This is a genomic window from Pseudomonas sp. FH4 (genome assembly GCF_000510915.2).
Taxonomy (GTDB): domain Bacteria; phylum Pseudomonadota; class Gammaproteobacteria; order Pseudomonadales; family Pseudomonadaceae; genus Aquipseudomonas; species Aquipseudomonas brenneri.
Genome location: NZ_AOHN01000005.1, coordinates 56,861 through 113,578, shown reverse-complemented (window position 1 = coordinate 113,578; position 56,718 = coordinate 56,861). Strand labels below are relative to the sequence as shown.

The 56,718-nt window shown below is 58.5% G+C and carries 52 protein-coding genes, 1 tRNA gene and 2 pseudogenes (2 of these 55 only partly in view); 27 read left to right on the top strand and 28 right to left on the bottom strand.

What is annotated here, in order from left to right; genetic code table 11:
• The 10 genes from aceA to H097_RS03490 form a co-directional block, all read right to left on the bottom strand.
• Window positions 1-584 carry the start of an isocitrate lyase gene (aceA, locus tag H097_RS03540; RefSeq protein ID WP_007946425.1) on the bottom strand. The gene continues 742 nt to the left of window position 1, outside the view, so 584 of the gene's 1,326 nt are visible here — the first part of the coding sequence; it begins with the start codon at window positions 582-584; the stop codon falls past the left edge of the window.
• 508 nt (window positions 585-1,092) lie between these two features.
• Window positions 1,093-1,818, bottom strand: a complete 726-nt coding sequence (locus H097_RS03535) for a secretin N-terminal domain-containing protein (protein WP_032857378.1) — start codon at window positions 1,816-1,818, stop codon at window positions 1,093-1,095.
• Window positions 1,819-2,057: 239 nt separating this feature from the next.
• The gene (locus tag H097_RS03530) at window positions 2,058-2,480 is read right to left on the bottom strand and encodes a GNAT family N-acetyltransferase (RefSeq protein WP_032857376.1); all 423 of its coding nucleotides are present in this window, start codon (window positions 2,478-2,480) and stop codon (window positions 2,058-2,060) included.
• Window positions 2,473-3,642, bottom strand: coding sequence for a cupin domain-containing protein (locus tag H097_RS03525; protein ID WP_032857375.1), 1,170 nt, complete (start codon window positions 3,640-3,642; stop codon window positions 2,473-2,475). The genes H097_RS03530 and H097_RS03525 overlap by 8 nt, the downstream gene beginning before the upstream one ends.
• Before the next feature lie 84 nt (window positions 3,643-3,726).
• A complete protein-coding gene (gene purB, locus H097_RS03520; protein ID WP_032857373.1) occupies window positions 3,727-5,097 on the bottom strand; it encodes an adenylosuccinate lyase in 1,371 nt (456 codons plus the stop codon).
• Window positions 5,098-5,222: 125 nt separating this feature from the next.
• Window positions 5,223-5,846: a high frequency lysogenization protein HflD gene (gene hflD / locus H097_RS03515; RefSeq protein WP_032857372.1), complete on the bottom strand. Its 624-nt coding sequence runs from the start codon at window positions 5,844-5,846 to the stop codon at window positions 5,223-5,225.
• A complete protein-coding gene (mnmA, locus tag H097_RS03510) occupies window positions 5,843-6,967 on the bottom strand; it encodes a tRNA 2-thiouridine(34) synthase MnmA (RefSeq protein ID WP_032857371.1) in 1,125 nt (374 codons plus the stop codon). The genes hflD and mnmA overlap by 4 nt, the downstream gene beginning before the upstream one ends.
• 59 nt (window positions 6,968-7,026) lie before the next feature.
• Window positions 7,027-7,473: an NUDIX hydrolase gene (locus tag H097_RS03505; RefSeq protein ID WP_032857370.1), complete on the bottom strand. Its 447-nt coding sequence runs from the start codon at window positions 7,471-7,473 to the stop codon at window positions 7,027-7,029.
• Window positions 7,474-7,996: 523 nt separating this feature from the next.
• Window positions 7,997-8,398 (bottom strand): carbohydrate-binding module family 20 domain-containing protein, encoded by a 402-nt coding sequence (locus H097_RS03495; protein ID WP_032857367.1) that lies wholly within the window; start codon window positions 8,396-8,398, stop codon window positions 7,997-7,999.
• 179 nt (window positions 8,399-8,577) lie between these two features.
• The gene (locus H097_RS03490) at window positions 8,578-10,803 is read right to left on the bottom strand and encodes an NADP-dependent isocitrate dehydrogenase (protein WP_032857365.1); all 2,226 of its coding nucleotides are present in this window, start codon (window positions 10,801-10,803) and stop codon (window positions 8,578-8,580) included.
• A gap of 495 nt (window positions 10,804-11,298) precedes the next feature.
• On the opposite strand from H097_RS03490, the gene icd reads away from it, so the two are divergent.
• A complete protein-coding gene (icd, locus tag H097_RS03485) occupies window positions 11,299-12,555 on the top strand; it encodes an NADP-dependent isocitrate dehydrogenase (RefSeq protein ID WP_032857553.1) in 1,257 nt (418 codons plus the stop codon).
• A gap of 79 nt (window positions 12,556-12,634) precedes the next feature.
• Here the strand turns inward: icd and cspD are convergent, their stop codons facing one another.
• Window positions 12,635-12,934, bottom strand: coding sequence for a cold shock domain-containing protein CspD (gene cspD, locus H097_RS28990; RefSeq protein ID WP_032857551.1), 300 nt, complete (start codon window positions 12,932-12,934; stop codon window positions 12,635-12,637).
• A 224-nt stretch (window positions 12,935-13,158) separates the two neighbouring features.
• Between cspD and clpS the strand changes: the two genes are divergently transcribed.
• Both clpS and clpA read left to right on the top strand, forming a co-directional pair.
• Window positions 13,159-13,527 carry an ATP-dependent Clp protease adapter ClpS gene (gene clpS / locus H097_RS03475; protein WP_029293391.1) on the top strand — a complete coding sequence of 123 codons (369 nt, stop codon included), beginning with the start codon at window positions 13,159-13,161 and terminating at the stop codon, window positions 13,525-13,527.
• Window positions 13,528-13,556: 29 nt separating this feature from the next.
• Window positions 13,557-15,827, top strand: coding sequence for an ATP-dependent Clp protease ATP-binding subunit ClpA (gene clpA, locus H097_RS03470; RefSeq protein ID WP_032857364.1), 2,271 nt, complete (start codon window positions 13,557-13,559; stop codon window positions 15,825-15,827).
• A 186-nt stretch (window positions 15,828-16,013) separates the two neighbouring features.
• On the opposite strand, the gene infA is transcribed toward clpA, so the two are convergent.
• The 3 genes from infA to aat form a co-directional block, all read right to left on the bottom strand.
• Window positions 16,014-16,232, bottom strand: coding sequence for a translation initiation factor IF-1 (infA, locus tag H097_RS03465; protein ID WP_002553999.1), 219 nt, complete (start codon window positions 16,230-16,232; stop codon window positions 16,014-16,016).
• Window positions 16,233-16,332: 100 nt separating this feature from the next.
• Entirely contained in the window at window positions 16,333-17,040 is a 708-nt protein-coding gene (locus H097_RS03460; protein WP_032857359.1) for an arginyltransferase, read from the bottom strand.
• Window positions 17,041-17,095: 55 nt separating this feature from the next.
• Entirely contained in the window at window positions 17,096-17,776 is a 681-nt protein-coding gene (gene aat / locus H097_RS03455; RefSeq protein ID WP_032857358.1) for a leucyl/phenylalanyl-tRNA--protein transferase, read from the bottom strand.
• A 514-nt stretch (window positions 17,777-18,290) separates the two neighbouring features.
• Here aat and H097_RS03450 point away from each other — a divergent pair.
• Genes H097_RS03450 through cysG form a run of 6 tightly spaced genes read left to right on the top strand, consistent with a single transcriptional unit; the run spans window position 18,291 to window position 25,779 of the window.
• Window positions 18,291-20,699, top strand: a complete 2,409-nt coding sequence (locus H097_RS03450) for a DNA translocase FtsK (RefSeq protein ID WP_032857355.1) — start codon at window positions 18,291-18,293, stop codon at window positions 20,697-20,699.
• Between the two features lie 57 nt (window positions 20,700-20,756).
• Window positions 20,757-21,380: an outer membrane lipoprotein chaperone LolA gene (gene lolA / locus H097_RS03445; protein WP_032857353.1), complete on the top strand. Its 624-nt coding sequence runs from the start codon at window positions 20,757-20,759 to the stop codon at window positions 21,378-21,380.
• A 10-nt stretch (window positions 21,381-21,390) separates the two neighbouring features.
• Complete coding sequence (locus tag H097_RS03440; protein ID WP_032857352.1) at window positions 21,391-22,716, top strand: replication-associated recombination protein A; 1,326 nt, start codon at window positions 21,391-21,393, stop codon at window positions 22,714-22,716.
• Window positions 22,713-23,087: a fluoride efflux transporter CrcB gene (gene crcB, locus H097_RS03435; protein WP_032857351.1), complete on the top strand. Its 375-nt coding sequence runs from the start codon at window positions 22,713-22,715 to the stop codon at window positions 23,085-23,087. The genes H097_RS03440 and crcB overlap by 4 nt, the downstream gene beginning before the upstream one ends.
• 16 nt (window positions 23,088-23,103) lie before the next feature.
• Window positions 23,104-24,384 (top strand): serine--tRNA ligase, encoded by a 1,281-nt coding sequence (serS, locus tag H097_RS03430; protein ID WP_032857349.1) that lies wholly within the window; start codon window positions 23,104-23,106, stop codon window positions 24,382-24,384.
• Window positions 24,385-25,779 (top strand): siroheme synthase CysG, encoded by a 1,395-nt coding sequence (cysG, locus tag H097_RS03425; protein WP_032857348.1) that lies wholly within the window; start codon window positions 24,385-24,387, stop codon window positions 25,777-25,779. It begins immediately after the preceding gene.
• A gap of 128 nt (window positions 25,780-25,907) precedes the next feature.
• On the opposite strand, the gene H097_RS03420 is transcribed toward cysG, so the two are convergent.
• The 7 genes from H097_RS03420 to H097_RS03390 all read right to left on the bottom strand — a co-directional run bounded on the left by H097_RS03420 (window position 25,908) and on the right by H097_RS03390 (window position 30,118).
• The gene (locus H097_RS03420) at window positions 25,908-26,903 is read right to left on the bottom strand and encodes a glutathione S-transferase family protein (RefSeq protein WP_032857347.1); all 996 of its coding nucleotides are present in this window, start codon (window positions 26,901-26,903) and stop codon (window positions 25,908-25,910) included.
• An 88-nt stretch (window positions 26,904-26,991) separates the two neighbouring features.
• A complete protein-coding gene (locus H097_RS03415; protein ID WP_032857345.1) occupies window positions 26,992-27,993 on the bottom strand; it encodes a glycosyl transferase family protein in 1,002 nt (333 codons plus the stop codon).
• Window positions 27,990-28,325 (bottom strand): TusE/DsrC/DsvC family sulfur relay protein, encoded by a 336-nt coding sequence (locus H097_RS03410; protein ID WP_032857343.1) that lies wholly within the window; start codon window positions 28,323-28,325, stop codon window positions 27,990-27,992. Before H097_RS03410 ends, H097_RS03415 begins: the two co-directional genes overlap by 4 nt.
• Window positions 28,322-28,615 carry a sulfurtransferase complex subunit TusB gene (gene tusB / locus H097_RS03405; RefSeq protein ID WP_032857342.1) on the bottom strand — a complete coding sequence of 98 codons (294 nt, stop codon included), beginning with the start codon at window positions 28,613-28,615 and terminating at the stop codon, window positions 28,322-28,324. Before tusB ends, H097_RS03410 begins: the two co-directional genes overlap by 4 nt.
• Complete coding sequence (gene tusC / locus H097_RS03400) at window positions 28,615-28,965, bottom strand: sulfurtransferase complex subunit TusC (RefSeq protein ID WP_032857340.1); 351 nt, start codon at window positions 28,963-28,965, stop codon at window positions 28,615-28,617. The genes tusB and tusC overlap by 1 nt, the downstream gene beginning before the upstream one ends.
• 1 nt (window position 28,966) lies before the next feature.
• Complete coding sequence (gene tusD / locus H097_RS03395; protein WP_032857339.1) at window positions 28,967-29,359, bottom strand: sulfurtransferase complex subunit TusD; 393 nt, start codon at window positions 29,357-29,359, stop codon at window positions 28,967-28,969.
• A gap of 87 nt (window positions 29,360-29,446) precedes the next feature.
• Entirely contained in the window at window positions 29,447-30,118 is a 672-nt protein-coding gene (locus H097_RS03390; RefSeq protein WP_029293588.1) for a Bax inhibitor-1/YccA family protein, read from the bottom strand.
• Between the two features lie 152 nt (window positions 30,119-30,270).
• On the opposite strand from H097_RS03390, the gene H097_RS03385 reads away from it, so the two are divergent.
• Window positions 30,271-30,361 (top strand) — tRNA-Ser (locus tag H097_RS03385).
• A gap of 128 nt (window positions 30,362-30,489) precedes the next feature.
• Here H097_RS03385 and H097_RS03380 read toward each other — a convergent pair.
• Together H097_RS03380 and H097_RS03375 are read right to left on the bottom strand one after the other, a co-directional pair.
• Window positions 30,490-30,834 (bottom strand): annotated as a pseudogene (locus tag H097_RS03380) (integrase); the annotation flags it as partial.
• Between the two features lie 5 nt (window positions 30,835-30,839).
• Entirely contained in the window at window positions 30,840-31,841 is a 1,002-nt protein-coding gene (locus tag H097_RS03375) for a LysR family transcriptional regulator (protein WP_156356772.1), read from the bottom strand.
• An 82-nt stretch (window positions 31,842-31,923) separates the two neighbouring features.
• Between H097_RS03375 and H097_RS03370 the strand changes: the two genes are divergently transcribed.
• Together H097_RS03370 and H097_RS03365 are read left to right on the top strand one after the other, a co-directional pair.
• Window positions 31,924-33,249 (top strand): MFS transporter, encoded by a 1,326-nt coding sequence (locus tag H097_RS03370; RefSeq protein WP_050593296.1) that lies wholly within the window; start codon window positions 31,924-31,926, stop codon window positions 33,247-33,249.
• Window positions 33,250-33,281: 32 nt separating this feature from the next.
• Entirely contained in the window at window positions 33,282-34,214 is a 933-nt protein-coding gene (locus H097_RS03365; RefSeq protein ID WP_032857336.1) for a carbon-nitrogen hydrolase family protein, read from the top strand.
• On the opposite strand, the pseudogene H097_RS28575 reads toward H097_RS03365, so the two are convergent.
• Window positions 34,171-34,371, bottom strand: a pseudogene (locus H097_RS28575) (hypothetical protein); the annotation flags it as partial. The gene H097_RS03365 and the pseudogene H097_RS28575 sit on opposite strands and share 44 nt — an antisense overlap.
• A 219-nt stretch (window positions 34,372-34,590) precedes the next feature.
• Here H097_RS28575 and H097_RS03360 point away from each other — a divergent pair.
• Window positions 34,591-35,844: a ferredoxin reductase family protein gene (locus H097_RS03360; protein WP_032857334.1), complete on the top strand. Its 1,254-nt coding sequence runs from the start codon at window positions 34,591-34,593 to the stop codon at window positions 35,842-35,844.
• A gap of 246 nt (window positions 35,845-36,090) precedes the next feature.
• Here the strand turns inward: H097_RS03360 and H097_RS03355 are convergent, their stop codons facing one another.
• Both H097_RS03355 and H097_RS03350 read right to left on the bottom strand, forming a co-directional pair.
• Window positions 36,091-37,074 carry a fimbrial protein gene (locus H097_RS03355; protein ID WP_032857333.1) on the bottom strand — a complete coding sequence of 328 codons (984 nt, stop codon included), beginning with the start codon at window positions 37,072-37,074 and terminating at the stop codon, window positions 36,091-36,093.
• Window positions 37,075-37,097: 23 nt separating this feature from the next.
• On the bottom strand, window positions 37,098-37,895 hold the full coding sequence (locus tag H097_RS03350; RefSeq protein WP_241495418.1) for a molecular chaperone: 798 nt from the start codon (window positions 37,893-37,895) through the stop codon (window positions 37,098-37,100).
• A 297-nt stretch (window positions 37,896-38,192) separates the two neighbouring features.
• On the opposite strand from H097_RS03350, the gene H097_RS28570 reads away from it, so the two are divergent.
• The 6 genes from H097_RS28570 (at window position 38,193) to H097_RS28100 (ending at window position 45,950) form a co-directional block, all read left to right on the top strand.
• Window positions 38,193-38,534, top strand: a complete 342-nt coding sequence (locus tag H097_RS28570; RefSeq protein ID WP_032857330.1) for a hypothetical protein — start codon at window positions 38,193-38,195, stop codon at window positions 38,532-38,534.
• A 99-nt stretch (window positions 38,535-38,633) separates the two neighbouring features.
• Entirely contained in the window at window positions 38,634-39,890 is a 1,257-nt protein-coding gene (locus tag H097_RS03340) for a TolC family protein (RefSeq protein WP_032857329.1), read from the top strand.
• Window positions 39,887-41,371, top strand: a complete 1,485-nt coding sequence (locus H097_RS03335; protein ID WP_032857327.1) for an efflux RND transporter periplasmic adaptor subunit — start codon at window positions 39,887-39,889, stop codon at window positions 41,369-41,371. Before H097_RS03340 ends, H097_RS03335 begins: the two co-directional genes overlap by 4 nt.
• Window positions 41,368-44,547 (top strand): efflux RND transporter permease subunit, encoded by a 3,180-nt coding sequence (locus tag H097_RS03330; protein ID WP_032857326.1) that lies wholly within the window; start codon window positions 41,368-41,370, stop codon window positions 44,545-44,547. Before H097_RS03335 ends, H097_RS03330 begins: the two co-directional genes overlap by 4 nt.
• 221 nt (window positions 44,548-44,768) lie before the next feature.
• A complete protein-coding gene (locus H097_RS03325) occupies window positions 44,769-45,665 on the top strand; it encodes a LysR family transcriptional regulator (protein ID WP_032857323.1) in 897 nt (298 codons plus the stop codon).
• 30 nt (window positions 45,666-45,695) lie between these two features.
• Window positions 45,696-45,950 carry a hypothetical protein gene (locus H097_RS28100; protein ID WP_032857322.1) on the top strand — a complete coding sequence of 85 codons (255 nt, stop codon included), beginning with the start codon at window positions 45,696-45,698 and terminating at the stop codon, window positions 45,948-45,950.
• Between the two features lie 67 nt (window positions 45,951-46,017).
• Here the strand turns inward: H097_RS28100 and H097_RS03315 are convergent, their stop codons facing one another.
• Together H097_RS03315 and H097_RS03310 are read right to left on the bottom strand one after the other, a co-directional pair.
• The gene (locus tag H097_RS03315; protein WP_050593295.1) at window positions 46,018-46,263 is read right to left on the bottom strand and encodes a DUF6434 domain-containing protein; all 246 of its coding nucleotides are present in this window, start codon (window positions 46,261-46,263) and stop codon (window positions 46,018-46,020) included.
• Between the two features lie 54 nt (window positions 46,264-46,317).
• The gene (locus tag H097_RS03310) at window positions 46,318-46,839 is read right to left on the bottom strand and encodes an N-acetyltransferase (RefSeq protein ID WP_032857320.1); all 522 of its coding nucleotides are present in this window, start codon (window positions 46,837-46,839) and stop codon (window positions 46,318-46,320) included.
• 312 nt (window positions 46,840-47,151) lie between these two features.
• On the opposite strand from H097_RS03310, the gene H097_RS03305 reads away from it, so the two are divergent.
• The 8 genes from H097_RS03305 to H097_RS03270 all read left to right on the top strand — a co-directional run.
• Window positions 47,152-47,484 (top strand): DUF2790 domain-containing protein, encoded by a 333-nt coding sequence (locus H097_RS03305; protein ID WP_032857318.1) that lies wholly within the window; start codon window positions 47,152-47,154, stop codon window positions 47,482-47,484.
• An 11-nt stretch (window positions 47,485-47,495) separates the two neighbouring features.
• The gene (locus H097_RS03300) at window positions 47,496-48,410 is read left to right on the top strand and encodes a LysR family transcriptional regulator (protein WP_032857316.1); all 915 of its coding nucleotides are present in this window, start codon (window positions 47,496-47,498) and stop codon (window positions 48,408-48,410) included.
• Window positions 48,411-48,645: 235 nt separating this feature from the next.
• A complete protein-coding gene (locus H097_RS03295; protein ID WP_032857314.1) occupies window positions 48,646-49,968 on the top strand; it encodes an OprO/OprP family phosphate-selective porin in 1,323 nt (440 codons plus the stop codon).
• 309 nt (window positions 49,969-50,277) lie between these two features.
• Window positions 50,278-51,612, top strand: coding sequence for an EAL domain-containing protein (locus H097_RS03290; protein WP_032857312.1), 1,335 nt, complete (start codon window positions 50,278-50,280; stop codon window positions 51,610-51,612).
• 380 nt (window positions 51,613-51,992) lie between these two features.
• Entirely contained in the window at window positions 51,993-52,658 is a 666-nt protein-coding gene (locus tag H097_RS03285) for a response regulator transcription factor (RefSeq protein ID WP_032857311.1), read from the top strand.
• Between the two features lie 133 nt (window positions 52,659-52,791).
• Window positions 52,792-53,457 carry a response regulator transcription factor gene (locus H097_RS03280; RefSeq protein ID WP_032857309.1) on the top strand — a complete coding sequence of 222 codons (666 nt, stop codon included), beginning with the start codon at window positions 52,792-52,794 and terminating at the stop codon, window positions 53,455-53,457.
• A complete protein-coding gene (locus H097_RS03275) occupies window positions 53,454-55,844 on the top strand; it encodes an ATP-binding protein (protein ID WP_156356771.1) in 2,391 nt (796 codons plus the stop codon). Before H097_RS03280 ends, H097_RS03275 begins: the two co-directional genes overlap by 4 nt.
• Window positions 55,841-56,718, top strand: partial view of an ATP-binding protein gene (locus tag H097_RS03270; RefSeq protein ID WP_050593294.1) — the start only. 1,480 nt of this gene lie beyond the right edge of the window; only the first 878 of its 2,358 coding nucleotides appear in the window; its start codon is at window positions 55,841-55,843; its stop codon lies off the right edge, out of view. The genes H097_RS03275 and H097_RS03270 overlap by 4 nt, the downstream gene beginning before the upstream one ends.

The following is a 56,718-nucleotide window of genomic DNA, read 5'->3' as shown; positions in this document are numbered from 1 at the left end:
TCTTCGAAGTGAACACCGGCAGCGCCTGCCTCGATCATGCTCTTCATCAGCTCGTAGGCGTTCAGTACGCCACCGAAACCGGCTTCGGCGTCAGCCACGATTGGCGCGAAGTAGTCGATGTAGCCTTCGTCGCCCGGACCTTTACCGGCTTTCCACTGGATCTGGTCGGCGCGGCGGAACGAGTTGTTGATGCGCTTGACCACGGTTGGCACGGAGTCCACCGGGTACAGCGACTGGTCAGGGTACATGGACTCGGCGGAGTTGTTGTCCGCAGCCACTTGCCAGCCGGACAGGTAGATCGCCTGGATGCCAGCCTTGACTTGTTGCACAGCCTGGCCACCGGTCAGGGCGCCCATGCAGTTGACGAAATCTTTCTCGGGACGGAAGGACGGCTTGGCGCCCTGGGTGACCAGGTTCCACAGCTTCTCGGCGCCCAGTTTTGCGAAGGTGTGCTCAGGTTGAACCGAGCCGCGCAGGCGGACGACGTCAGCAGCGGAGTAAGCGCGAGTCACGCCTTTCCAGCGTGGGTTTTCAGCCCAGTCTTTTTCAAGGGCTGCAATTTGCTGTTCGCGTGTCAGTGCCATGGGGAAAAACCTCGTCGCGTCTTTTGTGGAAAAACTACTGGGTTGAAAATTCCGTTTGCCAGCCACGTATTCAGTGCGTGGGTTTGGCTGCTCGCTGACCAGAAGCTTAGGCGGTCAAGTCGGGTCTGGCGGGGAAGGCGACGGGATGAACGATGAGCTCAAGGGAGAAAGTGAGCAGGTAGAGGCGAACCGAGAACAGTCTTCGGGCGTCGTGGGCCTTGATACGATCCATCAGTGTGTTGCCGGGTTACCTGGTTAGCTTCCGTCCCTCGGGACAACTTCGTTCCAGTCGCAACCTCGTCAAACACGCCTTGTGGGCGGTACAGACACGAATCGGCTCAGGTGGGTAGCTTAGAGCGACGATCCGAAGGCCCTTGCCAGGGCCCCTGATTAGCGGGAGCGAGGCCATCATGCCCATGCTTTTTTGGATCGTCAAATGTTTTGTAGTGCTTTTTTTATAGCACTACATCTTTGGTCTAATACGACTAATCAGTCAGTTTTTGGTGCTTCAGTTCAGGGGGTCGACTTTGACCCGCAGTGTCAGGTCATCCCGGCCTTGAGTCGAGTAGGTGCGGGTCGCGCCCTGTTTATCAGCCTGGGTCTGGCGGTTGACGCCGGCCAGGGTGATCCACTCGCCCAGGCGCCCGCTGACAGTTGTGTCGGTGCTTTGCACGTTCACTACATCGGGACGCTCCTGGCTCATGCGGTCACGATTGGTGCTGATGCTCAGGTGTACGGTCTCGCCGGTGACGCTGGCAGTCACGTAGAAGCCCTGAGTGACGTTGCGGTACTGGGTCTGGTTCTGTGGGCGGCCATAGGCGTCGGGCTGGGAGGTGGTCAGTGGCACGCTCTGGCCGACCTGGATCAGTGCTGGCACGCCTTCGCTGGCCTGGATCTGCTGGATCCCGCCATCACGGCTTTCGGTGCTGTAGGTGATGATGTGGCTATTGGTTTGCTGGTTGTTCTCGTTGGTGTCGACGGTGATCAGCAAGCGTTTGGAGGGTGTGTCCAGTTGTGCGAGCAGGGCGCGCAAGCCCTGGATTTTGTCCGGCTCGGCATTGACGATCAACTGATTGCCGTAGGCGCTGACCGTGCCGTCCTTGCCAATGAAATTCTGCGCAACGGGCAACAGGTCGGCGCTGGTGCGGTTGTTCAGGGGTAGGACTTCGGTAGCTGCAATTGCTGAAAAACTGACGGCCATGAGCAGGCTGGCGACTAGGGTGCGTAGGGACATGTCCGTTATCTCTGCAGTCATTTGGGCTTGATAGTGCCAGTTTATCGGCCTGGTGGGGCGCAAGTTGAATCGTAGACGGCAAAAGGCCCTGGCATCGGTGGATGACAGGGCCTTTTTGGGTGTTGCTGATGACGCCTTCGCGAGCAAGCCCGCTCTCACATTTGACCGCATTCCAGAGGTCGAACTTGATCAAATGTGGGGGCGGGCTTGCTCCGCGAAGGGCGCGACTCGGGCTAAAGTCAGCCCTCGCGCTCCATATCAACATGGGGGATCCCGACTTCCAGGAACTCCCCGCTGACGATCTTGAACCCCAGCCGCTCATAAAACGGCGCGGCATACACCTGTGCGCTGAGGAACTGCCGGGTCTGGCCGCGTTTCTCAGCCGCACCCATCACCGCTTCCATCAGCTTGTCGCCGACCTTCAGCCCGCGCCAGTCCTTAAGGACCGACACACGGCCGATCTCGCCACTGGGCAGCAGGCGAGCGGTGCCAATCGGAAAGTCGCCTTCCAGCGCGAGGAAATGCATGGCTCCAGCGTCGTCTGCGTCCCACTCCAGCTCAGGTGGAACCGATTGCTCAGCGATAAATACCGCTTCACGAATGCGCCGAATCTCGGCGATATCCTTTTGCCAGTCTGCGACACGTACGCGAATTTTATTCATCGGCAAACCCCAGGCTTCCTTGCTTGACCAGTTCGCATAGCAGGTCGCGGCCATCTTCATCGGCCAGCCACGGCCCCAGGTTGTCCACGTGCAGGGCGTCGGCGGCGCAGATCATCTTCAGCAGTTCGCGCAGTTTGCCCGGCAGGTAACGGCTCTGGCCGCTGGCGAACAGCAGTACGTCGTCGTCCACTTCCGACCAGGCCAGGCGCGCGCTTGGGTTGCGGATCAGTACCGCGCCGTCTTCCAGGCTGCTGATCACTTCGTCCTGCGCCAGCTCTTCGGGGCCTGCGACCAGTTCCGGGTAGCGCGGCTCGGTCATGAACTGGCCGAACCAGGTCAGCAACATGCGCTCATCGCTCATGTGCTCGGCCAGCAGGCTCTTGAGGCGGTCCAGGGCGTCGCTCTGGATCTGGTGCGGGTCGCTGACGGGCTGGGCGTCGGCGTCGGTGTAGCGTTCTTCATCCGTCAGGTACTGGCTGAGGAAGTCGGTGAAGTGAGTCAGCACTTCGGCGGCGCTCGGTGCGCGGAAACCTACCGAGTAGGTCATGCAGTCATCTTCAGCGATGCCGAAGTGCGCCAGGCGCGGCGGCAGGTAAAGCATGTCGCCCGGTTCCAGCACCCATTCGGCAGTCTCTTCGAATTCGGCGAGGATGCGCAGGTCGGCGTGCTGCAGCAGCGGGCTTTCCGAGCTGCACATCTGGCCGATCTTCCAGTTACGCTTGCCCTGGGCTTGCAGCAGGAATACGTCGTAGTTATCGAAGTGTGGACCGACGCTGCCACCGGGGGCAGCAAAGCTGATCATCACGTCGTCGATGCGCCAGCTTGGCAGGAAGCGGAACTGCTCCAGCAGCTCGGCCACTTCCGGCACGAACTGGTCGACCGCCTGCACCAACAGGGTCCACTCGCGCTCGGGCAGGCTGCTGAAGGCGTCTTCGGCAAACGGGCCGCGGCGCAGTTCCCACGGGCGTTCGCCGTGTTCGATCACCAGTCGCGATTCGACTTCTTCTTCCAGGGCCAGGCCTGCCAGTTCGTCGGCGTCGATCGGGCTTTCGAAATCAGGGATGGCCTGGCGGATCAGCAGCGGTTTTTTCTGCCAGTAGTCGCGCAGGAATTCCCGTGCCGTGATGCCGCCCAGAAGTTGAAGAGGAATATCAGGATTCATGTGTAACCTATTGAAAAAAAGCACTTTTAAGACAGGAATAAAAACGCCCGGCGCTGCCGGGCGTCTTAAGGGTTCAAGCCGCAATCAGATGCGTTTGGCTTGCTCTACAGCGTTGCCGATGTAGTTGGCCGGGGTCAGCAGTTTCAGCTCGGCCTTGGCCGCGGCGGGCATGTCCAGGCCGTCGATGAAGGACTGCAACGCCTCGGGGCTGATGCCCTTGCCGCGTGTCAGCTCTTTCAACTTTTCGTACGGGTTTTCGATGTTGTAGCGGCGCATTACGGTCTGGATCGGCTCGGCCAGGACTTCCCAGCAAGCGTCCAGGTCAGCGGCGATTTTCTGCGCGTTGAGTTCCAGCTTGCTGATGCCTTTGAGGCTGGCTTCGTACGCGATCACGCTATGGGCAAAGCCCACGCCGAGGTTGCGCAATACGGTGGAGTCAGTCAGGTCGCGCTGCCAGCGGGAGATTGGCAACTTGCTGGCCAGGTGCTGGAACAGGGCGTTGGCGATCCCCAGGTTGCCTTCGGAGTTTTCGAAGTCGATCGGGTTGACCTTGTGCGGCATGGTCGACGAACCGATTTCGCCAGCGATGGTGCGCTGCTTGAAGTAACCCAGGGAGATGTAGCCCCAGATATCACGGTCGAAGTCGATCAGGATGGTGTTGAAGCGTGCAATGGCGTCGAACAGCTCGGCGATGTAGTCGTGCGGTTCGATCTGCGTGGTGTACGGGTTGAAGCCCAGGCCCAACTCGTCTTCGATGAAGGCGCGGGCGTTGGCTTCCCAGTCGATCTCAGGGTAGGCCGACAGGTGGGCGTTGTAGTTGCCTACGGCGCCGTTGATCTTGCCCAGCAACGGCACGGCGGCCACTTGAGCGATCTGGCGCTCCAGGCGGTACACCACGTTGGCCAGTTCTTTACCCAGGGTGGTCGGCGAGGCCGGTTGGCCGTGGGTGCGCGACAGCATCGGCACGTCGGCGAAGCGGATGGCCAGTTCGCGGATGGCGTTGGCGGTCTGGCGCATCAGTGGCAGCATCACGTCATCACGGCCTTCGCGCAGCATCAGGGCGTGGGACAGGTTGTTGATGTCCTCGCTGGTGCAGGCAAAGTGGATGAATTCGCTGACCTGGGCCAGTTCCGGCAATTTGGCCGCTTGCTCCTTGAGCAGGTACTCGATGGCTTTGACGTCGTGGTTGGTGGTGCGCTCGATCTCTTTCACACGCTCGGCGTGCTCCAGGGAGAAGTTTTCCGCCAGGGTGTTCAGTACAGCGTTGGCCTCGGCGGAGAACGCCGGCACTTCGCTGATGGCAGGGTGAGCGGCCAGGCGCTGGAGCCAGCGCACTTCAACCAGTACACGAGCACGGATCAGGCCGTATTCGCTGAAAATAGGGCGCAGGGCCTGGGTTTTGCCGGCGTAGCGGCCGTCAACAGGGGAAACCGCAGTGAGCGAAGAGAGCTGCATGGGGTGTTCTCGGACAGTCGGGCAACGAAATGGGGCGCGTATCATACATGAAAAAATCCGCCGGTCCGTCGCCAACTGACCGGCGTATTACGCGTAACGGCTTGAAAATGGCCTGTTGCTGCGACTTATTCGTTGCGCATCAACGGGTAAAGCTCTTTAAGCAATTTGCGACGGCTGATGACCAACTGCCAACGATGACCGCCCAACTGGCGCCACAACCGCGCCGAGCGAATACCGGCTAGGAGCAGGGCGCGGATTTTCGAGGCGTTGTTCGGTTGTTGCAGGTTGCGCATGTCGCCATGAACCTGGATTCGCTGGCGCAAGGTGCTCAAGGTGTCCTGGTACAGCGCACCACAGGCGGCGATCACGTTCTCGTGGGCCGGGCCGAAGTGTTGCACTTGTGACTGGATCTGCGGCAGGCGTTTGCCGATGGTTTCCAGCAGATCGTCGCGCTTGGCCAACTGCCGCTCAAGGCCGAGCATCGACAGGGCGTAACGCAACGGCTCGCGCTGCAAGGTGCTCGGGTCGCGTTCGAGGGCGCCGATCAGGGCGCGATAACCCTCACGCAGGCTCAGGTCGTCGCCGCCGTACACATCCAGAGTGTCCTTGGGGTCGACCACCAGCAAGCTGCCGAGCATGCAGGTCAGGCCCGCCTCGGTCACCTGGCCGGTCTTGGCGATCTTGTCCACCAGCACGGCGGCGAGGAAGACCCCACCCAGTGCTGTCAATTGCTCCTGGGTCGGGCTCATGCCGGGTTGCTCCAGGGTTCGGCGACTTCAATCACGCCGCCCCCCAGGCAAATCTCACCGTCGTAGAACACGACCGATTGACCAGGCGTGACCGCGCGCTGCGGATCATCGAACGTCGCACGGTAGCCGCTGGCGGTTTTTTCCAGGGTGCAGGGCTGGTCGCTCTGGCGATAGCGCACCTTGGCGGTCAGGCGGCGTGGAGTGCTCAGGTCGATCGGGTTGACCCAATAGATCTCCGAGGCCAGCAGTGCGCCGGAGAACAGCAGCGGGTGCTCATTGCCCTGGCCGACGATCAGCACATTGTTTTCCAGGTCCTTGACCAGCACGTACCACGGCTCTTCACCGGCGTCTTTCAAGCCGCCGATGCCCAGGCCCTGGCGCTGGCCGATGGTGTGGTACATCAGGCCGTGGTGACGGCCGATGACTTCACCTTCAGTGGTCTTGATCTCGCCCGGTTGCGCCGGCAGGTACTGCTTGAGGAAGTCGCTGAAGCGGCGTTCGCCGATAAAGCAGATCCCCGTGGAGTCTTTCTTCTTCGCGGTAGCCAGGCCGTGTTTCTCGGCGATCTTGCGCACTTCGGGTTTTTCCAGCTCGCCCACCGGGAACAGGGTCTTGGCGATCTGTTCACCGCCCACGGCGTGCAGGAAGTAGCTCTGGTCCTTGTTCGGGTCCAGGCCCTTGAGCAGTTCGGTGCGCCCATCGATATCGCGACGGCGCACGTAGTGGCCAGTGGCAATCAGGTCGGCGCCGAGGATAATGGCGTAGTCGAGGAACGCCTTGAACTTGATTTCGCGGTTGCACAGGATGTCCGGGTTCGGCGTGCGACCGGCCTTGTATTCGGCCAGGAAGTGCTCGAACACATTGTCCCAGTACTCGGCGGCGAAGTTGGCGGTGTGCAGCTTGATACCGATCTTGTCGCAGACGGCCTGGGCATCGGCCAGGTCGTCCATGGCGGTGCAGTATTCCGTTCCATCGTCTTCTTCCCAGTTCTTCATGAACAGGCCTTCCACCTCATAACCCTGCTCCATGAGCAGAACGGCGGAAACGGAAGAATCCACGCCGCCGGACATGCCGACGATGACGCGCTTCTTTTGTGTGTCAGAAGGGGCTGGATCACGCATAGGATTTCAACGGGTGTCTTGAAAAAGGACGCGATTCTAGCAGGCCCGAGCCCGCAAGGCTAAAGAGAAGGGCGGATCAATTCGAGACTGTGGCAGTGACCGGCCAGATAATCATCGATACAGCGGATGATCAGCTCGCTGCGCCAGTCGTCGCGCACGGCCATCAGTTCGTCACGGGTCAGCCAGCGGGCGCGCACGATGCCTTCGTCCAGTTGATAGTCCGGGTGGTGTTTCAGGGCCTTGGCGATAAAGCACACGCGCTGGTAGGTCACCCCATTACTTGGGGCCGTGTACAGGTAAATGCCGACAATGCCGGTGGCTTCGACGTCCCAGCCGGTTTCTTCGAGGGTTTCACGTACGGCGGCTTCGGTCAGGGTTTCGTGCGGGTCGAGATGGCCGGCGGGCTGGTTGAGCACGGCGCGGCCGTCCTTGAGTTCTTCGACCATCAGGAAGCGGCCGTTGTCTTCGACGATGGTGGCGACGGTGATGTGGGGTTGCCAGGTCATTTGAACGCCTTGATTCAGGGTGTGACGCGGTCAGTGTGGGAGCGGGCTTGCTCGCGAAGGCGGTGTTTGAACCACCGAATATATTGGCTGAGCTACCGCTTTCGCGAGCAAGCCCGCTCCCACATTTTGATTGGGTTTCTTCAGTGAGGCGGCATAAGCAATCTGCATGATGCGCCTGACATTATGTGATTTTACCGGAGCCAGACCGGGGCGCAGGTTACCTCTTCAGAACAGTCGTTATTGAAGAGTGTCATGAATCCGGTTGCCCGCAAAAGCTACGAGGTGCGCCTGGCATCGCGGCTGCCTGTTGCCTTTATTATGCTCTGGCGTGTCTTTGCGCGTGTTTATGTTGGTATGGCTGGGGAGCGTGAGAGGCAGGAGGTTTTGCTGGCATGGGTCAAGGTGGCGTGCATGTTCCGATGTCCTGGCTGTCGAGCTCAAGTAGAGGATGGGCTGGGAGCCTTGGTATAAGTCGCGGCGCACGGAATACGGGGTGGTTTAAGTCGCTGGAAATGCGTGCTGGTCAGAATGTGCCGACTGCCTGCGGCTCTGGAGAGAAGGCAAATGTTACCTGATTGTCAGGGTCTGGCTGCCATTGTGGTTTTTCCAGTGGGTCTTTTTCATTGCGGATGATGCATTTCCATTCCAGCGTGTCACCGGGTTTAACGTTTTTGAACTGTACCCTGCCAGACCAGGTTGGGTGGCCTGGGTTTTTGAGTAATACGGCTTTGGATGGATCCCAATTTCCCAGCTCTGGGCGTGATCCGCTAATAAACACGCTGTATCCCGGTTTGGTGTGGCCGTTATGACAGGTAAAGCTTACGTTGAGGAAATACTCAATTTGTACGTTCTGGCCGGCGTTGGCTGCGGACAGTATCGCAAGTAAGAGAGCGCTCAGTGGCAATAGATAATGAATGCGCAGCATTTGATTGTCTCCTGCCCTCAAGTCGTTGAGTACGGCAGCAGAATGCTCTTCGGAGGGCTGGAAGTAACCTGTTAGAACTTACAGTTCATTAGAGTTTTTCGCGATAGTTCTTCTGTTGTGAACGCGGGAAAACACAAACCCCGGCACTTGGCCGGGGTTTGTGATGTTCCTTTGCGAACTTACTTCAACTTGGCAATCGCCGCGTTAAGCGTGCTGCTCGGACGCATAGCCTTGCTAGTCAGCTCAGGATTCGGCGCGTAGTAGCCGCCGATGTCCACTGGCTTGCCCTGTACGGCGTTGAGTTCGGCAACGATGGTTGCCTCGTTCTCGGCCAGGGTTTTTGCCAGTTCGCCGAACTGCGCCTGCAGCGCGGTATCTTCAGTCTGGGCGGCCAGGGCTTGTGCCCAGTACAGCGCCAGGTAGAAGTGGCTGCCGCGGTTGTCGATGTTGCCGACTTTGCGCGATGGCGACTTGTTGTTGTCGAGGAACTGGCCGGTGGCCTGGTCCAGGGTCTTGGACAGTACCAGGGCTTTCGGGTTGTTGTAGTTCACACCCAAATGCTCAAGGGACGCGGCCAGGGCCAGGAACTCGCCCAGGGAATCCCAGCGCAGGAAGTTTTCTTCCAGCAACTGCTGCACGTGTTTTGGAGCCGAGCCGCCAGCGCCGGTTTCGAACAGGCCGCCACCGTTCATCAGCGGTACGATCGACAGCATCTTGGCGCTGGTGCCCAGTTCCATGATCGGGAACAGGTCAGTCAGGTAGTCGCGCAGTACGTTGCCGGTCACCGAGATGGTGTCCAGGCCCTTGCGGGTGCGTTCCAGGGTGAACTTCATCGCGTCGACCGGCGACATGATGCGGATGTCCAGGCCTTCGGTGTTGTGGTCTTTCAGGTAGGCCTGAACTTTCTCGACCACGACGCCGTCATGGGCGCGCAGCGGGTCCAGCCAGAAGATGGCCGGTGTGCCGCTGGCGCGGGCGCGGTTGACGGCCAGTTTGACCCAGTCCTGGATCGGCGCGTCTTTGGTCTGGCACATGCGGAAGATGTCGCCGGCTTCAACCGACTGTTCCATCAGCAGGTTGCCCTTGCTATCGGTGACGCGGACTACGCCGTCAGCCTTGATCTGGAAGGTCTTGTCGTGGGAGCCGTACTCTTCGGCTTTCTTCGCCATCAGGCCAACGTTTGGCACGCTGCCCATGGTGGTTGGGTCGAAGGCACCATTGGCCTTGCAGTCTTCGATGACCGCCTGGTAGATGGTGGCGTAGCAGCGATCCGGGATCACGGCCTTGGTGTCGTGCAGTTGGCCGTCGGTGCCCCACATCTTGCCGGAGTCACGGATCATGGCTGGCATCGAGGCGTCGACGATCACGTCGCTCGGCACGTGCAGGTTGGTGATGCCTTTGTCGGAGTTGACCATCGCAAGCGATGGGCGAGCGGCGTAGACCGCCTGGATGTCCGCTTCGATCTGCGCTTGCTGGTCGGCCGGCAGGGCCTTGATGCGAGCGTACAGGTCGCCGATGCCGTTGTTCAGGTTGAAGCCGATCTGTTCGAGCACGGTGGCGTGCTTGGCCAGGGCGTCTTTATAGAACTCGGCAACGATCTGGCCGAACATGATCGGGTCGGAGACCTTCATCATGGTGGCTTTGAGGTGAACCGACAGCAGTACGCCCTGTTTCTTGGCGTCTTCGATTTCGGCGGCAATGAACGCGCGCAGGGCGTTCTTGCTCAGCACGGCGCTGTCGAGGATCTCACCGGCCTGTGCGGTGGTCTTTTCTTTCAGGACGGTGGTGGTGCCATCCTTGCCGACCAGTTCGATTTTGACCGCGTCAGCGGCTTCGATCTGTACGGCTTTTTCACTGCCGTAGAAGTCGCCATTGCTCATGTGCGCAATGTGGGACTTGGAGTCGGCAGCCCAGGCGCCCATTTTGTGCGGGTGCTTGCGTGCGTAGTTCTTGACCGACAGTGGCGCGCGGCGGTCGGAGTTGCCTTCGCGCAGGACCGGGTTCACGGCGCTGCCCTTGACCTTGTCGTAACGTGCGCGGGTTTCTTTTTCCGCGTCGGTGGTTACGGTTTCCGGGTAGTCCGGCAGGGCGTAGCCCTGGGCTTGCAGTTCCTTGATCGCGGCTTGCAGCTGCGGGGTCGAGGCGCTGATGTTAGGCAGCTTGATGATGTTGGCTTCGGGGGTTACGGCCAGGGCGCCCAGTTCGGCGAGGTGGTCCGCAACAGCCTTGTTGCCCAGTTGCTCGGGGAAGCTTGCGAGGATGCGCCCTGCGAGGGAGATATCGCGGGTTTCCACTTCAATATCAGCGGAAGCGGTGAAGGCCTCTACGATAGGCAGCAGTGAATAGGTGGCGAGGGCCGGGGCTTCGTCGGTGAAGGTATAGATGATCTTCGAGCGGGTGGGCATATTCGGATTAACTCTCTTCTTTGCTAAAAGCGTGCGCGGAAACTCGAGATGCGCCGGGTAAAGCGCGTTCGTTCAAAGTCATCCATGAGCCGAATGTCGATGTTTCTTCGCGGTGATGTTGGGTTGCATCAGTCGAGCGTCAAGCGGGTGGGCTACGGTGGCAGCCCGGCTTTTTCAGGCGCAGGTGCTCGATATAGAGCGGTCGGCCGTCGTGACTCTTTGGTCAGCGGCGGCATTATACATAGGTCGCTATGCTTACGCCGAGCCTTCATACAAAAGGTGGGTCGTCCATTGGTCTAAAGGTCGCAGGGGCCTGATTGCGCCTAAAGTCGCACGTAGTGCTCAAGTTTGGCGTTTTTCCCTTTTGTTTCAAGGTTGTAGGCGACTAAATCTACGGTTTTCGCCGCAAATGTGCCGGGGGCAAGGTTCCAGTCCACATTCAACTGGAGTAGGCTCGGACACAGCCAGATGTTCAATCCACAAACGGAGTTCAGCATGGGATACAAGAAGATTCAGGTTCCGGCAGTCGGCGACAAAATCACCGTCAACGCAGACCATTCTCTCAATGTTCCTGATAACCCGATCATTCCCTTCATCGAAGGTGACGGTATTGGCGTCGACATCAGCCCGGTGATGATCAAGGTGGTCGATGCAGCTGTTAACAAGGCTTACGGCGGCAAGCGCAAAATCTCCTGGATGGAGGTGTATGCCGGCGAGAAGGCGACTCAAGTTTACGACCAGGACACCTGGCTGCCCCAGGAAACCCTGGACGCGGTCAAGGACTACGTGGTTTCCATCAAGGGCCCGCTGACCACGCCGGTCGGTGGCGGCATCCGCTCGCTGAACGTGGCGCTGCGCCAGCAACTGGACCTGTATGTCTGCCTGCGCCCGGTGCGCTGGTTCGAAGGTGTACCAAGCCCGGTCAAGAAACCAGGCGATGTGGACATGACCATCTTCCGTGAAAACTCCGAGGATATTTACGCCGGTATCGAGTGGAAAGCCGGCTCGCCGGAAGCGATCAAGGTCATCAAGTTCCTGAAAGAAGAAATGGGCGTCACCAAGATTCGTTTCGACCAGGATTGCGGGATTGGCGTCAAGCCGGTTTCCAAGGAGGGCACCAAGCGCCTGGCGCGCAAGGCCCTGCAATATGTAGTGGATAACGACCGCGAGTCGCTGACCATCGTCCACAAGGGCAACATCATGAAGTTCACCGAAGGTGCCTTCAAGGAATGGGCCTATGAAGTGGCGGCCGAAGAGTTCGGCGCGACCCTGCTTGATGGTGGGCCGTGGATGCAGTTCAAGAACCCGCGCACCGGCAAGAACGTTGTGGTCAAGGACGCCATTGCCGACGCCATGCTCCAGCAGATCCTGCTGCGTCCGGCCGAATACGATGTGATCGCCACCCTGAACCTCAACGGCGACTATCTCTCCGACGCCCTGGCGGCAGAAGTGGGGGGTATCGGTATTGCGCCGGGCGCCAACCTGTCGGATACCGTGGCGATGTTCGAAGCCACCCACGGTACTGCGCCCAAGTACGCCGGCAAAGACCAGGTCAACCCCGGTTCGTTGATTCTGTCGGCCGAAATGATGTTGCGTCACATGGGCTGGACCGAAGCCGCCGACTTGATCATCAAGGGCACCAACGGGGCGATTTCGGCCAAGACCGTAACCTATGACTTCGAGCGCTTGATGGACGGCGCCAAGCTGGTGTCGTCGTCGGGCTTTGGGGATGCGTTGATTTCGCACATGTAAGCCGAAAGCCATAAGAAAACGGCCATCCTGACTGCTCGGGATGGCCGTTTTTTATGCAGGGTATCTACTCAGTGGCTGATCAGGCCGTTTGCTTCTTTTTGGAAGGAGCGGATTTATCTGCCTTGTCGTGCTTGTCTTCGTGGGGTTTTCCAGGTGCAGCCGCACCGGCTGCGCAGATTTCGACAGCATGCAGGCCCTTGGGTCCCTGGATGATCTCAAAGGACACCTGCTGGCCCGCTTTCAGCGTTTTATACCCCTCCATGGCAATCGCCGAGAAATGCGCAAAAAGGTCTTCATCCTTGCCGTCTTCATTAATGAAGCCGTATCCCTTGGCATTGTTGAACCATTTGACCTTGCCGTTGATCTTGACGCCAGACATACCCATATCCCTCTGCACCAGACTCCATCACTGGAGTATCATCCAGTTTATCCGTCCTAACCCGAATAAATAAGGTTGACTGCGCGGACCTTTTTTACCCACTGTGGGTTCTATTGGTTGTATCACCGTTTTGCCGATAGTCAAGTTGACCAGTCGGTCGGAGTTGAATTTCTGACAGGTCGCCCCCACCACTGTAAATGCACAACTGACGAACCTTTCTTTCCATGCATGCATTCAGCCAGATTCGACTAACATTCAATCAGGATCGCCCGGATCATCTAGAAGACGATGACGGTTCTGCAGGCATCGCTGTTCAAGAGGCCAAGCCTGCTTTACAGGCGCCGCCGATGTACAAGGTGGTTTTGTTCAATGATGACTACACGCCGATGGATTTCGTCGTCGAAGTACTCGAGGTGTTTTTTAATCTGAACCGCGAGTTGGCGACCAAGGTAATGCTGGCCGTTCACACAGAAGGACGGGCAGTATGTGGAGTGTTTACCCGCGACATCGCCGAGACCAAGGCCATGCAGGTCAACCAGTACGCCAGGGAAAGCCAGCATCCGCTACTCTGTGAAATCGAGAAGGACGGTTAACTCCGACCACTTGGGTATGAGGTGAAGCTATGTTAAACCGCGAGCTCGAAGTCACCCTTAATCTTGCCTTCAAGGAGGCTCGTTCGAAGCGTCATGAATTCATGACCGTCGAACACCTGCTGCTGGCACTTTTGGATAACGAAGCTGCCGCCACCGTTCTGCGTGCGTGCGGCGCCAACCTCGACAAGCTCAAGCATGATCTGCAGGAGTTTATCGACTCCACCACGCCACTGATCCCCGTGCATGACGAGGACCGTGAGACCCAGCCAACCCTGGGCTTCCAGCGGGTATTGCAGCGTGCTGTCTTCCACGTGCAGAGCTCCGGCAAGCGTGAAGTCACGGGCGCCAATGTGCTTGTGGCAATTTTCAGCGAACAGGAAAGCCAGGCAGTGTTCTTGCTCAAGCAGCAGAGCGTTGCCCGTATTGATGTCGTCAACTACATCGCCCACGGCATCTCCAAAGTGCCTGGGCACGGCGATCACTCCGAAGGTGAGCAGGATATGCAGGACGACGAGGGCGGTGAGTCTTCTTCTTCAAGCAACCCGCTGGATGCCTATGCCAGCAATCTCAATGAACTGGCGCGCCAGGGGCGGATCGATCCGCTGGTTGGGCGCGAGATGGAAGTTGAGCGGGTGGCGCAGATCCTGGCCCGTCGGCGCAAGAACAATCCACTGTTGGTGGGCGAGGCCGGCGTGGGTAAAACCGCGATTGCCGAAGGCCTGGCCAAGCGTATTGTTGATAACCAGGTACCGGACCTGTTGGCCAATAGCGTCGTCTACTCCCTTGACCTGGGGGCGCTGCTCGCCGGGACCAAGTACCGTGGCGACTTTGAAAAGCGTTTCAAGGCGTTGCTTGGCGAGCTGAAAAAGCGCCCGCAGGCGATCCTGTTCATTGATGAAATCCATACCATCATCGGCGCCGGTGCGGCTTCCGGTGGGGTGATGGATGCTTCCAACCTGCTCAAGCCACTGCTGTCTTCGGGCGATATCCGTTGCATCGGCTCGACCACGTTCCAGGAATTTCGCGGGATCTTCGAAAAAGACCGTGCCCTGGCGCGTCGCTTCCAGAAGGTCGATGTGTCCGAGCCTTCGGTCGAAGACACCATCGGCATCCTGCGTGGGCTGAAAGGGCGTTTCGAAGCGCACCACGGCATCGAATACAGTGATGAGGCGCTGCGTGCGGCCGCTGAGCTGGCGTCGCGCTACATCAATGACCGGCACATGCCGGACAAAGCCATTGATGTGATCGACGAAGCAGGGGCTTATCAGCGCCTGCAGCCGGTAGAGAAGCGTGTGAAGCGTATTGAAGTGCCGCAGGTCGAGGACATCGTGGCGAAAATCGCGCGAATTCCGCCAAAACACGTCACCAGTTCCGACAAGGAGCTGCTGCGTAACCTGGAGCGCGACCTCAAGCTGACGGTATTTGGCCAGGATGCGGCGATCGACTCGCTGTCGACAGCGATCAAGCTGTCCCGGGCCGGCCTCAAGTCGCCGGACAAGCCTGTGGGTTCGTTCCTGTTTGCCGGGCCTACCGGCGTCGGCAAGACCGAGGCGGCGCGGCAGTTGGCCAAGGCCATGGGTATCGAGCTGGTGCGGTTCGACATGTCCGAATACATGGAGCGGCACACTGTGTCACGCCTGATCGGTGCGCCTCCGGGCTATGTCGGCTTTGACCAGGGCGGCCTGTTGACTGAGGCGATCACCAAGCAACCGCATTGTGTGTTGCTGCTCGACGAAATCGAAAAGGCTCACCCGGAAGTCTTCAACCTACTGCTGCAGGTCATGGATCACGGGACCCTGACCGACAACAACGGACGCAAGGCGGATTTCCGCAACGTCATCGTGATCATGACCACCAACGCCGGTGCCGAGACGGCCGCGCGGGCTTCCATTGGCTTTACTCATCAGGATCACTCTTCCGACGCCATGGAAGTGATCAAGAAGAGCTTCACGCCGGAATTCCGTAACCGCCTGGACACCATTATCCAGTTTGGTCGCCTCAGCCATGAGGTGATCAAGAGCGTGGTGGACAAGTTCCTTACCGAGCTTCAGGCGCAGTTGGAAGACAAGCGCGTGCAGTTGGAAGTGACGGAAGCGGCACGCAGCTGGATCGCCGAGGGTGGCTACGACGCGGCAATGGGCGCCCGCCCAATGGCGCGCCTGATCCAGGACAAGATCAAGCGGCCGTTGGCCGAAGAGATCCTGTTTGGCGAGCTCTCCGACCATGGTGGCGTGGTGCATATCGACTTGAAGGATGGCGAGTTGACCTTCGAGTTCGAGACCACGGCCGAAATGGCCTGATTGCTGTAAACCTGTAGGAGCGAGCTTGCTCGCGAAGATCGTCAACGATAACGCATGCTTTCTGATTCGGTGCGTTGTCCTTGGGTTCTTCGCGAGCAAGCTCGCTCCTACAGTTGTTTTGCGGCCTGTATAAATATCACGCACACAAAAACGCCCGGCATAACCGGGCGTTTTGTATTGACTTGTTTAGCGAGCGCGGTAAGTGATGCGCCCTTTGCTCAAGTCATAGGGCGTCAGCTCGACGCGCACTTTGTCACCGGTAAGAATACGAATGTAGTTCTTGCGCATCTTGCCGGAGATATGCGCGGTTACGACGTGCCCATTTTCCAACTCCACGCGAAACATGGTGTTGGGCAGGGTGTCGACGACAGTGCCTTCCATTTCGAAGCTGTCTTCTTTCGACATGCAGTAAAGCCCTCGGTATCCAGTGAATGGCCCGGTGCAACTGCGCCAGGCAAAAGCGGCGTGCATTGTGCCCGAAAAAGGGTGTTCAAGCCAAGGGGTTCTAGTTAAGCGTGACCCATCTTTGATTAATCAGCAGTTCAATGGGCCGATATTGGGTCTTGTAGCTCATCTTTTTGCAGTTTTTGATCCAGTACCCGAGGTACACCGCTTCCAGCTTTTGCCTGGATGCTTCACCGATCTGCCAGAGAATGGCAAAGCGCCCGAGGCTGCGACGTTCTTCGGCGGGCTCGTAGAAGGTGTAGACCGCTGATAGACCGTTGGGCAGCAGGTCGGTGACCGCGACAGCCAGCAGCCTTCCTTCAAGCCGGAACTCGTAAAAGCGCGAGAACGGCAGATCCCGCACCAGGAACGTGGAAAATTGGTCGCGACTGGGTGGGAACATGTCGCCGTCGGCGTGGCGTTGTTCAATGTAGCGCTGGTAAAGATCGAAGTATTCTTCACTGAAGCCTGGCTTGGCGGGGGTCACGATCAGGTCGGCATTGCGCTTGAGGATGCGTTTCTGATTGCGGTCTGCAAGAAACTGTTCCACCGGTATGCGCGCCGGCACACAGGCGTTGCAGTTCTGGCAGTGCGGCCGGTACAGGTGGTCGCCACTGCGCCGAAAGCCCATCTCTGACAGATCGGCATACACATGCACGTCCATCGGCTGGCTGGGGTCGAGGAACAGCGTAGTGGCCTGTTCGTCGGGCAGGTAGCTGCAAGAGTGGGGTTGAGTGGCATAAAACTTCAAGCGCGCCAACTCGGTCATGATCAACCCTCGGATAAGCTTTGAAATAAGTGTAAGCCAGGTGCGAGGAAGTCGCTCAAGAAAGCCATGCTGCACTGCTGGGCTGGTCCAGGTGGTCGCGCAGGTAACCGGCAAAGTCGCTGCGCGCGATGGCGCGGGCGCCCAGGCTGTGCAGGTGATCGGTGGGCATCTGGCAGTCGATCAGCACAAAGCCCCAGGCCTGTAATTGCCTGACCAGCGTGGCAAAGCCGAATTTCGAGGCGTTATCTGCACGACTGAACATGGATTCACCAAAAAACAACTGGCCCATGGCCAGGCCATACAGGCCGCCGACCAGTTCACCTTGGTCCCACACCTCGACGGAGTGGGCATAACCGCGCTGGTGCAGTTGCAAGTAAGCGTTCTGCATGGCTTCGGTGATCCAGGTGCCGTCTGCATAGCTGCGAGGCGCCGCACAGGCCTGGATGACCGCGGCGAAGTCCTGGTCGAAGGTCACCTCGTAGCGTTGCTGGCGCAGCAGCTTGGCGAGGCTGCGGGATACGTGCAGCTCTGCGGGGAACAGTACCGTACGTGGGTCGGGCGACCACCACAGGATCGGCTGACCTTCCGAGAACCAGGGGAAGCAGCCGTGGCGATAAGCCTGGATCAGCCGGTCGGCAGACAGATCGCCGCCGGCGGCGAGCAGGCCGTTGGGCTCACGCATGGCTTTGGTCAGGGGTGGAAATGTCAGGGTGTTACGTTGCAACCAGGTCAGCATGGGATTCAGGCTTACAAGAAGGGGAGGGCGGTGGCAGGCCAAGCCCGCCGCGATAGGCTGTGATTGATTATTGTCGACGAAGCGCTTCCCGGCTACCCCGATCACGCAATCGGTGGGCCGATGGGTAAGTGGGTGTTTCTGCAACTTGGCCCTGTCAACGTGGTCGTAAGCGAGTCCGTCGGGCGGGTGATGGGTGGTGAACCTTGGTAAAGCTTGTCCAGTCTGATAAATACAGCTCATAAGCCTTTGTCAGCAAAGACAATGCATGCTCAAATTGAAGGATCTGCGAACAGCTTGTGCAAGCAGGCTCGCAAGCGTGGCAACAGGCACGCAAACCCGTACAATAAGCGGGCTGGATGCCGGTTTTCAGCGGTTATGGCCACTTCATGAATCCGTTACAGAGTGTTAAAAGAAGATTCGACAACACTCGTTCATTTTTCAACTGTCCGGATTGGCCAGTATTTTATAGTCATTCAACTGTTGGACGCGCTTAAGGCGCAGGAAAAGACCCGTTTTGAAGAAATCCGCCGCAGCACCCAAAACAGCAGTGGTACCGGCCTGGCGCCAGCACCTGCATTATCGGCTCAAGGAAGGCGCGCTGATTGCCATCGGTGCTTTATGCCTGTTCCTGATGATGGCCTTGCTGACCTATGGCAAGGACGATCCGGGCTGGAGCCATAACAGCAAGATCGACGATGTGCAGAACTTCGGTGGGCCTGTGGGCTCCTACAGCGCCGATATCCTGTTCATGATCCTCGGCTATTTCGCCTATATCTTCCCGCTGTTGCTGGCGATCAAGACCTGGCAGATCTTCCGCCAGCGCCATGAGCCGTGGCAGTGGAGTGGCTGGCTGTTCTCCTGGCGCCTGATCGGCCTGGTGTTCCTGGTGTTGTCGGGTGCGGCGCTGGCACATATTCACTTCCACGCGCCGACCGGCCTGCCGGCGGGTGCGGGTGGCGCCCTGGGTGAAAGCCTGGGCGACCTGGCCCGCAGGACCCTGAATATCCAGGGCAGCACGCTGATGTTCATCGCCCTGTTCCTGTTTGGCCTGACGGTATTCACCGACTTGTCCTGGTTCAAGGTCATGGACGTGACCGGCAAGATCACCCTCGACCTGTTCGAACTGTTCCAGGGCGCTGCCAACCGCTGGTGGGCCGCTCGCGTGGACCGCAAGCGCATGGTGGCGCAATTGCGTGAAGTCGATACCCGGGTCAATGATGTCGTGGCCCCAAGCACCCCGGATCGCCGTGAGCAGGCCAAGGTCAAGGAGCGCCTGATCGAACGCGAGCAGGCCCTGACCAAGCACATGTCCGATCGCGAGAAACAAGTGCCGCCGGTTATCGCCCCGGCGCCAATCAAGGCGCCCGAGCCAAGCCATCGGGTGCAGAAAGAGAAGCAGGCGCCGCTGTTTATCGACAGCGCCGTCGAAGGCACCTTGCCGCCGATCTCGATCCTCGATCCGGCCGAGAAGAAACAACTCAACTACTCCCCGGAGTCCCTGGCGGCGGTTGGCCATCTGCTGGAAATCAAACTCAAGGAGTTTGGCGTCGAGGTCACGGTGGATTCGATCCACCCTGGCCCAGTGATTACCCGTTACGAAATCCAGCCAGCCGCTGGCGTCAAGGTCAGCCGTATTTCCAACCTGGCAAAAGACCTGGCGCGCTCCCTGGCCGTGACCAGTGTGCGTGTGGTGGAAGTAATCCCTGGCAAAACCACCGTAGGTATCGAGATTCCCAACGAAGACCGCCAGATCGTGCGCTTCTCCGAAGTGCTGTCGACCCCGGAATACGACAACTTCAAGTCGCCGGTGACCCTGGCTCTGGGCCACGACATTGGCGGTAAGCCGGTGATCACGGACCTGGCGAAAATGCCTCACCTGCTGGTGGCCGGTACCACCGGTTCCGGTAAATCGGTGGGTGTGAACGCGATGATCCTGTCGATCCTGTTCAAGTCCGGCCCGGAAGACGCCAAGCTGATCATGATCGACCCGAAGATGCTGGAACTGTCGATCTACGAAGGCATTCCGCACCTGCTGTGCCCGGTCGTGACCGATATGAAGGATGCGGCCAACGCCCTGCGCTGGAGCGTTGCCGAGATGGAGCGGCGCTACAAGCTGATGGCGAAGATGGGCGTGCGTAACCTGTCCGGCTTCAACGCCAAGGTCAAGGAAGCCCAGGACGCCGGCACACCGCTGGCCGACCCGCTGTACAAGCGCGAAAGCATTCACGATGAAGCGCCGCTGCTGACCAAGCTGCCGACCATTGTCGTGGTGGTCGACGAATTTGCCGACATGATGATGATCGTCGGCAAGAAGGTCGAAGAGCTGATCGCGCGTATCGCGCAGAAGGCCCGTGCGGCCGGGATCCACTTGATCCTCGCGACCCAGCGGCCTTCGGTGGATGTGATCACCGGCTTGATCAAGGCCAACATCCCGACGCGTATGGCGTTCCAGGTGTCGAGCAAGATCGACTCGCGGACCATTATCGACCAGGGCGGTGCCGAGCAACTGCTGGGCCATGGTGACATGCTCTACATGCCGCCCGGCACCAGCCTGCCTATCCGGGTGCACGGTGCATTTGTTTCCGATGATGAAGTGCATCGGGTGGTGGAAGCCTGGAAACTGCGCGGCGCGCCTGAATACAACGACGACATCCTCAATGGTGTCGAAGAGGCCGGCAGCGGCTTTGAAAATGGCGGCGGCAGTGGTGATGACGATGCTGAAACCGACGCCTTGTACGACGAAGCCGTGCAGTTCGTCCTGGAAAGCCGCCGCGCCTCGATCTCTGCGGTGCAGCGTAAACTGAAGATCGGCTACAACCGCGCCGCACGTATGATCGAATCCATGGAAATGGCCGGCGTCGTCACGGCAATGAACACCAACGGCTCGCGCGAAGTGATCGCGCCAGGGCCGATGCGCGACTGACTTCGTGCCGCGTGGCAGCACGCGGCGCGCCTTTCACATCATTCTATGAGGACTCCCATGCGTCTTATCCGCATGCTGTTGTTGCCAGCCTTGGCCCTGACTGCGTTTTCGGCCCACGCTGACCAGGCATCCGTTGCGAGCCTGACCAACCTGCTGGACAAATCCAAGACCCTGACCGCGCGCTTCTCCCAGTTGACCCTGGACGGCGGCGGCACGCAGTTGCAGGAAACGGCCGGTGAAATGGCTGTGCAGCGCCCAGGCCTGTTCTTCTGGAAAACCGACGCGCCCAACGAGCAGACCATCGTCTCCGATGGCAAGAAAGTCACGCTGTGGGACCCGGACCTGGAGCAGGCGACCATCAAGACCCTTGACCCACGTCTGAGCCAGACCCCGGCCTTGTTGCTGTCCGGTGATGTGTCGCAGATCAGCGAGAGTTTCGAGATCACGTCCAAGCAACAAAGCAACGTGATCGATTTCACCCTCAAGCCCAAGTCCAAGGACACACTGTTCGACAGCCTGCGCCTGTCGTTTCGCAACGGTGTGATCAACGATATGCAACTGATCGACAGTGTTGGCCAGCGCACCAATATCCTGTTCACCGGGGTCAAGGCCAATGAGTCGGTCCCAGCCTCCACGTTCAAGTTCGACATCCCCAAGGGTGCCGATGTGATCCAGGAGTAAATCGCTGCCCATGGACCTGTTTCGCAGTGACCCGATTGCCCAGCCCCTGGCCGCGCGTTTGCGCTCGACCAACCTGGATGAGTATGTCGGGCAAGAGCACTTGCTGGCCCGCGGTAAGCCCCTGCGCGAAGCCCTGGAGCAGGGTGCCCTGCACTCGATGATTTTCTGGGGGCCGCCGGGCGTGGGCAAGACCACCCTGGCGCGGCTGCTGGCGAAAGTCTCGGACGCACACTTTGAAACAGTTTCGGCCGTGTTGGCCGGGGTCAAGGAGATCCGCCAGGCGGTGGAAGTCGCCAAACAGCAGGCCGGGCAGTACGGTCGGCGCACCATCCTGTTTGTCGATGAAGTGCATCGCTTCAACAAGTCGCAGCAGGATGCATTCCTGCCCTATGTGGAAGACGGCACGCTGATTTTTATTGGCGCCACCACTGAAAACCCCTCGTTTGAACTCAACAATGCCTTGCTCTCGCGGGCGCGGGTGTATGTCCTCAAGAGCCTCGATGAAGCCGCGATGCAGAAGCTGTTGCAGCGAGCGCTGGGCGAGGACAAGGGGCTAGGCAAGCGCCATCTGAGCCTGGGGGAGGAGGGTTTCAAGATCCTGCTGGCGGCGGCTGACGGTGACGGTCGACGTTTCCTCAATCTGCTGGAAAACGCCTCTGACCTGGCTGAAGACAATAGTGAGATTGGCGTCGACCTGCTGCAAAGCCTGCTGGGCGATACCCGGCGGCGCTTCGACAAGGGCGGCGAGGCCTTCTACGATCAGATTTCGGCATTGCACAAATCTGTACGCGGTTCCAACCCGGACGGCGCGTTGTATTGGTTTGCGCGCATGATCGACGGTGGCTGCGATCCGCTGTACCTGGCCCGGCGTGTGGTGCGCATGGCCAGCGAGGACATCGGCAACGCCGATCCCCGCGCCCTGAGCCTGTGCCTGGCGGCCTGGGAAGTGCAGGAGCGCCTCGGCAGCCCGGAAGGCGAGTTGGCGGTGGCGCAGGCCATTACCTACCTGGCCTGCGCGCCGAAAAGCAATGCGGTGTACATGGGCTTCAAGTCGGCGCTGCGTGCTGCGGCTGAGCATGGCTCATTGGAAGTCCCGCTGCACCTGCGTAACGCGCCGACCAAACTGATGAAACAGTTGGGTTATGGCGACGAATACCGCTACGCCCACGACGAGCCGGATGCCTATGCGGCCGGCGAAGACTATTTTCCTGATGATCTGGAGCCGCAACCGTTCTATCAACCGGTGCCCCGTGGCCTGGAGCTGAAGATCGGCGAGAAGCTCAATCACCTCGCGCAACTGGACCGCTTGAGCCCGAAACAGCGGAGAAAGCCATGATTCCCTTGGTGATCGCAGTCTCCGTAGGCGGTGTGGCCGGTACCCTATTGCGCTTTGCCACCGGCAATTGGATTAGCGCCAATTGGCCGAAACACTTCTATACCGCGACGCTGGCCGTTAATATCGTGGGCTGCCTGCTGATCGGCGTGTTGTACGGCCTGTTTCTGTTACGCCCGGAGGTGCCTGTTGAAGTGCGCGCCGGGTTGATGGTGGGCTTCCTTGGCGGCCTGACCACTTTTTCATCCTTTTCACTGGATACCGTGCGCCTGCTGGAAAGCGGGCAAGTGCCGCTGGCATTAGGCTATGTGGCCATCAGTGTATTCGGCGGGCTGCTCGCCACCTGGGCCGGCCTGTCCTTGACCAAACTTTGATAAACGAGAGACCGACATGCTCGATTCCAAACTGTTACGTAGCAACCTTCAGGACGTAGCGGACCGCCTGGCATCCCGTGGCTTTGCCTTGGATGTTGCGCGCATCGAAGCGCTGGAAGAACAGCGCAAGACCGTCCAGACCCGCACCGAAGCATTGCAGGCTGAACGGAATGCGCGCTCCAAATCCATCGGTCAGGCCAAGCAGCGTGGTGAAGACATCGCGCCGCTGATGGCGGACGTCGAGCGCATGGGCAGCGAGCTGTCTGACGGCAAGGTCGAACTGGACAAGATTCAGTCCGAGCTGGATTCGATCCTGTTGGGTATCCCCAACCTGCCGCACGAATCCGTGCCGGTCGGCGCCGATGAAGACGGTAACGTCGAAGTCCGCCGCTGGGGTACGCCAAAAGCCTTTGATTTCGAGATCAAGGACCACGTTGCCCTGGGCGAACTGACCGGTGGCCTGGATTTTGAAACCGCCGCCAAAATGTCCGGCGCGCGCTTTGCCTTGCTGCGCGGTCCGATCGCACGCATGCACCGTGCCCTGGCGCAGTTCATGCTCAACCTGCACACCGGCGAACACGGTTACGAGGAGGCTTACACCCCGTACCTGGTGCAGGCTCCGGCGCTGATGGGCACCAGCCAGTTGCCGAAGTTCGAAGAGGACCTGTTCAAGATCAGCCGCGATGGCGAAGCCGATCTGTACCTGATCCCGACCGCCGAAGTATCGCTGACCAACATCGTGGCCGGCGAGATCCTCGACGCCAAGCAACTGCCGATCAAGTTCGTCGCCCACAGCCCGTGCTTCCGCAGCGAAGCCGGGGCATCGGGCCGTGACACCCGCGGCATGATCCGCCAACACCAGTTCGACAAGGTCGAGATGGTGCAGGTTGTCGAGCCGTCGACCTCCATGGAAGCCCTGGAAGGCCTGACCGCCAACGCCGAGCGCGTCCTGCAATTGCTGGAGTTGCCGTACCGCGTATTGGCGCTGTGCACCGGCGACATGGGGTTCAGCGCGGTAAAGACCTACGACCTCGAAGTGTGGGTGCCGAGCCAGGACAAATACCGCGAGATTTCCTCGTGCTCCAACTGCGGTGATTTCCAGGCCCGCCGCATGCAGGCGCGTTTCCGTAACCCGGAAACCGGCAAGCCGGAACTGGTCCACACCCTCAACGGCTCGGGCCTGGCTGTAGGCCGCACCCTGGTCGCGGTGCTGGAAAACTACCAGCAGGCTGACGGTTCGATCCGCGTACCTGAAGTGCTCAAGCCGTACATGGCGGGCGTTGAGGTCATCGGCTAAATGGAATTTCTGCCGCTGTTCCATAACCTGCGCGGCAGTCGTGTGTTGGTCGTCGGTGGCGGGGAGATTGCCTTGCGCAAATCCCGGCTACTGGCCGATGCCGGCGCGTTGTTGCGGGTGGTTGCTCCCCTGATCGAAGACCAGTTGCGTGAACTGGTACAGGGCAGTGGCGGTGAGCTTATTGTGCGTGGTTACCAGGAGGCGGACCTTGATGGCTGCACCCTGATCATCGCGGCAACCGACGACGAGCCGCTGAACGCGCAAGTGTCCAGTGATGCTCGGCGCCGTTGTGTGCCGGTCAATGTGGTGGACGCGCCGGCCTTGTGCAGCGTGATCTTCCCGGCGATCGTCGACCGCTCGCCCTTGGTGATTGCGGTGTCCAGTGGCGGTGATGCGCCGGTGCTGGCACGGCTGATTCGCGCCAAACTGGAAACCTGGATTCCGTCCACCTACGGTCAATTGGCCGGGCTGGCCGCACGTTTTCGCGCGCAGGTCAAAAATCTGTATCCCGATGTGCAGCAGCGCCGGGCCTTCTGGGAAGACGTTTTCCAGGGCCCGATCGCTGATCGGCAACTGGCAGGGCAAGGCGATGAAGCCGAGCGTTTGCTGGTGGAGAAGGTCAATGGCAAGCCGCCCCATGCGCCGGGTGAAGTGTATCTGGTGGGCGCAGGCCCCGGTGATCCGGACCTCCTGACCTTTCGCGCGCTGCGCTTGATGCAGCAAGCCGATGTGGTGCTGTATGACCGCCTGGTGGCGCCGGCGATTCTCGAATTGTGCCGTCGCGACGCCGAGCGGGTATATGTCGGCAAGCGCCGCGCCGATCATGCGGTGCCGCAAGACCAGATCAACCAGCAACTGGTGAAACTGGCCAAGCAGGGCAAGCGCGTACTGCGCCTCAAGGGCGGCGATCCGTTTATCTTTGGTCGCGGCGGCGAAGAGATCGAGGAGCTGGCGGCCAATGGCATCCCGTTCCAGGTGGTGCCGGGGATTACGGCAGCCAGTGGCTGTGCGGCGTATGCCGGTATTCCCCTGACCCATCGCGACTATGCGCAATCGGTACGCTTCATCACCGGGCACCTGAAAGACGGCACCTCGGATTTGCCCTGGAATGACCTGGTCGGGCCGTCGCAGACCCTGGTGTTCTACATGGGCTTGATTGGCTTGCCGATCATCTGCGAGCAACTGATCCGCCATGGCCGTTCGGCAGATACTCCGGCGGCGTTGATCCAGCAAGGCACCACGTCCAACCAGCGCGTGTTTACTGGCACCCTGGCGGACCTGCCGCGCCTGGTGGCGGAGCATGAAGTGCATGCGCCGACGCTGGTGATCGTAGGAGAAGTGGTGGTGTTGCGTGAGAAGCTGAAGTGGTTCGAAGGTGCCCAGTCCCAGGTGTGAAACCGGCACTCACATCAATTGTAGGAGCGAGCTTGCTCGCGAGAAACTCAAGGGCGCCGCGTTCATCCAGGATGCCAGCGTTATCGTTGACGATCTTCGCGAGCAAGTTCGCTCCTACCGTTTTTGCTTCAGCTCCAGACGCCCTTGCTGCTCAACTTCTGTCGGTCATGTTTGCTATCAAACGCCTGCAACGGCCCCTTCGGTACAATCCCCGTCGGATTGATCGTCCGGTGGCTGGCATAGTAATGCCCCTTGATATGGGCAAAATCCACGGTCTCGGCCACGCCGGGCCATTGATACAGCTCGCGTAACCAATTCGACAGGTTTGGATAATCCGCAATCCGCCGCAGGTTGCATTTGAAGTGGCTGTAATACACCGCATCAAACCGGATCAGCGTCGTAAACAGGCGTACGTCAGCCTCGGTCAGGTATTCACCGGCCAGGTAGCGGTGCCCCCCCAAGTGCTGCTCCAGGTGATCCAGCTCGGCAAACACGTCATCAAAAGCACTTTCGTACGCCTGCTGTGAAGTGGCAAAGCCTGCGCGATACACGCCATTGTTTACGGCGGGATAGATCCGCTCGTTCCACGCGTCGATGCTCGGGCGCAGCGGTTCGGGGTAAAAGTCCAGGGTGTTGCCCGTCAGTTCATTGAACGCGCTGTTGAACATGCGGATGATCTCCGCCGATTCATTACTGACGATGCGACTGAGCTTCTTGTCCCACAGCACGGGCACAGTGACGCGCCCGGTGTAGTCGGTGGTGTCGGCGGTATAGCGCTGGTGCATGAAGGAAAAATCGTCGAGCTTGTCGCCAGTTGAGCCGTGGGCCTTGTCGAAGGTCCAGCCATTTTCCAGCATCAGCCAACTGACCACTGAAACGTCGATCAGGCTTTCCAGGCCCTTGAGTTTGCGCAGGATCAGGGTGCGGTGCGCCCACGGGCAGGCGAGGGAGACATACAAGTGGTAGCGGCCGGCTTCGGCCTTGAAGCCGCCATCACCGCTGGGGCCCGGTTGGCCGTCGGTGCTGACCCAGTGCCGGCGTTGCGCCTGTTCCCGTTGGAAGGCGCCATCTGCGCTACTTTCGTACCACTGGTCATGCCAGCGTCCTTCAATCAGTAAACCCATGACTGACTCCTTGGCTAATAAGCGTTGGTGTGCAGTCTAATCGTCTGAGTTCGAAGAAATAGCGCAAAGGCTCGGGGTTAATGATCGATTAAATCGATTTGTCCCGCGCATCCCAATACTGCTGGGCCAGTTCAAAAGCCTGTTCCCGTGGGTGCCCAAGGCCGCGCAGGGCCAGGGCCATGGTGGCGATCAGTGCCAACTGCGGGTAGCTATCCTGCACCTCGCCGCGCCACAGGGCTTTCAAATGCTCAGGTTCTAGGCTGGCCGGCTTGACGTGGCGCTGAGCCGAGAGGGCTGGCCACTCTTCATCCCAGCTTGCGCCGCCGGTGGTGCCATATAAATGGCTGGTGGTATCGGGGTTGATCTCGATCTCGCCGCCATCGCCCTTGATCACAATCGTGTTGTCGCCCAGCAAGCCACTGGCATCACGGTGTACGCCCTGGTAGCCGGGGTGGAAGATACTTTGCAGGCCGCAGCGTGCGCCCAGCGGGTTGAGGATGCGTGCCAGGGAATGGATAGGTGAACGCAGGCCGAGGATGTTGCGCAGGTCAATCATGCGTTGCAGTTGTGGCGCCCAGTCGCCCAGCGGCATAAACGCCAGGTTGCCTTGCACAAAGGCTGTCTCGACCTGCTGCCAGTTGCGGCACAGTGGAATCTGCAATTCACCCAGCAATTGTTCGGTGTACAGCCGGCCGGCCGTGTGGGCGCCGCCGCCGTGCATGAAGATTCGCACACCGTTCTGCGCCAGACACTTGGCGGCCAGCAGGTACCATGGCAGGTGGCGCTTTTTCCCCGCGTAGGTAGGCCAATCGATATCTACGTTCAGTGCTGGCGCGTTGAGGCGCTCACGCAGGGCTTCGGTGAAGCCGGCGAGCTCTTCCGGGCTTTCTTCCTTGTGGCGCAACAGCATCAGGAATGCGCCGAGCTGGGAGTCTTCGACCTTGTCGTCGAGCAGCATGCCCATGGCTTCCCGCGCTTCTTCGCGCGTCAGGCTGCGGGCACCACGCTTGCCTTTGCCGAGGATGCGTACAAACGGCGCAAAGGGATGTTCGGCGGGAGTTTCGGTGATCAACGGGGCAAAGTCGGTCATAAGCAATTCGTCGGCCTGGGCAGGCCCGCCAGCTTGGCGGCAAGTTTGGCGGGAGTGCCTTTGAACAGTCGGTTGAGGTGCAGGCTGTTGCCCTTTTCCGGGCCCAGCTTCAAGGCGGTGTACTTGATCAGCGGGCGGGTGGCCGGTGATAACTGGAACTCCTGGTAAAAGCCCCTGAGCAGCTCAAGGATTTCCCAGTGCTCGTCGGTCAACTCCAGTTCTTCGGCGCTTGCCAGGGCACTGGCCACTTCGACAGACCAGGCGTTCAGGTCAACCAGGTAACCGTCCTTGTCCAGTTCAAGGGTGCGCGCGCCTACGGTCAGGGTGTTCATAGCCAAGTGTTGACCTTGTCATGGTCGATCGACAACTGCACAAAACCCGGGTAGTCGACACTTTTGGCCCAATCCGGCAACGACAGGCCACGGGCCTGGGCATCCTCAGCCAGCACGAAGACATCCAGGGCCTTGGCTTGCAAGGCCTGGAAAGGCGCGCTGCCGGCTTGCAGGGCATAGGTTGCATCACCGCACAGCAGGACTGCATCCTGCGCGCCACACAGGCGTAGGCAACTGCCCAGGCGGCTGTCGGTAAAAGGGGAGTGGGACAACACATGCAAGGTCGACATCAGAGGGTCATCACCTGATCGTAACGGTCAATCATCTGGGAAATCTGTTCGCTGCTCAGTGGCTGCGCGTTATCAGGGGGGCTCAGCCCACGTTCGGCCAGGCTGTGGCTGCAGGCGAATACCTCATCGATACCAAACAGCGAGAGTGCCTGCAGGTTGGCAGTCACGTCCTTCTGCTGCAAGGCCTTGGCATCCTGCGCGGTTGCCAGTTGAAACACGCCGTCATCGAGAAACAGCAGCCCAATCGGCAAGTCGAATGCACCACCGGCCAGCACCACATCCAGCGCTTCTCGCGCACTGGGCCCGGACCACGGTGCCTGGCGGCTGATTACCAACAAGGATCTGGACATTTCATGGCCCTCCAAAGCAGATCAGGCGGTCGGCGTCCTGGATTGCATCGTGCAACTGCCCAAGGCCCGACAGCGCCCAGGGCGCATCGATATTGACCGCGCTACGTTGATAGCGTGAGGCTTCCTCGTTATTCAACACCCCACGACGCAATGCTGCGGCAATGCACACCACACCATCAAGCTGATGCTCGCTGACGAAGGCGCGCCACTGTTGAGCGATATCCTGCTCATCCTGCGGTGTTACCACCGAGTTGGATGCGCTGTAGACCCCATCCTGATAGAAAAACAGCCGCACAACCTCATGCCCACCGGCCAGCGCAGCCTGGGCAAACTGCAGGGCACGGCGCGAGGAGGGCGCATGGGCGGCGGAAAAAAGCGCAATCGCGAACTTCATGGAACACTCTGTAGGCAAACCTGCGCCAATGATAAAGCCGCAGGCAACAAAAAGCCCGCCGAAGCGGGCTTTTTGATGAGGCTGGGATCAGTCGTCGCGGCTCATGATGCCGAAGATCTGCAACAGGCTGACAAACAGGTTGTAGATCGATACATACAGGCTGATGGTCGCCATGATGTAGTTACGCTCGCCGCCATGGATGATGGCGCTGGTCTGGAACAGAATGCAGACCGAGGAAAACAGCACAAAACCGGCGCTGATCGCCAACTGCAGGCCGCTGATCTGGAAGAACATGCTCGCCAGCACCGCCGCCAGCAACACGAAGAAGCCAGCCGTGATGAAGCCGCCGAGGAAGCTCATGTCCTTACGGGTGATCAGTACATAGGCCGACAGGCCACCAAACACCAGTGCCGTCATGGCAAACGCCGAGCTGACCACTTCCGCGCCGCCCTGCATACCCAGGTAACGGTTAAGGATCGGGCCCAGCAGGAACCCCATGAAACCGGTCAGGGCAAACGCCGACACCAGGCCCCAGGCCGAGTCGCGCAGCTTGTTGGTGAGGAAAAACAGGCCGTAGAAGCCGATCAATACCACAAAGATGTTCGGGTAGCCGACCCGCATCTGTTGCGCCACATACGCCATCACGCCGCTAAATGCGAGGGTGAGGGCGAGCAGGCCGTATGTATTGCGCAGGACGCGGCTAACCTCTAGCTGCTCAGCCTGCACGTTGCTATTAACTGCGTAATCCTGTTCGCGCATGGCGACACTCCTTCAGTTTTGAAACGTTCAGTCGCAAAGATCATAACAGACGCTCTGTAACAAGCTATGCAGAGAGTTTGACAGTGTGTTTCATTCGGGTATTATGGCGCCCGCTGAGACAGGATGGGCTACTATAATCCTGTGTTGCACAAGGGAAATTGGCAGAGTGGTTGAATGCACCGGTCTTGAAAACCGGCGAACGTTAATAGCGTTCCCAGGGTTCGAATCCCTGGTTTCCCGCCAATATTCATACGAAAGCCCCGCGATTGCGGGGCTTTTGTGTTTCTGGCGTTCGGTAATAGGACAAGGTTTTAAACTAACAGTTTCCGCATCGTTTGCGGCGCTTTCCGCAACTACTGTCAGATTCTCTATCAACGGGTCGGCTTTACGATCTCACCAACACGTCTATAAACCGTCTCGGTTATCCGCTTATCCGTATGCCCAAGTAGGCGACTGGCATCGCCCAGGTCCAATATTTCACTGGCTGCTTTTGGCCGGATGTCGCAGAACTGGAACTGCCGGATGCTCGCCGCAAGCACGCCGTCTCCCGTCTCGTTAGCAATGGCAATTGCCTTGTTCCTGGCATCGTCAAAACGTAGGCGTAGCATCGGCTTGGTCACCTGTCGGCCATCTTCAGTGATTATTAGGTATGGAGTCCGCACTCCACGCGAGCGCCGCTGCTCTATCAGTCGCTCGACCAGTGTGCCGAGGTCATTGTTAATTATGTCGATGATCTGCTGTTTTTTTCATTCGGCTCTTGCAACCGGTCACTGCCTCTCAGGTCGGTGTGTGAGGCGCGCTGCAGTTCCTGGGTGGTGTCGATAATGAAGCTACGTAGCCAGCGGTTGTGCGGATCGTCGTTGTGCTCCACATCCCAGACCATGAACACGCGAAAGGCCGGGACGAAAATCGGTACAGGGCTGACGGTCAAACGCGCAATCCGCGCATAGGATAGTGCTGCAAACGTGGGCAAGGTAGCGATCACATCGCTGTGCACCAGGGTCGCCAGGGCGCCACTGAAGTGGGTGAACGATGCCGATACCCGACGGGCGACACCTTCGCTTTCCAGCAGATCGTCAACGAACCCCCGGCGCCCGTCGAAGGAAATCCGCACATGTTCGTGCATGAGGTATTCATCGCGGGTGAGCGGGTTTTTTAGGTTTAGCCTGGGTCCGTCGTAGAGGCATGAGTAGGACGAAGAAAACAGTACCTGTGAGCTGTAATGCGAAGTCAGTTCCTTGGGTTCGGAGCACAGGACCAGGTCGATATCCGGGTCGGCCAACGAGCTTTTCCACAGCGAACTGTTGCCCTGGTGAAAGGCAAATTTCACCGAAAGCCCGCGTGCTTTTGCTTCGTTGACCAGCCGTGGCGATACATAGCTTTCGATGTCATCCGACAGCGCAATGTTGAACACCCGCGTGGACGATTCGGCGGAAAACTGCGGGCGTTTGTCGACGATGGAGGCCACGGCGGTGAGGGCCTCAGTGACTTTCGGCGCAATCTCCAGCGCCCGTCGGGTTGGCATCATGCCGGTGCTGGTACGGATGAACAACTCGTCGTGAAACTGTTCGCGCAGGCGCTTGAGCGAAGAGCTGACCGCCCCTTGCGTGACATGCAGCACCGCTGCTGCACGGGTCACGCTGCGCTCGTTCATCAGGCACTGAAAAACGATGAGCAGGTTGAGGTCGATCCTGCTGATATTAGCAACGCTAATTATGGTCATCTATTGTATTCGTTTGTTTAATTTGACTCGACATTCTTATTCTCGGCCCTACGCAAACACAACAATAATCAGGTGGCCGGGGATGCAAGATTCAATAGTGCAATCGCAACAGGGTGAGCGCGCGGTCTCATCAAACGACGCAGCAGAGCTGCGCAAACGGGCCATTGCCGTCGGCATTGGCAACTTCATGGAATGGTTCGACTTTGCCATCTACGGCTACTTCGCCGCGGTGATCGGGCAACTGTTCTTTCCTTCCACCGCGCCCGGCGTTTCGCTGCTGTCGTCGTTGGCGGTGTTTGCCGTAGGCTTCCTGTCACGGCCCTTGGGCGCTGTGGTACTGGGCCCGATTGGCGACAAGCTGGGGCGGCGCGCCGTGCTGATCATCACTGTGTTCGGCATGGGCCTGGCCACCACCCTGATCGGACTGTTGCCCGGCTACGCCGCCATCGGTATCGCTGCACCGATCCTATTGGTTGCTCTGCGTTTTCTGCAGGGCATGATGGTGGGTGGAGAGTGGTCCAGCGCCGGCATCTACATTGTCGAAAGCGCCCCCGCCAACCGCCGGGCAACCGCAGCCAGCGTGATCACCGGCACCGCAGGCGCGGCATTCCTGTGTGGTACGGCCATCGCCGCCATCATCACCGCGACCCTGTCGGACGCAGACCTCATGGCCTGGGGCTGGCGCGTACCGTTTGTAGCCTCGATCATCATGGCCGGTGTGGCCATGTACATTCGCCGCAAACTGGGTGACACCCCGGTCTACGAGGCGCTGCAACACAAGCGTGCCACCGGTGCCGTGGAGCAGGTGTCGCGTGGGGCCAAGCAGCGAGCTTTCGTGGTCTCGTTTGCCTTCTCCGCCCTGTTCGGTGTGTCGCTGTACTACTTCATCACCTACGCCAACACCCACCTGACCCAGACCGTGGGCCTGAGCAAATCGACTGCGTTGGTGCTGTGCAGCCTGGCCCTGGTGCTCTACACCCTGTTCAACCCGCTGGTAGGTCGCCTGAGCGATCGCTTCGGCCGTCGTCCGTTTGTACTGACTGCCGCCGCCGGCCTGACCCTGTTGGCGTACCCGGTGTTCCTGTTGATGAATACCGGCAGCTTCGCCGCGATTCTGCTGGGGCTGGTGATCATGGCGGCGCTGGTGGCAATCACCGCAGTGATGGATGTGGTGCTGCTGGTTGAAGTGTTCCCGGCCTCGATCCGTTCGACCGGGGCAGCTGTTGGCCACAACGTCGCCTTGGCGCTGCTGGCAGGCCCCGGACCGTTCATTGCCGTGGCACTGATCCAGGCCACTCATAACCCGAACATTCCTGCAGCCTACCTGGCAGCGGTGTCGCTGATCTGCTTCATCGTGCTCTGGTTCCTCCTCCCGGAAACCAAAGACCGCGATATCACCCACGGTTAATGCCGATCCACACATTCATCAAGGGAAGACTCATGATCAAGGTTGCTGTTGTTCAAGCTTCATCCATTCCGTTCGAGCCGCAACTGAGTGCTGAAAAGGCCGTCGGGTTGATTCGTGACGCCGCAGAGCGTGGTAGTGAACTTGCCGTATTCCCCGAGGCGTTTCTCGGTGGTTACCCCAAAGGTGCAGCGTTTGGCACCGTCGTCGGCAGCCGTAATGATATCGGCCGCGCGCAGTACTTGCGGTATGTGCAAGGCGCCGTCAGCCTCGACGGTCCGGAGCTGGCCAAGATCTGTGAAGTGGTCAATGAAACCGGCGTCCATGTCGTCATGGGCATCATCGAACGCCTGGGCCGGACCCTGTACTGCACCGCCGTGACTCTGGCGCCGGGCAAGGGCGTTGCAGGCTATCACCGTAAGCTCATGCCGACCGGGCAGGAACGCATCATCTGGGGTTTCGGCGACGGCTCAAGCATCGCCCCGGTAGACACCCCGTTCGGCCGAATCGGCACGGTCATCTGCTGGGAAAACTACATGCCGGCATTGCGCCAGGCGATGTATGCCCAGGGTACTGAAATCTACTGTGCGCCGACTGCCGATGACCGTCCCACCTGGGCTGCGTCCATGGTCCATATCGCACTGGAAGGGCGGGTGCCGGTGCTCTCCGCTTGCCAGGCGATCACCCTCGGCGAGTACCCGGCAGCCTACCGGGAAGACTTCAGCCTGGAGGCCGCAGAAGGGGACTACATCATGCACGGCGGCAGCATGATCGTCAGTGCTACCGGTCAGGTGCTGGCCGGGCCGGTGTTTGATCAGGAGACGATTCTGTATGCCGAGATCGATTTGACTGTGGGGCAGGCCAGTAACCTCGACTTCGACGTGTGCGGGCATTACGCCCGGCCGGATGTGTTCACCCTGAAGGTCAATACGGCGGCGATGAAACCGGTGGTGTTTGACGGAGACTGACACCCCCTGTTGTAGGCGTCAGCCTTGCTGGCGATACCCGGCAAAGCCGGGCCAGGGGCACTACATACTTGACGAACGCCCGGCGACTGGGCATCTCCAGCTGTCCACCAACCATACCGAAGTCAGTCTGGATGATCGCTTTCTGTGCGGCATCCAGGTGAGGGTCGGGCTGTTGCGTGCAAATGAGGGGTTGGTGTTCGGTCGGCAGGACGCCGGGGCGATTCACCGTGCAGGTCTGGGATGATTAAGATGTTCTCCATAGGTATGACTTGGGTCATGCCCCGATTTTGGCAGTCTGCTAGCGTGTTCAGCCGCTGACACGCTCAGGGAGGATCAGGTTCAGCCTACAACCATATTGATGACTGGAGCATTCACGGTGAAGAGCTGGCACTGCATAATTGGTATCTTGGTGGTTACTACACTAACGTTGCTGATTGAAATACCTATTGATACTTGGCTTACATCGGCAACTCTCAGCCTGATACTTGGAACTTGCGCATTGGTCTTTATGGCTGCTTCCTGCCTGCTGGCCAGTCGCTGGGGTGTAATTGAGAATCTATTCGGTGGCCTAGACCGGGTCTATGAGTCGCACAAGTGGCTAGGCATCTGGGCTCTCGTATTTGCCACTTATCACTTTGTGTTCAAGGCAAATCTGGATGTTTGGAACAGCGTGCCTATCCTGGAGCTATCAAAATACTGGACACGACTAGTGCGCCAGTTGAGCTATGTAGCTTTAGGCTTCATCGTACTACTTGCGCTGAACCGCAATATTCCTTACAGCGTATGGCGGTGGTGGCACAAGCTCTCCGGACCATTGTTTCTTGTCGTGATCTTGCATTGGCTTAGCTTCAAATCACCGATCACTTTGTTCAGCCCCTCAGGTATCTGGTTGGCGCTGTCCTGTGGGTTGGGTGTGTCAGCGGCCCTCTACAAACTGATTTTTTATCCATTTCTCGCACGTGCTGGCGAGTACAAGGTGACAGCAGTCAATAGAGGAAGCAGGGCACTGCATTTGACGCTGGAACCAACCCATAATGGGTTTAACTTCAGCGCCGGGCAGTTTGCTTTTCTGGCAATGCGGCAAAAAGGTTTACGTGAGCCTCACCCTTTCACGATAGCGAGTGCTGGCGGTCCAAATGGGCAGGTTGAGTTCATAATCAGAGGGCTTGGGGATTACACCAAAAAGCTGTGCGAGTGCGCGAAAGCCGGAATGCTGGCCACTATCTATGCCCCTTATGGGCGATTTAAACGGGTTTCTCAGGCCGAGCGGGAAATCTGGATCGGCGCCGGTGTGGGGATTTCACCCTTCATTTCCTGGTTGCAAGATCCGAATGGCAAAGACTTCAAAAAGGCAACCCTGGTCTATTGCTTCACCCCCTCACGCGTGTTTCCTCCTTCCGAGGAGTTGGAACGCATGACCGCAATGCGTGGCGTGCAATTTGTTCGTAATACAGGTGGTACTGAGCAGTTGGCTGAAACCTTGCGTGAGGCAGCAGCTCAAACCGAGCCGCACAAGATTCAAGTAAGTTTTTGCGGTCCAAAAGGCCTACTCGCCAAGGTGTATGAGCTTATGGAAATCAATCGGATTCCGAAGGCTAATCTTCAATTCGAACTTTTCGAGTTCCGTTGATTCGGCAGGATGCCTAATGCAGCTCACGCTACTTGGCTTTTGCAATCGTCCACCAGTGCTAGAGTCCCGCCAAACGAAAGAGGGAACGACATGCGGACTTTGATGGCGGCGGTAATGATGTTTGAAGCCAAATCACCGCTTCCGTCTTCGCTCACGCGCATCTTGCGGTGATGTAGCTCCAGCATCGTGTCCGCACCCTATTTGTTCCTCAAGTTGCCCGTGGCATAAGAGGTCCCTTAAAAACGCCTACTTGTAATACATATCCACCACCACTGCGGCGTCGAATACACCAGGGATCGGCTGCGTGCGCCATTTCAGGTCCGCGCGAAATTCATTGTGGCTCTGACCTTGCCCCATCAATGCCTGCAGCGTGAACCAGTCGTTGAAAGGCAGTGGCTGTTGGCTATCGACACGAGATAGCGAGATTCCCACTGACTTGTTGTTATCCGGCACCAGCAACCCATTGATCACACCGCCACCGCCTGGTGTGGTGGCGAAGCGCGCACTGACGGTATAAGGCGTGTCGCAGCCTTTGCGCAGGTTCAAGCTGAAGTTCGCGCTGCTGGCGACTTCTCCAATCGATGCTTTATGCGACGGATTGGGGAAATTGACCACACTGGGGCTGATGGTCAGATCGGGGGCGCACGGCACGAAGCGGATATCGTTCATGCCGGTGACCACATAGTTGAGGTTACTGTTGGGGCGGGGGTTGAGCCCGCCCTTGCCGTCCAGTTGGAATATACGGTACGAGGCCAACTGACTGGCCTGGCCGTTTGGCGGCGTGGTGCCATATTTCTCGATGAACACGCTGAAATTGAGGGTGAAGCGTGCCTTGTCCCAGCCTTGACAGTTGGCCCAGTTGCAACCGTGGTCGGAAAAGAATCCGGTAGCGACCGCCCCGGTGCTTTGGGTGATCAACTGGTTGTTATAGCGGATTCCCAAGCGGATACCCGTACCGATGTTGGCTTTGGCTGGATTGACGTAGAAATACACGCCTTCGCGGCCGGCTTCGTAGTCTTGCTTGCAGAGAATCTGGACGGAGCGTGGGCCGGACTCCCAGATGATAGTGCCGTCGGGTGCATCGGCTGAGATCGCCAGCGCCGTGCCCAGCGCTTCTTGAGTGATAGCCGAGTTGGTTCCGTCTTCAACACAGGCCAAGGCGTGGCTGGTAGCAGGCAATACCGCGCCGGCCCACAACAGTAGTGGCAGAAAACGTTTGGTCAGTGGCATAGGTGAAAATACTCCGTGATCGATCACTTGACTACCGCGCTGTGGTGGGACTGCAAGCCGATATCGTTGATTTCGGTGAAGTGGAGGGTGGCGCCTTTCGGCAAGGTGCCTTGGGCGCTTAGGGTTTTGCTCTCATAGGGTTTGAGCAGCAGATAATCGCTGAGGGCGTAGCCGGCGGTTTGCAGGTTCATCAGCGAAAGGTGGAATGCGCTGGGGTTGCTGACCGTTAGGGTGCGTCCGTCGTCGCTGCGCCAGACCAACTGCTGCACCGCTTCGGCCAAGTCACCCTTGAGCATGGGCGGTCGATAAAACAGCTTGAGTCGTTGGCGTATCGCAAACTGCACGCTGTTGGGACCTTCCGGCATGAGTGGGATTTCCATGACGTTGAGCCAGAACAGCGATTCGCGATCTATGGGCAAGCCTTCACCGGCATACAGGATGCGCAGTCGGTGATGCTCCCCGGCAGCCAGTTGCACTAGCGGTTCGGTGACGGCAAAGGGAACATCGCCGTCTGCGGCTTCGTCCTCGCTGGTGATCCAGGTTTGCACCAGCATTTTCTGTGGTGCCTGGTTGACCACGCCGATGCTGACCTCCCGGTCATGACCGAAGTAGATCAGGCGTGTGCCTTGGATTTTCAGTGCGGCGTGGGTTGACGGTGCGAGGGCCAGCAGTGCACAGGCGATCAGTAAGATTCTGAGGAGGGGCGGTAAGGATATTATCGTACGGGTAGGCGCGACCTTAGTGGCTGCTGGCTGCTGGCTGCTGGCTGCTGGCTGCTGGCTGCTGGCTGCTATTTTACTTAACTCTTTGAAATTAGTCAAGTTTTTGTCCGGTATCTGACTCGTAAGCAGCACACTTTAGTGGCCACTTTGCGTCGTGAACATAAGGTGTTTCTGAGTTTTCTTGCGGTGGATGCCATCACTCATTGGGCAAATGCCGGTAACGCCAGGCAGAAACGGGCCAATCGCCTTTAATCTGAATGCTGCGTAAATCATAAGTTAGTGATAATGCTGGCTTAATTCAGATACGGTGATATCGCATGAATCAGAGCCTACGGCAGGCTGCTTTGAACCTGCATTCAATTGTAAGAGCCATTTTCAGCGACTACACTCCGGCCCATGAAACGCTATCTACGGTTTTGCCTCATCTTCTTTATCAGCTTGGCGCTTCCCCTCAGCGGGATGGCGGGTGTTCAGGCACCAACAGAACCTTGCCCAATGAAGACGATGGGCATGGCGATGATGGACGACATGGGGATGGACTGCTGCAACGATATGAAAAGCCCTTCCGAGCACGGTAAGCCTTGCAAGCCGGGCCAGGAATGCAAGACGGGCGGGATACTGCAAGTCTCGGTCTTCAAGCCTCCCGTAACGTTGTTCAGCCCAGTAGCAATTTCCTTTTTCAGCGATTCCCTACCTATACAGACCCTATCCGGGGTATGGCGACCGCCCCGCGTTTGATTCCTGTCCCACATTGAGCCTCATTCTGCATTAGCGGGATGGACTAGCTGTGCGCATGTCTTTTGACGCGTGCAGTGGATGATTACAGGAATCGTAAACATGAACTCCAAGTGCAATTGCACAGGCTGGTCTCTCGTGGCCGGCCTAGCGGCAAGCGTGTTGGCATTGCCGAGTTTCGCTGCCGCATTGACGCTCGATGAAGCGTTGCGGCTGGCAGAAAACAATGCGCCGTCGCTGACCGCACAAGACGCAAAAATTCAGGCTGCCAGCAGTGCAGCCATCCCTGCTGGTGAATTACCTGATCCCAAGCTCCTGGTGGGCGTGCAGAACTACCCCATCGGCGGCCCGGATCGTTGGCGTATCGACCAGGACTTCATGACCATGCAGATGGTCGGGATCAGGCAGGAGGTGCCCAATAGCGACAAGCGCAAAGCGCGTATCGAAGTCGCCGATGCAGCTATTGATCGTGCCTCTGCGCAACGTCGAGTCGAACGTCTGAAGGTGCGCCAGTCCACGGCGTTGGCCTGGATCAGCAGCTACTCGGTTGAGCGCAAGGATGTGCTGTTCCAGGACTTCTACAAAGAAAACCGCCTGCTGAGCGATACCGTCCGGGCCCAAATTGCCGGTGGCCGCGCTCAACCCGCCGATGCGGTGACACCCAAGCAAGAAGCCGCTCAACTGGCGGAGCAACAGGACGATCTGACTCTCCAGAGAGCACAGGCGCGAGCAGCCCTCAAACGCTGGATTGGCTCCGCCGCCAACGACAAGCCCGTGGGGCGTATGCCTGAATGGCCCGTAGATACCTCAGGCTACTCCCATAAGTTGCAACACCACCCCGAGTTGGCAGCGTTTGCACCGATGACCCGCGAGGCGCAGGCCAAAGTTCGTGAAGCCGAAGCGCAAAAGCAGTCGGACTGGAGTTGGGAGCTTGATTATCAGCATCGTGACCGTCAGTTCGGCGACATGGTCAGCGTTCAACTTTCCTGGGATCTACCGCTATTTCCCGACTCTCGCCAAAACCCCAGGATTGCAGCCAAGCAGGCTGAACTCAACCAGTTGGAGGCCGAGCGCGAAGCGCTGTCACGCGAGCATACCCAGCAACTGGAAAATGAACTGGCTGACTATGAGCGTCTGAATCGCGCCGTGCGCAGAAATCAGGACAGCCTGTTGCCTCTGGCCAAGGAAAAGGTCGAACTCAGCATGGCCAGTTACCGTGCAGGCAAGGGCGATTTAAATGCGGTGATTGCCGCCCGACGTGAACTCATTGAAGCCCGTCTTAAACAGATCGACGTGGAAGAGCAGCGAGCACTGACCAGTGCGCGTCTGTATTTTGCGTATGGGGAGTCCAGCCAATGATCCTTAAAAAATGGAGCGGGGCATTGCTGGTAGGCGTCTCGCTGGCATTCGGTGTTGCCGGTGGTTACTGGTTCGCACATCAACGCGTGAACGGAGTACCTGGTGCCAGCTCGGAGCAGAGTCCCAGCTCCCCGGAGGAGCGCAAGGCTCTGTATTGGTACGATCCCATGTACCCGCAGCAAAAGTTCGATAAGCCGGGTAAATCCCCTTTCATGGACATGCAACTGGTTCCTCAGTACGCCGGGGGCGCAGGAGATCGTGCGACTGTCAGTATCGATCCGAGCCTGACTCAGAATCTCGGTCTGCGTTTTGCGACAGTCACCCGTGGAATCTTTAATTCCAGTCTCGACGTCACAGGAGTCTTGGGATTCAACGAGCGTGATGTCGCTGTGATTCAGGCCCGCACCACTGGTTTTGTGGAGCGGGTCTATGCCCATGCCCCCGGCGATGTACTCAAAGCCAACGCGGCGTTGGCGGATATCCTGGTGCCTGAGTGGGCGGCCGCCCAGACAGAGTTCCTTGCCCTGAAGCGCAACGGTGATGCTGGCTTGTTGGCTGCCGCCCGCCAACGACTGCAGCTCACAGGGATGCCGGCAACACTGATCACTCAGTTAGAGCGTGGCGGTAAGGTTCAGCCCTGCCTGACGCTCACCAGCCCTATTGGCGGCGTGCTGCAAGAGTTGAATGTCCGTTCGGGTATGACCGTGGCGACTGGCGACACTCTGGCGCGCGTCAATGGCTTGAGCAGTGTCTGGCTAGCCGTGGCCGTTCCAGAATCGGATTCCGGAGCTATCACCGTGGGGCAGGCGGTCGAAGCGCGACTGCCGGCCTTCCCAGGAACAACACTCAGTGGCAAGGTCAGCGCGATTTTGCCCGAGACCAATCCGGACAGCCGCACACTTCGGGTACGTGTCGAGTTACCCAATCCGGGCGAGCGCCTCAGGCCGGGTTTGACGGTGCAGGTACGCCTGAATCGTTCGACCGAGCAAAGTGTATTGTGGGTGCCGAGTGAGGCGGTGATTCGCACTGGCCGGCGAGCCCTGGTGATGCTCGCCGAAGACGCTGGTCGCTACCGTCCAGTGGAGGTGCACCTGGGGCAGGAAAGCGATGGCAAAACGGCGATAGTGAAAGGTCTGGAAGCAGGTCAGAAGGTGGTTACGTCTGGCCAGTTCCTGCTCGACTCGGAGGCCAGTCTCAAGGGCATTGTTGCTCGCACGGAGGAAGAGTCGCCACCCAGTGAAACAGCCTCCAGCTCTCATGAGGCGGATGGGCAGATCGTTGAGATCGACGACAAAGACGTCACGCTCGCCCATGGCCCTTTCAAGACGCTGGGTATGCCTGGCATGACGATGACTTTCCCACTCGCTAGTCCGGCGCTGATGCAGGGCCTCAAAGCGGGTGACAAGGTTCGAATCGCGTTGAGCCAGACCGACGATGGCTTGCGTGTTGAGCGCCTGGATAAATCGGGGAGCCAGCCATGATTGCTGCCCTGATTCGTTGGTCAGTGGCCAACCGATTCCTAGTGCTACTGGCGACACTGTTTGTCACCGCTTGGGGCGTCTGGTCGGTGCAAAGCACGCCCATTGATGCGTTGCCAGACCTCTCCGATGTGCAGGTGATTATCCGCACCCCTTATGCAGGACAAGCGCCGCAGATCGTCGAGAACCAGGTCACCTATCCGTTGGCCACCACCATGCTCTCGGTGCCGGGGGCCAAGACCGTGCGTGGTTATTCCTTCTTTGGCGATAGTTTTGTCTACGTGCTGTTCGAAGACGGCACTGACTTGTATTGGGCTCGCTCGCGGGTGTTGGAGTACCTGAGTCAGATACAAAGCCGCTTGCCGGCCAATGCCAAGCCGGCGTTGGGGCCAGATGCGACGGGGGTGGGTTGGATCTATCAGTACGCACTGGTGGATCGCAGTGGCGGGCATGATTTGGCACAGCTTCGCGCTCTTCAGGACTGGTTCCTCAAGTTTGAACTCAAGACCCTGCCGAACGTTGCGGAAGTGGCCACCGTGGGTGGCATGGTCAAGCAGTATCAAGTGCAGCTCGATCCGCTGAAGTTGGCCAGCTTCGGTATCACTCAGGCTGAGGTGACCGACGCCATCGGCAAGGCCAATCAGGAAACCGGTGGTGCCGTGCTGGAGATGGCGGAGACCGAGTTCATCGTGCGCGCCTCGGGCTATCTGAAGACGCTAAATGACTTCCGGGCGATCCCGCTTAAGTTGGGTGCGGGTGGTGTACCAGTGACCCTTGGCGATGTCGCAACGATCCAGTTGGGGCCGGAAATGCGGCGGGGCATTACCGAACTTGACGGCGAAGGCGAGACCGTCGGTGGCGTGGTGATTTTGCGCAGTGGCAAGAATGCTCGCGAGACCATTGCGGCGGTCAAGGCCAAGCTCGACGAACTGAAAAGCAGCCTGCCGTCCGGGGTGGAAATCGTTACCACCTACGACCGCAGCAAGCTGATCGACCGCGCTGTTGAAAACCTCAGCCACAAGCTGATCGAAGAGTTCATTGTCGTCGCGTTGGTCTGTGGAATCTTCCTCTGGCACCTGCGCTCATCCCTGGTGGCGATCATCTCGCTGCCTGTTGGTGTGTTGATTGCCTTTATCGTCATGCGCTACCAAGGCATCAACGCCAACATCATGTCCTTGGGCGGGATTGCCATTGCCATTGGCGCCATGGTCGATGCCGCTGTGGTGATGATCGAGAACGCTCACAAGAAAATTGAGGCATGGCACGCGGCCAATCCGGGGGAAGAACTGAAGGGCGAACGTCATTGGCATGTAATGACCGAAGCGGCGGCAGAGGTAGGCCCCGCGCTGTTCTTCTGTTTGTTGATCATCACCCTGTCGTTCATTCCGGTGTTCACGCTGGAAGCTCAGGAGGGACGGTTGTTCGGCCCTTTGGCTTTCACCAAGACCTACGCCATGGCGGCAGCGGCGGGATTGTCAGTGACCTTGGTGCCAGTGCTGATGGGCTACTGGATTCGAGGACGCATTCCCAGTGAACATCAGAACCCGTTGAACCGGTGGTTGATTCGGATCTATCAGCCAGCCCTGGACGCAGTCTTGTGTCGACCAAAGATCACGCTGCTGGTGGCACTATTGGTTGTTGTCAGTACGCTATGGCCAATGTCGCGCTTGGGTGGCGAGTTTCTCCCCCCGTTGGATGAGGGTGACCTGCTCTATATGCCTTCAGCTCTGCCGGGATTGTCGGCGCAGAAAGCGGCACAACTGCTGCAACAGACTGACCGTCTGATCAAGACCGTGCCTGAAGTTGAACACGTCTTCGGTAAAGCGGGGCGCGCTGAAACCGCCACCGACCCTGCACCGCTGGAGATGTTCGAAACCACCATTCAATTCAAGCCGCACGAGCAATGGCGTCCAGGCATGACCCAGGAAAAGTTGGTGGAAGAGCTGGATCGAGTGGTACGAGTTCCTGGGCTGACGAATATCTGGATACCCCCGATTCGCAACCGTATCGACATGCTGGCTACGGGTATCAAGAGTCCAATTGGGGTGAAAGTTGCCGGCACCAACCTGACGGAGATCGATGCTGTGACTCAGGCGGTCGAGCGGGTGGCCAAGGATGTGCCAGGTGTCAGTTCGGCTCTGGCTGAACGACTGACCGGTGGCCGCTATATCGACGTGGATATCGACCGCAAGGCCGCCGCCCGCTACGGGCTGAATATCGCCGATGTGCAGTCCATTGTGGCCGGCGCTATCGGCGGTGAAAACGTCGGGGAGACCATTGAAGGGCTTGCACGCTTCCCGATCAACGTCCGTTACCCCCGTGAGTGGCGGGACTCGCTCGGCGCCCTGGCGCAGTTGCCAATCTACACCCCGCTAGGCAGCCAAATCACACTTGGCACGGTGGCGAAGATCAAGGTCAGCGACGGGCCGCCGATGCTCAAGAGCGAAAACGCAAGGCCTTCAGGCTGGGTGTATATCGACGTGCGGGGACGGGACATTGCCTCGGTTGTCGCCGACCTGCGTCGGGTCATCAATGAACAGGTCAAGCTGCAGCCAGGCATGAGCCTGAGCTACTCAGGACAGTTCGAGTTTCTCGAAAGGGCCAACGCACGCCTCAAACTGGTAGTACCTGCCACGCTGTTGATCATCTTCGTTCTGCTCTACCTGACTTTCGCCCGCTTCGATGAGGCGCTATTGATCATGGCCACTCTGCCATTTGCACTGAGCGGTGGAGCATGGTTCCTCTATCTCTTGGGGTTCAACCTGTCGGTCGCCACCGGAGTCGGCTTTATCGCCTTGGCTGGGGTTTCTGCCGAGTTCGGCGTGATCATGCTGCTCTACCTGAAGAACGCTTGGGCCGAACGTGAAGACGTCGGTGACAGCACTGAGCGCGGATTGATTGCGGCGATTCGTGAAGGTGCTGTGCAGCGAGTTCGACCTAAGGCCATGACCGTGGCCGTCATTATTGCGGGCTTGTTACCCATCTTGTTGGGCAGTGGGACTGGTAGCGAAGTGATGAGCCGCATTGCCGCGCCCATGGTTGGCGGCATGGTCACAGCGCCCTTGCTTTCACTTTTTGTGATTCCGGCAGCCTATCGCTTGATGCGTCGCCGGCACCTCTCAGTCGAACCCACCAAACCTGAAGGTAGCAGAGCCACGACTGTGTCTATTAAAAAATAAATACCTGTGGTGGAAGTGTCCGGCACGCTTTGTTGTACCAGAGGGTGCTGGATCAGATTAATGGACGGTGGGCAAGGGGAGGGAATCGCTGTTTAAAATTACGGTGGGCAGCCAGCGTACTCTAAAACAGATCCTCATGAAGACTGCACTGTCCATCAATCGAAACTGGAAGATGGCCCACAAAAAATATATCGTGCCTCTTATTACTGAGAGGTTAAGCCATGGACTTCAACGCCGTCCGCATGTTCGTCAGCGTAGCGCAGACCGGCAGCCTGTCAGCTGCCGCCGAGCGCCTGGATATTCCATTGCCGACCTTGAGCCGGCGTATTCGCGAGCTTGAACAGCAACTGAAAGTGCAACTGCTCGAACGCTCTGTACGAGGCACCAGGCTCACCGATTCGGGGATGCGGTTGTACGAACATGCCAGTCGCGGCATTGAAGCGTTGGCCGAGGGCGAACAGGCGGTGATCAGTGATCAGGCGCTGCTCAAAGGCCGCCTTCGGTTGTCATTGCCACCTTCGTTTGAGCCCTGGTGGGATGTCTTGTCGGCGTTCCAGCGCCGCTATCCACAGGTCCAGGTCAGCGTCCATACCACCGAGCGGCGTATCGACTTGATCGAGGATGGTGTCGATGTGGCGTTGCGGGTCGGCATGATTGCCCACGAGACCATGGTTGCCCGCCGCCTGCTGAACTATCGCCACTGGTTGGTGGCCAGTCCGACGCTGATTGAAAGGCTGGGTATGCCTGCCAGTGTCGAGGCTTTGCACGGTTATCCCTGTGGCACCTGGAGTCAGGGAACCTGGCAGTTGGGAAGCGTGCTATTCAAGCCGCAGGCCATGTTGACCACGAATGACTATGCGCATTTGCGCAGCCGGGCGTTGGCCGGTGATCTGGTGACGGAGCTCCCGCCTTTTCTAGCCGGGCCCGCCATCCGCGAAGGGAAGCTGCTGGTGCTGCTACCTGAGCATCCACTGCCGGAGCAGCAGATTAACCTGATCTACCCATCACACCGTCATCCGTCGGCTATCGTGCGGGCGTATTTGGATTTTGCGCAGGGGTACGTGGAATATTTGGCGAGCGCGTCGTCAATGACCATTTTGGCTCCAGCCAGTTATTAAATCCGTCGACTATTCGCCGGGAAGCTATCAATGCGTTATTTACTTGGATGTCTGGTTTTGCTGGTGAAAGCCGTTGCGGTCGCTGGCGACCGTGCTGTGACTTCGGGTTCACATCTCCAGGGTAGGAATGGTCACCTGGCCACATTTGATCAGTTGGCCAGCAGTCACTTGAAGTCCATTATTTGGTTTGGCGGCATACCCGGCAAGAAAGCCGATGGCTACCAAGGCGATACAGAGCAGGGATCTTCGGATAATCATCGGGAGTTCGCTGAGTCATTGGTATGAAAACATGCAGCACTGAGTCCCGATTGTGAAAAAGGTTCCTGGTGTGCGTTGCGCGCCAGCACCCTGATCAGTCGTTTGTCTGCTGCTGAGGCGCGATAAACATTTCCCCTGCGTCTCTGCGACTCCACATATCCGCCACGTCTCCCATCGTCAAGGGCTCGCCACTCTTGATCCAGGCCATGAACGGTCGGTCGAACTTGAACGACTCCCCGCACTCGCTGACCAGAAACTGACGCACCTTTTGCGTATTTCGGTAGTGCTTATCCAATGGGGTGGTGCGGGTGATGGGGCCGGAGTGCCAGTCGAAGATCATTGCCATTCCTTTGGTGATTAAGATGTGAGCGGTATGAGCGGCGTAGCCCCCTGGCTACCGGGAAAGGCCACAGTTCATCACCACCATCCCGATATCGGCCTTGTCGGTACTGAACGGTATTTCTCCTCGCACCTCGAACCCGCAGCTTTCATAGAAACGCTGCGCACTGGCATTGGACTTCAGCACCTCCAGCCAGATAGAGCCTTGCTGACGGTTTTTTGCTGACTGAAAAATGAACTGCAAGAGCTGCTTCCCGTAGCCTCGGCCGGCCTGTGTTTTGAGGAAGTAGACTTTCTGAAGCTCAGCACCAACCTGTCCAGGCAAGGGCATGGGTTTGGACCAGTTGATCTTGGCAAAGCCTACGCCTTGGTTGTCTGCATCAAATGCCATAAGCCAGCAATGACAGGCAGGCGACTCGATTGATTGCTGGAGTTCGCGGATTGAGAAGTCTTTGTTCAGGAAGTCCTGCATGCCCGCAGCGCTCCAGATGTCAGAGAAATGCTCTCGATAGGTCGCCATGCCGAGGTTCCGAAGTAGGGGGATGTCTTCTATGGTTGCTTCTCTAATACCGATCACTGTTTTGCTCCCTGTCTGAATTATCGGATGCGGCTGCTACTCGATTGCTCCTTTGGGTCAGAACCGGCTTTCAGTTTCTCGATACTCACCTGATAGGTCCCACCCGTCGCCAGCGTTACGCTGACCCAAAGTGGTGGGTCAGTTTGTTTGTAATCCGCCCGACGTTGATTGGGCGGTGATCATCGTCGTCGTTTCAGGCAATGCTTAGTGGTTGATAACAGAAAGGTAATCTTCAAGCTACCTTGGTGAAAGGGTCGGTTCGTTAATCTCAAGTCTGGAAAGTTTGCTGTAGTGACTTGAGAGATGAACCCTATGAACCTGTTAAAACTAAGTATTGCTGCATTGATGTTGTCATTGTCCACGGCCGCGCTCGCCACGGGAGGTGGTGACCGTGTGTTTGACCAGATGATGAGCGATAACCAGAAAGCCATGGCCGCTTATGCGGCAAAAAAAGGTAAGGACGAGCCCCAGGTCCAGGGCTATCGCTACGGGATGAAGCTGGACATCGCCAAGGTGGTCAACATAACGCCACCGATCCGTTCCTGTGACATCGTGCCATCGCGCATGACCTACGAGGACTCGGGCGGCAAGCTCAATACCATCGAATATAAAGTCATGGGACAGTGCCGTAATAATGGCCGCTGAAAGGTTGCCCTATGACTGCACCGCCACCGTTGATTGACCGTGAGCTGGCGCAACGTTTTCTGACATGCGTACGTTGTGCCAGTTTTCGCCAGGCCGCCAGAAGTCTGAATATCCGCGCCGCAGTGTTGCGCAAGCAAATGATCCACCTGGAAAGCCATCTGGGTAGCCCGCTGTTTGTGTATCAGGACAGCGCCCTGCGCCTGACCCTCAAGGGGCAGCGTCTGCAAGCGGCACTGGTGGCGCGTTTTGGCGATGTCCAGCCACAGGCGAGCGTCTTGCCTCAACCGTTGTTGCGCCTGGCCGTGGAAGATTCCCTCATGCACGATCTGCTGGCGCGTGAGGTGTTGGATTTCATGCGCAAGCACCCGGCAATGCAGTTGGAAGTCATCCCGTTGACGGGCGAGCCGACGCGTCAGGCCGATATCATGGTGTGGCTGGCGGATCCTGGTCGCCCGCGGCCTTCCCCTGGGTTTGCCATGACCACGCCGCAACGGCTGGCACGCATTGATTACAGCCCGCATATTGCCAAGCGCTACTGTCGCGGTAACCGTTTGCCGGCGCAAATCGCAGACCTGTCTGACTTTATGTTGGTACAAGGTCGTACGAATGCTCCGGTTGCGGCTTTTGAGCCCTGGAACCGCCTGGTCAAACAACGCCAGAGGGCGGTAGCCCAGGTGCATTCCCAGGCGTGGGTGCGGGAGTGGATCAGGCACAGTGCCTGTGTCGGCTTGTTGCCAAACTACATCACCCATCTGGACAAGACGCTGCTGGGCCTGACGCCATTGTTCAGCGAGCGCATGGAGCGTTTGGCGTGGCTGTCCACTGCGCCCTTGACGGCCGAGCAACCTCATGTGCAAGCGTTGGTGGCGCTGATTCACAAAGCCTTTGACGAGCGCAGTGATTGGTTTGAAAGAGTGGTCAGCTAGCCCCCTTGAGGTGGAGGAGTGTCATCTGAGTCAGCAGCAACTTTAATCATTCTGAAATATTTGGCGAGATCCCTTGAAAAGTTGCTGGGCCCTTTGTTTATAAGGCTTGCGTCGTGATTCAAGAGCGAAAGTCGTCACCGTCACAAAAGTGTCTTTTAAATAAACCAAAACCGTCATCTGCTCTTTGGAAGCTCCCCGTCGCCAAGTTGTACTTAACGATAACGAGGGGAAGTTGATGTCGATTAGCGATTCGAAATACGTTGGATTCACTCAGTTGAGCCTGGCCGTCATGGGCGGCATATTGGCCATGTCGGTTCAGGCTGGCACGGTGACCACCGATGGTGCTGATATCGTGCTGAAAACCAAGGGCGGCCTCGAAGTTGCCACTGCCGACAAAGAGTTCAGCTTCAAGTTGGGCGGGCGTATCCAGGCTGATTACGCCAGGTTCAATGACTACTACACCCGTAACGGCAACTCGGCAGACGCCGCCTATTTTCGTCGGGCCTACCTGGAGTTTGGTGGTACGGCCTACAAGGACTGGAAGTATCAGATCAACTACGACCTGTCCCGTAACGTGGGCAATGACAGCACAGGCTACTTCGACGAAGGCAGTGTGACCTACACCGGGTTCAATCCACTGAACCTGAAAGTCGGTCGTTTCTACACGGATTTCGGCCTGGAGAAAGCCACCAGTTCCAAGTGGGTCACGGCCCTGGAGCGCAACCTTTCCTACGACGTGGCGGAGTGGATCAACGACAACTCCGGCATGGGCGTACAGGCCACCGGCGTCGTAGGGAGCATGGCCTACTTGTCCGGCAGCGTATTCAGCGAAAACAACAACGACACCGACGGTGACAGCGTCAAGCGCTACAACCTGCGTGGTGTGTTTGCGCCGCTGCATGAGTCCGGCAATGTGCTGCACGTGGGGCTGCAATACGCCTACCGTGACCTCAAGGATGCAGCCATCGACACCCGTATCCGTTCACGCATGGGCATGCGCGGCGTCGAGACCAATGGCGGTAACAGCGCCGGCACCAACGGTACCCGCTCGGTATTTGGCGGCAGCGCTGCCCAGCAGGGCTTGTGGCAGGACGATTCGGTGTGGGGCCTGGAAGGCGCCTGGGCGCTGGATGCGTTCTCGGTACAGGGCGAATACCTGCGCCGGACCCTCAAGGCCGATGCCGCACGCAGTGACATCAAGGCCAGCGGTTATTACGCACAGATGGCCTACACCCTGACCGGCGAGCCACGCATCTATAAACTCGATGGCGCCAAGTTCGACTCGATCAAGCCGCAGAACAAACAGATCGGCGCCTGGGAGGTGTTCTACCGCTACGACGCGTTCACTGTCGAGGACGACAATGTGGTGGTCAGCACCAACGTGCGCCAGGTCGGCGACAGCGAGGGCAAGGCACACACCCTGGGAGTCAACTGGTACGCCAACGAAGCCGTCAAGGTCAGTGCCAACTACGTCAAGGCCCGCACGGATAACGTCAGCAACACCGTGGGCGATGACACGGGCGATGGCATCGTGATGCGCTTGCAATACGTGTTCTAGAACACGCAGGAAAGTGGGGTGCCGATGGGGCAGTGTTGATGCCCATCGGTGCCGCTCTGGCAGTATTTCATCGAGAAGGGTTCTCGGTCGCTACGTTGCTCATGTCCAGAGTCATCCCTCCCTTTCTCACCACACAGTTAACGGTCTTTGCCATCACGCTGTTCGTGCTGTCGCTGGGGCGCCGTTGCCCAAGAACCAAAGGCCCTGGTGCTTGATCTGATTCGCCGAGCTTTTAGTCCCAATCCTATTTGCTTCTTTTTTGGCACTGATAAGCTTTTTTCCTGGATACAGTCTCGGGAAAATTTTGTCATGATCTTAAATGCCGCCGTGCCCAACGAGTTCAACGCCTTGCGCGTCATCACGTTGGCAACCGACGCTACCTGCGCAAGTCGGCTCTCCGGCGCCTTGAGTGCTATGGGTATTACGCCTCTGGCCAATGTTGAATCCTTGAGCGCAGTGCAGGCCTGGCTGGATGAAAGCCAGGTCGATGTCATTGTCTGCGAAATTCGGCTTGGCAGTGACGCCGGGTTGATGCTGCCCAGCCTGCTCAAGGGGCGGTATGACGCCGGCACTCTGATGCAGTTGCCGAGTATTTTCTGGACGGGTGAAACCACCCTGAATGCTCGGGCGCAAGCGGTCGACGGGGCCTGTGTACCGCCTCGACAGGCTAGCACCAATCAATTCTGGATCAGGCACATTGGCGGGGTGGCGGTGAGTGCGCTGGAGTCCCATGCCCGGCTGGCCCGCACCGCGGGTATTCTGGTGGAGATCCTGCGTGACGGTACGCCTCTGGAGCTGGGTGATGCCTTGCGAGCCGTGATGCTGACCCGCGCAGAAGCCGACCCCCAGTTGAACGTGGCCACCTTCGACGCCCTGGCCGAGGATGAAGTGATCAATGCCCTGACCACAGGAGAGGGGCTACGCTTTGTGTTCCAGCCACAGTTCGAACTGTTGAGTCGGCGTGTGGTGGGCGCCGAGGCGTTGGTGCGCTGGAAGCATCCGCAGTTTGGTGAAATACCGCCGTCAGTGCTGATGCCCCTGGTCAACCGGCTGGGCTTGGACCTGTTGCTGTTCAGTCTGGTTGAAATGTGGACCATCCGGGTCATGCTGGCCCTCAAGCGTGAACGCATCTGGATTCCCATTGCGGTCAATGCGTCGGCGAAAACCATTTGCACCCCGCACTTCGCTGACAGTATGGCGGCGCGTATGCGGCAGGCCGACCTGCCAACCCGGCTGCTGAAAATCGAACTCACCGAGGATGTGCCTGAGCCGGACGAACTCTTGCTGTCGGCTTCGCTGACGGCCATTCGCACCAAGGGTTTCCAGGTGTCCCTGGATGACTTTGGTACCGGGGCGGCCACCTTGAATCTGTTGGCAAACCTGTCGTTCGATGAGATGAAAATCGACGGCTCGTTCGTGCGGGCTGTCGAGCAGCATGCCTCGTCACGCAAGGTGATCGCAGGCATCGTCAATTGGGCGGGCTTGCTCAATTTGAACCTGGTGGCCGAGGGCATCGAGGATGAGTCCACCATCCCGTTGCTGCACCGCTTGGGATGTCGCGTCGGCCAGGGGTATGCCCTGGCTCGGCCAATGGAAATCGATGCGTTCCTGGGTTTCGTGATCGAGCAGGGAAAACCCCAGTAACGCGCCTCCGCTCGCCTTCAGTCCTAAGACTGATGGTGTTTTTAGGAGTGCTCCGATGTCCATTTCTGCGTTATTGCCTTAAATTCCCATCATCGAATTTTTTATCGCGGGCTACAGGGATTAGTGCCTCTTTGCGTCGGGTACTTATTGCTTGCTGTAATTGGCTTGAAAAAAACGACTGTTCATCGGGCAACTTTAAAGTTTGTCTGTGGGCACTTCTTTGCGTAAACGAAAGTTCGCCCGTTACTCTTTTAGTGTGCGATTGCTCAGTTGCACGGATGTAATTGATGTTGTAGGTCCGTCAGCCATGACGGCAACTTACCAATGATGAATGGGTGTTATTCATCTTTTTGCTCGTTATACAGAGTGTCCTGTGATCTATGAAACGCTTACAAATTGCTTTGCTGGATGATCATGCAATCGTGCGACATGGTTTGGTCAATCGGCTGGTGCAGGAGCCTGACTTTGAAGTGGTCGGCGTCTATTCCCGCACGCGTGACCTGCTGGCAGGGCTGGCGAAAGATCCGGCGCAGGTCCTGTTGCTGGACTACGTGCTTGGGCCGAATGAGTTGGACGGAGTTTTACTGATTCGCGCACTGCGGGTGAAGTTTCCACAATGCCGCATTCTGGTGTTCTCCACGCACCATGATGCCGCCACCGTGATCCTGGCCCTGCGTGTCGGCGCCCGGGGCTTTCTCGGGAAGGGCGAAGATATGACCCAGTTGATCGATGCAGTACGGCTGGTGGCTTCGGGGGCGGTGTACCTGAGTCCGGACATGGCTTATCGGGTGGCCGAAGCCACAGCCAGCCCGTGTGACGGAGACGCCAGGAGCCGCGAGGACGCACTGCGTTTTGTCAGCTTGTCTGCCCGTGAGCAGGAAGTGATCCGCTGTTACCTGACGGGCATGACCATCACCGAAATTGCCGAGAAATTCAATCGCAGCATCAAGACCATCAGCTCGCAAAAAGCCTCGGCATTTCGCAAGTTGGGTGTGATGTCGAACAACGAGTTGTTCAAGATCAAACACATTATTGAAGGTGTGTGAACCAGTTGGCTTTATGCGCCGTGTCATTTTTCGTTTGTTACATATACTTAAGCAAGAGTCAGACGTTGTATCGGAGGGGTATCCCTGTTTTCCAGCAGCGCCGTGTGCGCTGGGCTGAGTGGGCTCGATTGCGATGAAACCTATACGTATTGCTTTACTCGATGACCATGCTGTTGTTCGTCATGGCCTGGCCAATACCCTGGCCGCCGAGACGAACTTTGAAGTGGTAGGCATTTATGAGCGCAGCCGAGACCTGATCGCCGGTCTCGCCACGGCGCCTGCTGACCTGTTGCTGCTGGATTTCTCCCTGAGCCCCGATGAGTTGGACGGCGTGTCGCTGATCCGCGCCTTGCGGGTCAAGTTTCCCGCCTGCCAGATCCTCATCCTGTCCAGTCATCACGACCCGGCGACTGTGGGCCTGGCCATGCGCGTCGGTGCCCGGGGGTTTGTCGGCAAGGGCGAAGACATGACCCAGTTGATCAAGGCCATCCGCAAAGTGGCTTCCGGGGCGGTGTACCTGAGTACCGACATGACCTATCGCCTGGCCGAAACCGTCACCAGCGATACCCGCAAGGGTTCGGACGAGGTCCCGGACGCACTGATCCTGGCAGAGTTGACCAGTCGTGAGCAGGAAGTCATCCGCTGTTACCTGGCAGGCATGACCATCACGGAAATCGCCGAAAAATTCAATCGCAGCATCAAGACCATCAGCACCCAGAAAACTTCGGCGTTTCGCAAGCTGGGGGTCACGTCGAACAACGAACTGTTCAAGCTCAACAAGATCATCGGTTCGCCATGAGGCAGTGGCTGTGTGGGGGCGTGCTGCTGTGGTTGATGGGAGGAGTGCCTGCCCTTTGTGCGGGGCCCATTGAGTTGAGCGAACAGGAGCAGCGCTGGATAGAGCAGCATCCGGTGTTGCGGGTGGGGGTGGTCGAAGGCTTGATTCCCTTCGAATACATGAGTGATGGGACACTGCAAGGGCGATCAGTTCAGTATCTGAAGTTGGTGACGGATACCACGGGACTTACATTCACGTACACGCCGGGAAAGACCCTGGAAATACGCGAGAAAATGCTCTTTGAAGGTCAGGTCGACCTGTTGTCCTCTTACCTGCATTTCAGGTCTGAGCCATCTACCGAGGGCCTTACCGCGCTGACCTATCACACCACCTCGCCGATCATCGTGACGCGGGTCGACAGCCCCGGTCTTTTCGATCTGGATCAACTGCAAGGCAAAACCGTGATGATCCCCGACACAGATCATTACGAGCAGATATTCAAGGCTACGGGTAGCGGCGCCAACCTAATCAGAAGCACCTCGGCCCTGGATATGCTGACCCGCGTCGAGGATGGCAGTGCTGATGCAGCGGTCGCCTCCGAAACCTTCCTGATGCCTTATCTGTATCGGCAGTTCCAGGGCGTCCTGGAAACCTCAGGGGTGGTCGGGAGCCAGATACTGGATGTCAGCATGGCCGTTCGTGATGACCAGGCCATATTGCTTTCGATCCTCGGGAAGGTCCTGGACTCAATCACCGCCGAACAACGCAATCAGATCTACGATCACTGGTATCAAGACCTGGACCTGGATGTTCCGACCCTGTTCACGATTGCCAATCACTACTTGCATGTGCTGATCCTGGGGGCGTTGGTGCTGGCCAGTTTGTGTGTGCTGGCCTATCGCGGTCATCGCCAGCGGCTTAAAGCTGTGCGTAACGAGCAGGAAAAAACCATGTTCCTGGCGGTCATGGGCCATGAAATACGTTCACCGATGAATGCGGTGCTGGCGGCCATGGAGTTACTGGGGCACACCCGGCTCAATGAGCAGCAGCGCCACTTTGCGCACCTGGCCAATAGCGGTGCCAACGCCTTGGTGCGCTTGCTTGATGATGTGCTGCATACACCTGGCTCGGGCGCCAGGGCCCTGCGCCTGAACATCGAGCCGACCGATGTCACGGCGCTGGTGCAGGGCGTGGTCGGCTTGCATCGCCTGCGCGCCCGGGAAAAGCACCTGAGTTTGAATATGAACATCCAGGCACCGCTGCCCTTGCTGTTGCTCGACAGCTCCCGCCTGACGCAGATTTTTCATAACCTGCTTTCCAATGCCATCAAGTTCACCGATGCCGGAGGTGTCGACATCAAGCTGTGCCTGGTGGCCTCGCAGGCCGGTGACCCGCAGTTGCAAGTCAAGGTCCACGACACCGGGATCGGCATGAGCGAAGCGGTACAGGCCTCTTTGTTTCGTCCCTATGCCCAGGCCAGTCAATCGTACAAGCGCTCCGGTGGTACGGGCCTGGGCCTGGTGATCTGCCAGCAACTGGCGAGCTTGATGCAGGGTTCGTTGAGCCTCAGCAGTGAACCGGGCGTGGGCACTACCATCATTCTCTGCGTGCCGGTGACCGTTGCACCTGAGCCCGCTGCACAACCACCGGTTCAGGCGCCAGCGCCTCAGGCTGTCACCGACGGCCTGCAGATCCTCGTAGTGGAAGACACCCTGGCCAACCAGGAGGTGCTGCGCGCCCAGATCGGCGGTTTTGGCTGCCAGGCTGTGATCGCTGCGGATGCTGCCCAGGCCCGGCTCTTGTTCGGTGAGCAGGCCTACGAACTGATCCTGATGGACTGCGACCTGCCGGACCAGGACGGTTACAGCCTGGTCCGTGAACTGCGGGTGTTCGAGCGTCAGTTGGGGCGGGCCCGTTGCCCGATCATTGCCATTTCTGCCTTGACCGGCGAGCAACACCTTAAACGCTGCATGGATGCTGGCATGGACGCGGTATTGAGCAAGCCGATACGCCTGGGACAACTGCGCGAGGTGATCGAGCGCTGGTGCGGCGTCAAGTTGGCGGCACCCCGTGCGAGCCTGATGGCACCCAGGCTTGATCAGGAGGCGATCAATCGGGAAATGGCCAGTGACCTGGGGAGCCTGATCAAGGCGATAGCGCTTTGTGATCGTCCCAGCGCCGTGCATGTTGCCCACCGCGTGCACGGCGCGGCGCTGATTATGGAGTGGTCGGCCCTGGGCCAGAGTGCCGAGCGCCTGGAGAGCCTGTTGCGTGCGGAGCAGGGCTGGGATAACCCCGTCTATGCGCAGGCCTTGCAAGCATTGGTTGAGCATTGGCATGCCCTGGGCGCAGACACGGCCTTCGACGTACTGGCGCCTGCCCGGAGCACGCGGATGGCGCCGCGATGAGCGCCGTACTGGCACGCTTGCTGCTGATAGGGCTCCTGCTGGGTAACCTGGGTATGGCAGCGCAGGCCAGCCCAGTGCCGATGCAATTGACGCAGCAGGAGCTTGACTGGATTGCGGCCAACCCGGTGCTGCGTGTCGGGGTGTTCGACAACCTGCTGCCCTTTGAATACATCAGCGATGGCCAGCTCAGAGGGTTGTCGGCCAAATACCTGGGGCTGATATCTTCGCGCACGGGCCTGCGTTTCGAACCGGTGAGCACCACCACGCGCAGCGCCCGCAAAGACATGCTGATCAGTGGCGAAGTCGACATCCTACCCACCCGGCGCCAGGATGACGATCCCGTGCAGGATCGCGGGTTGCTCTACACCACGCCTTACAACACCAGCTCGACCATTCTTATCAGCCGTTTTGGCGATCAGCCTTTTGTGGCCTTGGAGCAGCTCGCCGGCAAGCGCCTGGTGATGTTGGGGCGCGAAGGGTATTTCGCGTTCTTGCAGCAGAAGGCGCCCGGTATCACCATCATCTCGGCGCAGAATGCGGTGGACATGATGGCGATGGTCAAGGACGGCCGTGCGGATGCGGCGATTGCTTCCGAATGGCTGCTGATTCCTTACCTGTCTCGCCAATACCGTGGGGTGTTGCAGATATCCGGTGTGGTCCCCGAGCAACATACCGGCGTGAGCATGGCGATACGTGACAGTGACCTGATCCTGCTGTCCATTTTGCAGAAGGCGCTGGCGTCTATCACCAGCGACGAGCGCAAGGCGATCTATGACGCCTGGTTCGTCGATATGAACCTGGATATTCCTACCATCAAGGCCATTGCCGAACATTACCAAGGTGAGTTGTGGCTATTGCTGTCCGTGGTGGCGCT

What these genes read in the sequence shown, in the direction of transcription:
- H097_RS03460 (WP_032857359.1), bottom strand. Translation starts at nt 17,040, where the DNA reads ATGACCGAGTTGGCGCGCTTGAAGTTTTATGCCACTCAACCCCACTCT.
- H097_RS03490 (WP_032857365.1), bottom strand. Translation starts at nt 10,803, where the DNA reads ATGCCCACCCGCTCGAAGATCATCTATACCTTCACCGACGAAGCCCCG.
- H097_RS03535 (WP_032857378.1), bottom strand. Translation starts at nt 1,818, where the DNA reads ATGTCCCTACGCACCCTAGTCGCCAGCCTGCTCATGGCCGTCAGTTTT.
- H097_RS03300 (WP_032857316.1), top strand. Translation starts at nt 47,496, where the DNA reads ATGACTGCACCGCCACCGTTGATTGACCGTGAGCTGGCGCAACGTTTT.
- cysG (WP_032857348.1), top strand. Translation starts at nt 24,385, where the DNA reads ATGGAATTTCTGCCGCTGTTCCATAACCTGCGCGGCAGTCGTGTGTTG.
- H097_RS03420 (WP_032857347.1), bottom strand. Translation starts at nt 26,903, where the DNA reads ATGGGTTTACTGATTGAAGGACGCTGGCATGACCAGTGGTACGAAAGT.
- aat (WP_032857358.1), bottom strand. Translation starts at nt 17,776, where the DNA reads ATGCTGACCTGGTTGCAACGTAACACCCTGACATTTCCACCCCTGACC.
- H097_RS03440 (WP_032857352.1), top strand. Translation starts at nt 21,391, where the DNA reads ATGGACCTGTTTCGCAGTGACCCGATTGCCCAGCCCCTGGCCGCGCGT.
- H097_RS03340 (WP_032857329.1), top strand. Translation starts at nt 38,634, where the DNA reads ATGAACTCCAAGTGCAATTGCACAGGCTGGTCTCTCGTGGCCGGCCTA.
- purB (WP_032857373.1), bottom strand. Translation starts at nt 5,097, where the DNA reads ATGCAGCTCTCTTCGCTCACTGCGGTTTCCCCTGTTGACGGCCGCTAC.
- H097_RS28570 (WP_032857330.1), top strand. Translation starts at nt 38,193, where the DNA reads ATGAAACGCTATCTACGGTTTTGCCTCATCTTCTTTATCAGCTTGGCG.
- H097_RS03285 (WP_032857311.1), top strand. Translation starts at nt 51,993, where the DNA reads ATGAAACGCTTACAAATTGCTTTGCTGGATGATCATGCAATCGTGCGA.
- crcB (WP_032857351.1), top strand. Translation starts at nt 22,713, where the DNA reads ATGATTCCCTTGGTGATCGCAGTCTCCGTAGGCGGTGTGGCCGGTACC.
- H097_RS03335 (WP_032857327.1), top strand. Translation starts at nt 39,887, where the DNA reads ATGATCCTTAAAAAATGGAGCGGGGCATTGCTGGTAGGCGTCTCGCTG.
- hflD (WP_032857372.1), bottom strand. Translation starts at nt 5,846, where the DNA reads ATGAGCCCGACCCAGGAGCAATTGACAGCACTGGGTGGGGTCTTCCTC.
- H097_RS03315 (WP_050593295.1), bottom strand. Translation starts at nt 46,263, where the DNA reads ATGATCTTCGACTGGCACTCCGGCCCCATCACCCGCACCACCCCATTG.
- clpS (WP_029293391.1), top strand. Translation starts at nt 13,159, where the DNA reads ATGCATGCATTCAGCCAGATTCGACTAACATTCAATCAGGATCGCCCG.
- icd (WP_032857553.1), top strand. Translation starts at nt 11,299, where the DNA reads ATGGGATACAAGAAGATTCAGGTTCCGGCAGTCGGCGACAAAATCACC.
- serS (WP_032857349.1), top strand. Translation starts at nt 23,104, where the DNA reads ATGCTCGATTCCAAACTGTTACGTAGCAACCTTCAGGACGTAGCGGAC.
- H097_RS03275 (WP_156356771.1), top strand. Translation starts at nt 53,454, where the DNA reads ATGAGGCAGTGGCTGTGTGGGGGCGTGCTGCTGTGGTTGATGGGAGGA.
- H097_RS03365 (WP_032857336.1), top strand. Translation starts at nt 33,282, where the DNA reads ATGATCAAGGTTGCTGTTGTTCAAGCTTCATCCATTCCGTTCGAGCCG.
- H097_RS03530 (WP_032857376.1), bottom strand. Translation starts at nt 2,480, where the DNA reads ATGAATAAAATTCGCGTACGTGTCGCAGACTGGCAAAAGGATATCGCC.
- tusB (WP_032857342.1), bottom strand. Translation starts at nt 28,615, where the DNA reads ATGTCGACCTTGCATGTGTTGTCCCACTCCCCTTTTACCGACAGCCGC.
- H097_RS03415 (WP_032857345.1), bottom strand. Translation starts at nt 27,993, where the DNA reads ATGACCGACTTTGCCCCGTTGATCACCGAAACTCCCGCCGAACATCCC.
- lolA (WP_032857353.1), top strand. Translation starts at nt 20,757, where the DNA reads ATGCGTCTTATCCGCATGCTGTTGTTGCCAGCCTTGGCCCTGACTGCG.
- H097_RS03495 (WP_032857367.1), bottom strand. Translation starts at nt 8,398, where the DNA reads ATGCTGCGCATTCATTATCTATTGCCACTGAGCGCTCTCTTACTTGCG.
- H097_RS03355 (WP_032857333.1), bottom strand. Translation starts at nt 37,074, where the DNA reads ATGCCACTGACCAAACGTTTTCTGCCACTACTGTTGTGGGCCGGCGCG.
- H097_RS03325 (WP_032857323.1), top strand. Translation starts at nt 44,769, where the DNA reads ATGGACTTCAACGCCGTCCGCATGTTCGTCAGCGTAGCGCAGACCGGC.
- H097_RS03390 (WP_029293588.1), bottom strand. Translation starts at nt 30,118, where the DNA reads ATGCGCGAACAGGATTACGCAGTTAATAGCAACGTGCAGGCTGAGCAG.
- tusC (WP_032857340.1), bottom strand. Translation starts at nt 28,965, where the DNA reads ATGTCCAGATCCTTGTTGGTAATCAGCCGCCAGGCACCGTGGTCCGGG.
- H097_RS03330 (WP_032857326.1), top strand. Translation starts at nt 41,368, where the DNA reads ATGATTGCTGCCCTGATTCGTTGGTCAGTGGCCAACCGATTCCTAGTG.
- H097_RS03525 (WP_032857375.1), bottom strand. Translation starts at nt 3,642, where the DNA reads ATGAATCCTGATATTCCTCTTCAACTTCTGGGCGGCATCACGGCACGG.
- clpA (WP_032857364.1), top strand. Translation starts at nt 13,557, where the DNA reads ATGTTAAACCGCGAGCTCGAAGTCACCCTTAATCTTGCCTTCAAGGAG.
- H097_RS03410 (WP_032857343.1), bottom strand. Translation starts at nt 28,325, where the DNA reads ATGAACACCCTGACCGTAGGCGCGCGCACCCTTGAACTGGACAAGGAC.
- H097_RS03305 (WP_032857318.1), top strand. Translation starts at nt 47,152, where the DNA reads ATGAACCTGTTAAAACTAAGTATTGCTGCATTGATGTTGTCATTGTCC.
- H097_RS03505 (WP_032857370.1), bottom strand. Translation starts at nt 7,473, where the DNA reads ATGACCTGGCAACCCCACATCACCGTCGCCACCATCGTCGAAGACAAC.
- H097_RS03290 (WP_032857312.1), top strand. Translation starts at nt 50,278, where the DNA reads ATGATCTTAAATGCCGCCGTGCCCAACGAGTTCAACGCCTTGCGCGTC.
- mnmA (WP_032857371.1), bottom strand. Translation starts at nt 6,967, where the DNA reads ATGCGTGATCCAGCCCCTTCTGACACACAAAAGAAGCGCGTCATCGTC.
- H097_RS03375 (WP_156356772.1), bottom strand. Translation starts at nt 31,841, where the DNA reads ATGACCATAATTAGCGTTGCTAATATCAGCAGGATCGACCTCAACCTG.
- infA (WP_002553999.1), bottom strand. Translation starts at nt 16,232, where the DNA reads ATGTCGAAAGAAGACAGCTTCGAAATGGAAGGCACTGTCGTCGACACC.
- tusD (WP_032857339.1), bottom strand. Translation starts at nt 29,359, where the DNA reads ATGAAGTTCGCGATTGCGCTTTTTTCCGCCGCCCATGCGCCCTCCTCG.
- H097_RS03280 (WP_032857309.1), top strand. Translation starts at nt 52,792, where the DNA reads ATGAAACCTATACGTATTGCTTTACTCGATGACCATGCTGTTGTTCGT.
- cspD (WP_032857551.1), bottom strand. Translation starts at nt 12,934, where the DNA reads ATGTCTGGCGTCAAGATCAACGGCAAGGTCAAATGGTTCAACAATGCC.
- H097_RS03295 (WP_032857314.1), top strand. Translation starts at nt 48,646, where the DNA reads ATGTCGATTAGCGATTCGAAATACGTTGGATTCACTCAGTTGAGCCTG.
- H097_RS03370 (WP_050593296.1), top strand. Translation starts at nt 31,924, where the DNA reads ATGCAAGATTCAATAGTGCAATCGCAACAGGGTGAGCGCGCGGTCTCA.
- H097_RS28100 (WP_032857322.1), top strand. Translation starts at nt 45,696, where the DNA reads ATGCGTTATTTACTTGGATGTCTGGTTTTGCTGGTGAAAGCCGTTGCG.